This is a genomic window from Marinilactibacillus sp. GCM10026970 (assembly GCF_042660675.1).
Classification (GTDB): Bacteria; Bacillota; Bacilli; order Lactobacillales; family Carnobacteriaceae_A; genus Marinilactibacillus.
This window is the reverse complement of record NZ_JBHSUL010000015.1, coordinates 1-45,716: the sequence shown is the minus strand read 5'-3', so window position 1 is coordinate 45,716 and position 45,716 is coordinate 1. Positions and strand designations below refer to the sequence as shown.

Sequence of the window (45,716 nt, the reverse complement as noted above, 5' to 3'; positions counted from 1 at the left end):
TGCTCCTTTTGCTTACATAAACAAATAAGATCCACTGGAAAATCTCAAGTAGATTTCCCGGTGGATCTTATTATTTAACTGGGACTTTTGTCCCAGCCTCTTTTCATTACATTTTATCAGGAGTTTCGACACCTAATATTGTAAGGTCTTGTTTTAATAGTTCTGTAACAGCATAGACAAGCGCAAGTCTCGATTCTTTTTCTGGATGTTCATCCAACACACGTACGTTAGCATAAAACTTATTAAACGCTTGTGAAAGATGAATCGAATGTTTCGCAATAATAGAAGGCTCATATTGTTTGTAAGCACGAATCAAAGTCTCAGGGAACTCTTGAATCAGTTTAACAACTTCCCAGCTATAAGAGTCATTCAAGCTATATTGTTCAGAAGTAGAGAATGATTCTTTTTCTGCTTTTTTAAGAATACTTAAACCACGGGCACGAGTATATTGCACATAAGGTCCTGTTTCCCCTTCAAATTGAACAACTTCTTCAATTGTGAAGTCAAAATTATTTAAACGGTCATTTTTAAGGTCATGGAAGACAACTGCACCAACGCCAACTTGCTCGGCAACAACTTCTTTGTTTTCAAGAGAAGGATTTTTGTCTTCGATTTGTTGAAGTGCTAAACTCGAAGCTTCATTTAAAACTTCTTCTAGAAGAACGACTTTACCTTTTCTCGTAGATAACTTTTTACCATCTTTAGTAATTAGACCAAATGGAATATGGTGGATATTTTCAGCCCAGTCATAACCCATCTCTGTAAGAACGCCTTTTAATTGTTTGAAGTGATTGGATTGTTCTTGGCCAACGACATAAAGGGCTTGAGAGAAATCATAGTTTTCCTTACGGTAAAGTGCAGCTGCTAAGTCTCTAGTCATATATAGCGTTGCACCATCAGATTTTTTAATAAGGGCAGGGTTTAAATTATATTTTTCAAGATCAACAATATGTGCCCCTTGATTCAACGTTAATAGATTTTTCTTACCTAACAACGAAACAACCGAATCCATTTTATCATTGTAAAAAGCTTCACCTTTATAAGAATCAAACTGAATATTCAAACGATCATAAACTTTTTGAAATTCAGCTAATGATTCTTCTCTAAACCATGTCCAAAGGGCAATCGCTTCTTCGTTACCGTCTTCTAGCTTTTTAAACCAAGCACGGCCTTCATCTTCAAGTTCAGGATGTTTTTCAGCTTCTTCATGGAATAACACATATAGTCTTAAGAGTTCTTTGATTGGATTTGCTCGAACGTCTTCTTCAGCACCCCATTTTTTGTATGCAGAGATCAATTTACCGAATTGAGTTCCCCAGTCACCGAGGTAATTGATGCGTACAGGGTTATACCCAACTCTAGACAAAATATTAGATAAAGCATTACCGATAACAGTAGATCTTAAGTGACCCATTGACATCGGTTTGGCAATATTAGGAGAAGACATATCGATAGGAACATTTTGCCCGTTACCGATATTGACTGCACCGTAGTGTTCCTTCTGTTCAAGTATTTCTTTTAGAACAAGCTGACTGACTTGATCTTTTTTCAAAAAGAAGTTCAAGTAAGGTCCGACTGTTTGAACCTTTTCAATGATTGGTGAAGACACTTGATCTTGTAGTTCAGCAGCGATTTGTGCTGGATTTTTACGGAAGAGTTTAGCAAGTTGGAAAGTAGGGAAGGCTAAATCTCCATGTTCAACCATTTTTGGTTTTTCTAAAAGTTGATTGATTTCGTTTAATTCTAATTGATCTTTTAAGACGTCGTGTAGCGACTGGGCTACAAGCAGTTTATAATCCAAAAAAATCCTCCTAATTTATATTGTCCTATTTAATGGTTCAACGTATAATCATTAACTATTCACTTAATTCAAATGAATTTTAGTAGTAAATATCTATTTTTACGTTTATGCATAAGCATTTGTATTATAGCAAAGCTAGATACCTCTAGCAACAGTATTCGGTACAGAGTTGATCAGAAAGCGTTTTAATACAAATATAGTGAATTTCTATACGTAATCAGTTATAGTAGATAATAACGAAGTATCTTAAAAATGTACTAGTGGGAGTGACTTTATGAAAAAATCTGAACGACAAATGATGATTAAACAAATGGTACTAAACGAAGAGATCGGAACACAAGACGATTTATTGATTAGACTCAAAGATAAAGGTCTTGAAGCAACTCAAGCAACGATTTCTCGAGATATAAAGGAATTGAATTTAGTTAAAACACCCAGCTCTAGAGGTGGAACTAAATATACAATTTATCAAAACAATCAACTCACAATAGAAGATAAACTTTCTTCTACTTTAAAAGAAGTTGTTGAATCGATTACCCGAGTACAATTCATGAATGTAGTCAAGACTATTCCAGGTAATGCGCATGTAGTGGGTGCTTTGATGGATGATATTGACTTTTCCGAAGTTGTGGGTACGGTTGCAGGTAATGATACGATTATGATCATTTCAAAAGATGAAGAACATGCGACAAATATGTATCAATATCTTTCAAAAAGAGCGAATTTACTTAATAGATAGAGGATTCATCTTCATATATGAACAAATCTAAAATAACAAGCGCTATTATTTGTATTATCTGTATATCCTTATAGAATGAGTGAGTATAAGCACTCATTCTATAGAGGAGGATATAAGATTATGGAAGAAAAAGATTTGAAAATTGCTCATAATATGATGAAATTAAAGTTAAAGAAATTAGCAGAACAGGTCATTGTGATCACTGGTGCATCAAGTGGGATAGGATTAGCTACTGCTAGAATGGCAGCAGATAACGGTGCTCACTTAGTTCTTGTTTCACGAAATGAAGAAGCTTTAAAAACTCTCGTCGAAGAATTTGAGGAAAAAGGTCAGAAAGCAATTTACGTAAAAGCAGACGTTGGTATTGAAGAGGATGTAAAAAGGGTTGCTGAAGCTGCCATAGCAGAGTTTGGCCGCTTCGATACATGGGTCAATAATGCCGGTGTCTCTATTTTCGGTCATGCCATCGATGTAACGATACCAGATATGAAAAAAGTATTTGATACTGTATATTGGGGAGTCGTTTATGGCTCTAGAGAAGCTGTAAATCATTTCAAAAATCGAGAAGAACCGGGTGCATTAATTAACGTGGGAAGTCTTTTTGGAGATAGAGGGACTACTGTACAATCAACTTATTCTGCTGCAAAATTTGCTGTCCATGGCTGGACTGAAAATCTTAGAATGGAAGCTGAAAAAGATCGAATACCTGTATCTGTCACATTGATTCATCCAGGACGAATCGATACACCCTATAATGAACATGCTCAAAGCTATTTAGAAAAGCAACCCGGTCATAGAGGGATGATTTATCCTCCAGAAGCTGTAGCGGAAGCCATTCTTTTTGCTGCTGAACATCCTAAAAGAGATATGTTTGTCGGGGGACAAGCAAAACTATTGAGTATTTTGGGTAAAGGCTTTCCTAGAATAATGGATAAAATAGAAGAATATTATGCATATCCAACTCAACACATTAGCAAACCTTCAAGACCTAAAGATGATAGTGCTTTACATGAAGCAGGATTTGGTCTGCACGAAAGAGGAACAAGTGAAGGCTGGAGAAGAAAATCAAGTCTTTATGTAAAAGCCTCTAAACATCCTGTTCTTTCAACAGTAATATTAGGAAGCATGGCTTTACTGGCTCATGGAATAATCAAAAAAAAATAATCATAAAAAAGGTCAGAGAGTATAAGGATAAATGCCTACTCTCTGACCTTCTTCGTTTTTATTTTTCTGGATTCCAAACCCATTGATGTCCTAGTTTTTCCAAAAGCTTGTCTGCTTCTTCTGGCCCCATTGTTCCTGCTTCATATTTAGCAGGATTTTCAGAATCCTTATCCCATGCTTCACGAATAGAGTCGACGTATTTCCAAGAGTTTGAAACTTCTTCCCAGTGAGCAAAATGCGTTCTATCACCATTCAAGCCATCTAAAATTAGCTTTTCATAAGCTTCAGGGCTTTCTTGAATTGTCCCCTCAGTTCTAAGGTGATCAAATTGCATCATTGTCGTATCCATACTCATTCCAATTTTTTTCTCATTTAACTGAATGGAAAACCCTTCACTCGGTCCAAGATACAGGGTAATGACATTTGCATCAGTAGACATGTCATTATAAAGAGGGGTCTCAGTTTTTTTGAAAACTACATTGATTTGAGCTTCTTTTTTAGTCATTCTTTTTCCAGTTCTTATATAGATTGGCACACCTGACCAGCGATCATTTTCAATTTCCATTTTACCGGCTACATACGTTTCAGTTGTTGACTCTTCAGAAACATTTTCTTCTTCTAAATAGCCTTGTAGAGACTTTTTATCAGATTGAGTATATTGAGCACGTACAAAGTTATCCTTAACATCTTGAGGAGATAAAGCTTTAAGTGATTCTAAAACATCCATCTTTTTCTCTCTGATTTCATCGGAATTAAAAGAAAGGGGTGCTTCCATAGTCAACAGACTGAAAATCTGCATAATATGATTTTGTACCATATCTCTTAAAGCACCACTTTTATCATAATAGCCAGCGCGTTCTTCGACGCCTAATTCTTCGCTTAACGTAATTTGAATATTTGAAATGAATTGATTATTCCATACTTGTTCGATTATTGGGTTAGCAAATCGAAAAGCTAATATATTTTGTACCATTTCTTTGCCAAGATAATGATCAATTCTATATAGATCCTCTGGTTCGAAAGCTTCTAATATTTCGTCATTCAACGCTTCAGAGCTCTCATAGTCTGTACCAAAAGGTTTCTCGATAATGACCCTGTTAAATCCATTGTCGTTTACCAGATTCTGACTTTTTAGATGATTCGTAATCGTTCCAAAGAAATCTGGAGACATTGATAAGTAGAAAATTCTATTTCCACCAATCTCGTATTTTTCATCTAATTTATTGGATAATTCTCTCAAAGTGTCATAGTGTTCCGTATCTTTAACGTTATGAGACTGATAGTAAAAATGTTGAGAAAATGTCTTTATTTGTTCTTCAGATCCACCGATATTTTTCACTGAATCTCTAACGATTTCCTGGTAGTGTTCATCCGACCAGTCACGTCTAGCAGTACCGATAACTGCAAAGTTTTCTTCTAAAAATCCTTTAGTATATAATCGATATAGTGAAGGATATAATTTACGCTGGGCAAGATCCCCAGTACCTCCAAAAATAATGAAGAGTGCTTTATTTGCTTGAGACATACTTTCCCTCTTTTCTACTTATACATTCATGTATAAAGGTTACTGTATTCTATTTTACTTTTTGTTCCTAATTCTAGCAACTGTATTGTAGCAGTTCGAGTAAAATAAGTTAAATACAAAAATAAAAATAAAGGATTATGTTATAAGAGCAAGTTTTTAAAACTAGTTGGTGATAAAAGATTAAAACATTTTCATTAAACTAATAAATCGTCTTTAAATTCATCGGAAATGTGCCAAATATAAGGAAAAATAATGAGAATGATGGCATAAATCTAGATTGCATTAAAGACGTTTGGTACAATATCAAAGACTTAAAGAAAGAGGCGAGAAAATGACACACCCATTTGAACAGTATAATATGAAAAATTTCTTGATAGAAGCGATTAAAGAGATTGGTTTTAATGAACCAACCGAAATTCAGAAAAAAGTCATCCCAGAAGTAAAAAAAGGGAGAGACATTATTGGTCAGTCACAAACAGGTTCAGGTAAAACACATGCCTTCCTCCTGCCATTATTCAATAAAATCGTTCCTGAACATGAACAAGTACAAGTTGTGATTACGGCTCCAAGTAGAGAGCTATCTGATCAGTTATTCCAAGCAGCTAGTCAATTAGCAGAACACTCGGAACAAGAAATCATTGTACAACAATTCATCGGTGGAACGGATAAACAAAGACAAATCGATAAGCTTGCTCAAAAACAACCCCATGTTGTGATTGGGACACCTGGACGACTGTTTGATCTAATCAACCAGAATGTTCTATTAACGCATACAGCAAATTACATGGTTGTCGATGAAGCTGATATGACACTGGATATGGGATTTTTGGAAGAAGTCGATCAAATCGCTGCGCGTCTTCCTGAAAAAGGGCAGATGCTCGTATTTTCGGCTACAATTCCGCAATCACTTCAGCCATTCCTTAAAAAATATATGAAGAGTCCTATTGAAATTAAAGTCGAAAATCAGCAGATTATCTCTGATACCGTGGAAAACTGGTTGATTTCAACGAAAGGTAAACAACGAGTTAATGTGATTCACGAATTGTTAACGATTGGTCAACCTTATTTGGCTTTAGTATTTGCAAACACTAAAGATAGAGTAGATGAGATTGCAAAAGGTCTTAGAGATAAAGGTCTTGATGTGGCTGTTGTCCACGGTGGCATTTCTTCTCGTGAAAGAAGAAGAGTCATGAGACAAATTCAGAATCTCGATTATCAATATGTTGTTGCCTCAGATCTTGCGGCTAGAGGAATAGACATCAAAGGTGTTTCTCATGTTATTAATGCCGAGATTCCTCATGAATTAGATTTCTTTGTTCACCGTGTCGGTAGAACTGGCCGTAATGGTATGGACGGGATAGCCGTTACCCTTTATTCTCCAGGTGAAGAAAAAGAAATTGAAACATTAGAGAATATGGGTATTACTTTCCAACCTAAAGAAATAAAAAATGATGAAGTACTAAATACGCATGACCGTAATAGAAGAGAACAGAGAAAAGATCAAAACAATAAAGACTCTTTTGACTCGGAAATTCATGGTATGCGTAAAAAAGCTAAGAAAAATGTTAAACCTGGATATAAGAGAAAGATCGAGCGTAAAAAAGAAGAGAAAAGAAAGAAAGCTAGAAAATTAACACAAAACAACCGTAAAAATCGCAAGTAAGTTTAAAAAAAAACACAATCTTCACTGGTATCTACTTAAGATACTAGTAAGATTGTGTTTTTTATTATGTCTTAGCTTCTTTTTTAGGAGTCGTTGTCTTTTTCATATCTTTTACCGCCAGATAGAAAATAAACAAGGATAAACCAATTTTCAATTCAAACGCATATACCGTAACTAAATTGAACAAAGAAGATAGTTCTAAAGCTATTGTTGGAAGAACAGATGCCATTATAGCCATTCTCAAGTTCTGTTTGAACATCAAGCCAGAGCGCAGGAGTTTGGAAAAAAGATTTGCAAATAAGAGAATAAAGAGCAATTCAAACACCTCAATAAGTCCGATACCTATATAACTAATTACGAAAGTGAAGGCATAAGTCAATAAAGAAAAAGAACCTAAGCCATTCAAAAGCACTTTGATGGATGCACTATCAAGTGATTCTAACTGATTATACGATGTATCAACACCATAACCTAAAAAACTTAGATAGAATGTATCTTTCAGTAATCCTATACCTACGGGGACATTCAGACGTGTTAAGTTTTGATCTATCTCTTCGGAACTAATTTGATCGTTAGGATCAAAGAATAAAAGAAAAGAATTTGTTTGATGAATAGAAGCATTCGTTTCCGAAGTTATTAATTCTCCATCAGTGATATCAAATTCAGGAAGTTCACTAGCAATCTCCTGTCCGTCTTTTTGAATTGACTGTAATATCGGTACAACTCTCACAATACTAATCACTGTGATAAAGAGGGTGATTATTGCAACCAACTGAGCGATCTGTCTTTTTCTCATATTTTTTGCATAGTGAATCTTTTTAGGATTAAAAATAGAATATTTCAAGTAATTAATCAATAGCGACCTTCCTTTTTATATAATAAACAAATTTAAAGACTTTAATCATTTTACATCCCAATAGATTAAAAAACAACGTTAGCTTTTATTCTCTGCCTGATATTCAGTTGATATAAGAGTCATTAACAGAATATGTGTCGAATATTTGAATAGATTCCAGCTTATCCTCTTTAATAAAATGATCTCTAATGTTAGAATGAATTTAGTAAAAACAATATTAACAGGAGGAATGTTTATTATGGCTTATACTTTACCTGAATTACCGTATGCGTACGATGCTTTAGCACCACATATCGATGAGGAGACAATGGTCATCCATCATGACAAGCACCATGCTGCATATGTAACTAAAGTAAATGCTGCTCTAGAAAACCACCCAGAGTTGGCTGAACTGAGTATTGAAGAATTGATGCAGAAACTTGATTCTGTTCCATCTGATATCAAATCAGCTGTTCAAAATAACGGTGGGGGACACGCAAACCACTCTTTATTCTGGGAAATTCTATCACCAAATGGTGGAGGACAACCTTCAGGAGCTTTAGCAGAAGCGATCAATGAAACATTCGAAAGTTTTGAAGCTTTCAAAGAAAAATTCAGCGCAACTGGTGCAAACCGCTTTGGTTCAGGTTGGGCATGGTTAGTGGTTACTGATGGCAAATTGGAAGTCATTGACACATTAAATCAAGATTCTCCATTATCTTTAGGTAAAACACCTATCTTAGGTCTTGATGTATGGGAACATGCTTATTACTTGAACTACCAAAACAAACGTCCTGACTACATTTCTGCATTTTGGAATGTTGTAAACTGGGATGAAGTTTCTAAACGTTACGAAGCAGCAAAATAATTAGGTCTTTAAGTTCTTAACTTCTTCTAATGATAACACTGTGAATCCCCATTTAAACCTAGTGGGTATTTATGTTAAGAAGAAAAGTGAGACAGACAAATAGTATTGCTCAAAAAAGAAGAATTGGGAAAGTACCTTGGTACTTCCTGATTCTTCTTTTTTTTTTGGAAAATGCAGTAATGGGTAGCAGTCAATGTTAAATCAAATGTTGGACTAAATTTTCTTGAGTAATTTCCCATTTATTCTTAACGAATTCGATCTTATGCATACTCGTATGCGATGTAAGATAGGGTTTATTTTTATTTGTCCATTTTAGTCCTTTTAAAATATGATAAATGATGTTAATTACTCCTCCGTGCGTTACAATTAACAAGTTTCCATTATACTTTCTATCAGTCGGATTTGTGAGTACTTCATCCAGTATTTTTTGTATTCGCTTGAAATTGTCGTCTGGACTTTCTCCACCTGGGTAACTTTCATCCATTCGTAGACTATTAAAGTACAATCCAGGATACTTTTGATCTGCTTCATCATTAGGCAGTCCTGCTAAGTAACCGTTATTGGTTTCACGCCAATCTTCAGATTTTTCAATAGGCAATTGAAGAGCATCTGCAATATGTATAGCTGTTTCGAATGCTCTTGCCAAATCACTAGTAATAATTTTACTTAAACAAAACTCCTCTTGATTCATTTTTAAGTATTGACCTAATTTTTTCGACTGTTCAATTCCTTCTTTTGTGAGTCCTTTTTGACTCCAGCCACCACGAAATCCATCTTCGTCTTTACCATGCCTTACTAAATAAATACCCATAGATTCCCTCCTATAAAAAAGATAGTTTTATTATACCGATCTATTAATGATATTGATAAGATTTACATAAATTTAGTCAAATTCACAGAAATTTCCTTTTTAACTTATAGAAAAAAGACCTCCTGTTTGGTAAACTAGTTTGAGCATATAGACAATATATTTAAAATCTTAATTCCTTAAACAGTGAATCTATTTATTTACGCAAAATTAGTGGAGGTATTTTATTTGATTAAACCAGCAAAAAAAGTAAACGAAAGAAAAAAATCCCATATTCCTTTTAGACTGAATTTATTGTTTTTTATCGTTTTTCTGTTATTTACAGCTTTAATTTTAAGACTTGGGTATCTGCAAATTGTTAGAGCAGATGAGTATCGTGCAGAAGTAGAACGTACAGAGAATACTACGATTACGGGTAGTGTTCCTCGTGGAGAGATTTTTGATGCTAATCTAAAAAAACTAGTCGGAAACGAAGCTAGAAACACGATCACTTATACACGCGGTAAAAACACCAACAGTACCGATATGGCAGAACTTTCACTCAAACTAGCAGATTATATCTCTATGCCTCATGTTTCACCATTTGATAGTGATGAAGGAAGAGACATCACTTTAAGAGATATGCAGGATTATTATATCTCTACCAACTTAAAAGAATTAAATAAGTCTTTGTCAGATGAAGAGAAAAAGCTCAGTGGCTCTAAATCTTATCAGGCGCTTTTGGATAAAGTCTCAGAAGAAGATGTATCTGACTTTAGTGATAAAGAAAAAATAGCTACGGCTATATTTAAGAAGATGAATGCTTCGTATGCACTAAGTACAGTTAATATTAAAAATGAAGATGTGTCTCAAGAGGAAATTGCTCGAGTTAGCGAGAGTTTAGGTCAATTACCTGGTATTGGAACGGGTACGGATTGGGTACGTGTATATCCGGAAGAGAACATGCTTAGAAGTGTTCTAGGTGGCGTAACCACAGAAGCTCAAGGTATTCCAAGTGATAAAGTCAGTAAATACCTTGCAATGGGCTATTCTAGAAATGACCGGGTAGGAAGAACTTATTTAGAATCGCAATATGAATCAGTTTTAAGAGGGACAAAATCAAGCATAGAAACAGAGACAAATACTTCAGGAGAAGTCATTAACCAGATTGAAAAATATTCAGGTAGTAAAGGAGACAACTTAATTTTAACTTCTGATATTGATTTCCAGAGGACTCTTGAGCAGATTGCAAAGGATTCTCTAGGTAAAAGAGAAGGTAAGAATGACAGAATATATATTGCAGCTATGAATCCTAAAACGGGAGATATTTTAGGGATGACTGGACAACGAATTCAAGATGGTGAGGTAGTAGATGATGCGTTAGGCGTATTCACCTCTTCTTACAATATGGGGTCTTCTATAAAAGGTGCAACTGTGTTATCTGCATATATGGATGGGGTTTTAGATTCTAGTAACAATGTAATCCTAGATACACCCTTAAAGTTTAGAGGATCTAACGACATTTCTTCTGTGTTCAACAGAAGTGGCTCTATATCAATGGATGATATTACTGCTTTAGAACGATCTTCAAACGTTTATATGGCTCGTTTAGCTATGAGAATGGGCGGAATTTGGGACTATACTAGAGATCAAACTTTACCATTAAACTATAATGAACTCATTAAAAAACAACGAGAGTATTATGCTATGTTCGGACTGGGGGTAAATACTGGTATAGATTTACCTAGTGAAGAAACTGGTCTTAAGGGTACTCCCACTCAACCGGGTGAGGCATTGTTTGAAGCTTTCGGTCAATATGATACATATACGACCTTACAGCTTCTACAGTATGTTTCAACTATAGCCAATGACGGAATAAGAATTGCACCTAGATTAGTATCTGAGATAAGAGATACTGATCCGGAAACCGGTGGTGTAGGTGCTTTAAAAACTGAAATCGAACCTAAAGTGTTAAACAAAGTTCCTGTTGAAGAAGAAGCACTCAGCAGAGTTCAACAAGGATTTTATCAAGCAGTTAATGGATCACAAGGTTCAGCTCGTTCTTATTTCACAGGTACACCTTATGAGTCTGCCGGTAAAACAGGAACAGCTCAAGCGTTCTATTACGATGAAGAGTTGGGAAGAAATGATGGAAGAGTTATTAACTTAACTTATGTTGGTTATGCGCCTTTTGAAAATCCAGAAATTGCCGTTGCTGTAGTTGTTCCTTATTTGCCCGAGCGAGACTCAGAAAGAAATAATCATGAAAATACAAGAGCCGCAAGACGAGTTATGGATGCGTATTTCAAAGTGGGAGAATTTGAGGAAGATAATTCTGGAGTCGAAGAAACGGTAGAAGATATTCAATCTGCTGCGAATGAAGCACAAAATAACGCAGAATAATAAAAGAGTATAACAAAGAAAATAGACCATCAGAGATTAGAATACAGTCTCTGATGATCTATTTTTGTAAACAAAAAGCCGAGAGATGATCTTTCGGCTTTTTTGCTTGAATTATTTAGTTTCACGGTGCAATGTTACTTTTTGCTCTCTCGGGCAATATTTATTAACTTCTAAACGTTCCGCATTGTTACGTTTGTTCTTAGAAGTTAGATAGTTGCGTTCTTTGCAGTCTGTACATTCTAAAGTTACGTTTACTCGCATTATGGTCCCTCCCAATCTTACCTGAATTAAAGACTAACATGGTGTCTAGTCTTTCGCCTTGACTAGAATACCATGTTTCCAAAAAAAATGCTATCTTTTTTGGACTTGAAATCCTATTTTACACGTTAATTGTTATGTTTTAAAGAAAAACTGCTTTGCAAACAGATTACAATTTGTTTATAGGTTCATCGAGTTCTTCCTGTTTAATTAGGATTATGGTAGAATTTGTAAGGCGATAAATCTTTAGGAGGAAAAAACATGGAGTTATGGATCATTATTGGAATACTTTTTGGAATATCGGCTATTTTATTAGTCGTTTCATTTCTGAAAAAAGAAGAGAAAGATCGAACGTATAAAGAACTAGAAGATGTTTCATTGAATTTGGTACAAATTATTTATGGTTTGAATAAAAGAGTTAAAACTCTTGAAAAAGAACTTAAAATAGAAAATCCTGAACAGACTTTTCCTGATCGTGTAACGAATATGACGCAAACACACATATTGACGTTATTTACACAAGGCCTGTCTGCAAAAGAAATATCAGAACATTTGCATGTTTCTGAGGCTTCAGTTCAACACACGATTGATGCTTATATAGCGGATGGAATCAATTAACAAAAATCTTGATAACGAAAGGAACTATTCAATGTCTAAGAAAAATATACGTATACTAGCACTTGGATTTTTTATTTCTGGACTTCTACTTGCACTATTTTACGTTGTCTTTCCCACACCATCTTCTGCAAGTAGTCAGACTGATGAAGTAGAAGAGTTGAGATCAGAAGTATCATACTTACAGAACAAAATAGCCGAAATGGAAGTAGCTCAAGTTGAAGAACCTGTTGCTGAAGCACAATTAGAAGCTTCTGAAGAGCAACCAGAGGAAGAAACGGAAGAAAACAACGAAGAACAAACAGAAAATACTGACATCGAAGAAACAGAAGAAGCAGCTGAAGAAGAAAATCAGGAAGAAGAAGTTGAAGAAGATCCTGTTGTTACGACAACCGTTACAATTGGTGATGGGCAACCAAGTAGTGTTGCAGCGAGCCAGTTGCTAGATCAAAATATTATTGAAGATCGTTTTGATTTTGACCGCTTCTTGGAAGATAACAATTACGCTCCTCTTGTCAGACCTGGTAGCTACGAAATCAGAAGTGACATGTCTTACGAAGAAATTGCACAAGCCTTAATGGGGCGATAATTCTTTCTCGAAAAATAGGCGTATGATTTCTATAACTTTCAAAGTTCCTATATGATTAGAGTATTATGAATTTAAGAAAGGTTGATTAGAATGAGTAAAATGTCTAAAGTCAGTATGACAAATGGTGAACTTTACATGATTCAATTAACACCCCAAGAGATTACAACGGCTTTTGTTAAATCAGATTCGGATTTCCAGGAATTTCAATTAAAATCTGGAGAAACGATTTATCTACATGCTGCACATATTGTTTCGATTGAAAGTACTGGTGAAACAACTAGCTTAACAGATTCGTTTGATACGGATCATGTTGAAGTTGAAAATTCACATCTTACACAAAAAGATAAACATGAAAAGGCAGATCAGAATCTCAAAGCTGCCCAAGCCTTCAAAAAAGATTTAGAAGGCAATATGGAGTAAACAAACTTTTCAGCTACCAAAGGTCCTACAGATCTTTGGTAGCTTTTTTTCGTTTGACACCGTTTTATTTATCTCTCAAAACCTATATATGTGTGCTATACTGTTTATTAAATAGCTGAAAAGGAAGATCAAAATATGAACCCTCAAATGAAAATGTCTCTTAGGAGATGGCAAAGAAAACCTTATGTTACATATGGACTAATAGTGGTAACAATTTTTATGTTCTTTCTTCAAACGATAAGTGGCGGAAGTGAAAATCCACTCGTTTTAGTACAGTTTGGAGCTAAGGTCAATCAGTTAATTATTTTTGGTGAGTGGTGGCGACTCATTACGCCTGTATTTCTTCATATTGGTTTTGAACATATTTTATTTAATGGCGTACTCATCTACTTTTTAGGGATTCAAGTCGAAGACATTTTTGGGCATTGGCGATACTTTTTATTGTACATGTTAAGCGCACTTGCTGGAAACGCTGCTAGCTTTGCTTTTAATCAATCTATTTCTGCTGGAGCCAGCACAGCTCTTTTTGGACTATTCGGAGCTACTTTAGCTTTACCCAAACTTTTTCCAAATAATTACAGTATTAAAGAAATGTCGAAAAGATTTATGGCTTTAATTATCATAAATCTATTATTTGGAATTTTTAGTAGCGGTATTGATATGGCTGGTCACATAGGAGGAATTGCAGGCGGGTATTTACTGACATATGCATTATCTGCTCCTAATGCTTGGGTCAGTGGTTTGAAAGTACAGGGCAAGTATGCTGCAATATATATAATTGCTTTAATTGTTTTACTTGTCATTGGCTGGCAAACAACCAGTTCACTATATTTTTAATATTCGGAGGAATTCAAGATGCTTAAGAAAAAATTAATTGGAATCGATCTTGGTGGTACAACTGTTAAGTTCGCTATCTTAACAACAGATGGTCAAGTACAAACTAAATGGAGTATAGAAACAGATAGTTCTGATCTAGGTACTAAAATCGTTCCTTCAATCATTGAATCTATCTTACATCACATAGAGTTGTACGGAATGCAAAAAGAAGAATTTTTAGGAATCGGTATGGGTTCACCAGGAAGTGTGAATCATAAAGAAGGAACCGTAATTGGTGCCTATAACTTAAATTGGCGCACGACTCAAAACATTAAAGCCGCAATAGAAGCAGGAACAGGTATACCGTTCGTTATTGATAACGACGCTAATGTTGCTGCTTTAGGTGAACAATGGATGGGTGCTGGTAATAATGAACCTAACGTTGTGTTTATGACTTTAGGCACTGGTGTAGGCGGAGGCATTATCTTGAATAATGAATTGACACGTGGCGCTACCGGAGCTGCTGGTGAAATCGGTCATATCGTTGTTGAGCCTCATGGCTTTGATTGCACATGTGGCAATAAAGGCTGTCTAGAAACCGTCGCTAGTGCAACTGGAGTCGTCAGACTAGCAAGAACGATGGCTGAATCTTTTGCAGGAGAATCTATGTTAAAAGAAAGTATCGATAATGGAGACAGTGTAGATGCGAAAACGGTTTTTGATGCAGCTAAAGATAACGATACTTTTGCAAACCTTGTTGTAGACGAAGTGTGCAATTATCTCGCATTAGCTTGTGGTAATATCGCTAATATGTTAAATCCTTCAACAATCGTTATCGGCGGCGGTGTCTCTAGGGCTGGAGATTTCTTGTTAAATAAAATCGCAGAAAAATTTAAAAGATACGCTTTTCCACCAATTTATGACCATACTAAAATCAAAATTGCTGAATTAGGTAATGATGCTGGTGTAATCGGAGCAAGTTCTCTGGTACTCAACCAATCTACAGCTGAGGTTTAATACGTGAAAATTCTACCTTTATTGTGCTAGTATTAAAAATATACTAATACAAGAGTAAAGAGGGTGATTAAAATGCTGAGAACAAACGGTCGTTACATGATCTGTTTTATTCCTACGCTTTTGATCACTCTCTTTCTTTTTGGATGTAGCTCTCTTGGTACCACAGAAACAGAAGAAACGGATGAAGAACTGGAAACCTTTGTTCAAATTGATCAATCAAAGCATACTGTGCAAAAAATTGTTGGTTGGTTAGATGATACAGACATACTCGTCCACTTAGGAGATCAAGAAGAGCAAGAATTGATTCGATTAAATATTCATACTGGCGAAGAGCAAAACATTTATACTACAAATCACCATATTTTAACAGTGGAGATCAATACATCTCTGGATAAAATTCTTATTCAGGAGGGCTCTGATTCAATTGTTGAATTGCTTACAATGACCACAGAAGGGGAAGAGTTACGTAGAATAGACCTTGGTTATTCTGGCTATATTTCAGTTGACTGGAATGCAGTCGATGAAACCCTCCTATTTTTGTCTCACTATCAATATGACCAGGAAACATCTGTAGAATCTTCGAAAGTCATGATCTGGAATTTAGAGACCAATGAATTAGTTGATTTCCACATAGATGCTATTGAACCAAGTTGGTATTCTGCACATTTGTATCTATACGTGAACGAAGCAGATGGTTACTTATATATTGGAGATACTAGGTCTACTGAAAGAGATCAGATGATCAACAACAAAACCATCGACTATCACCTTTATCAAGATACCTTTATCTCTATGGAGGCATCGGATATAAATGATAAAGAGGTTCACTTAATGAAAGACCACCCTTTCTTGGTAAATCAAGGTGCTCTGACCATTCCTAAAGTATCGAGAGGGGAAATCCCTATAAAACCTTTCTTATCTCAGAGCACTCGAAATGGAGCCGTTTTAGGAGTCATAGCAAATGAGGCAATAGATTTGAATCTGTCATTAGGAGATTTTAATTTATGTTTACTAGATTTTGAGAACAATGAGTATGAAAATCTTTTAGAGCTTCCAGACAACGCTCCAATAGCGTTATCTCCCAATGAACAATATGTTCTTTACGGATGGCAGTTTGAAAATATTATAGAATTAGATGGTACGGAAGAATTGATTTCTCTTATTTCTGATCCTTCTTGAAATATACACTAGAAAAAAACGCTTTTCTAATGTAATATATAAAGGTGAGAAGTGATAGAGAGGAAGTTTGAAATTGGATGGAATGACAATTTTTACTATAATTCTTTGGATTGGGCTACTTGCGTGGGGAGTTTGGGAACTGGTTCAATATTTCAGAAGAAAAAATGCTGCTGAAGTTGTGACTAAAGAAGTTTTCAAAGAAAATATGCGTAGAGCTCAGATCGTAGATGTAAGAGGCAAAGACGAATTCGATGCGGGCCATATTCTTGGCGCTCGTAACGTCCCTTATATGCAGATGAAGCAAAGAGCAAACGAATTACGCAAAGATCAGCCAATCTATTTGTACGATGAGAAAAAAATGATGAGCGCACGAGCAGCCATTATGCTTAAGAAACAAGGTTACTCTAATCTATACATCTTAAAAGGCGGTTACGCTGATTGGGATGGTAAAATCAAACGTAAGAAAGCTTAGTGTTTTATGCAAAAAAGCAGCTAGACCTTTTGGTCAGCTGCTTTTTCTTATTGTGCTTGAAAAGAATTTACAATGATTGCGGCCGTTTCTTCGATAGATTTATTGGCGACATTGATGATTTGACAGTCTAATTTTTTATACAAGTCTTCAGCGTAACGAATCTCTTTTTGGATGCGTGCAGTGCTTGAATAGGGCGTATCTGGATTCATTCCGTAAGAGATCATTCTTTCTCTACGAATATTAGATAAAATACTTTCATCATTTGTCAGTCCAACAATTTTTCTGGAATCTACTTGCCATAATTCTTTTGGTATTTCAGATTCAGGCATAAGCGGTAAGTTGGCAACTTTATAATTCTGATTTGCAAGGTAAATACTCAGCGGTGTTTTTGAAGTTCTCGAAATTCCTAATATAACGATATCCGCTTCAAGAAATCCTTTAGGATCTTTACCATCATCATAAGTTACTGCAAATTCCATTGCGCCTATACGATCAAAGTAATTCTCATCCAGTTTATGCATAGCACCAGGTTTGCCTTGAGGCTCTAAATTTGTTCGTTGACTAATTTCTCTGATAATCGGATTCAGAATATCAATACAAGTCAAATCGTGTTCACCGCAGTAATTATGAATGGTGTCAATTAATACGCTATCAACAAAAGTATGCAGAATCAGAGCATTGACCGCCTCTGCTTTTTCTAAAATACTCAATAATTGTTTCTTTTCTCTAATAAATGAAAATATTTTAAAGTCACAGTGTAGACTAGGAAACTGTGAAAGTGCTGCGTTACTAATGTTGCTAGCCGTTCCTCCGACAGAATCTGACAATACAAATATAGCTAATGGTTGATGGTCTCCCATAAGATTCTTCCTCTCTCGTTTCAATATGACTTAGTATACAGGACACGTATATATTGTTAAAGTCTCACCACCATCTTGATATTCTTTAACATATTCGCTATTATAAACTAAACTAATTAAAAGGAAGCGATCGCTTGACTGCTTTTGAAAAAGCTGTAACAACTTTAAAGAAAAATGGCTATAAAACAACCGGCAAACGACAAAAGCTTTTAGAACTTTTATACAATCAAGACAAGTATATGTCAGCAAAAGAAGTTCAAGATCATTTGAAAGAACTTTTTCCAGGAATTAGTCCAGATACAATCTACCGTAATTTAAATACTTTCGTGGAATTATCTGTAGTGGAAGAAACTGAATTAAATGGTGAAAAACTTTTCCGATTCAATTGTGACATGCATGGTCACCACCATCATCACTTTATTTGTACGAATTGTGGGAAGACAATTGGCTTAAAAGATTGCCCGCTAGACATGTTTGCAGACCAGCTACCAGGCTGTAAAGTGGTTTCTCATAGATTTGAATTGTTTGGATTATGCGATGACTGTGTTGCAAGTTAATCCAAATAGGTTAACTGTTCAAATGTAACTAAAGATAAAAACTTTAATTATTTTACAACAATGTATTGACGTAAAATATCTTGTTGTATATAATGAGCAAGAACTGTTTTTATGCATTTTCAATGTATATGAAATCAGTTACATCATTTATTGATAGGGAAGACCGATTGTGATTAATGAACTCATTAAACAATGGAATGCCCTGAACGTACGAGGGGAGGGGAAGAACGATGACTAAAACAGATATCAAGAACGGTGAGAGTCTTGATGATGCTCTTCGTCGCTTCAAACGTTCCGTTTCTAAAACAGGCACATTAAAAGAAGCCCGTAAACGTGAATACTATGAAAAGCCAAGTGTAAAACGTAAAAAGAAATCTGAGGAAGCAAGAAAACGTAAACCTGGTAAATTTTAATTTACTGTTTCGTTGCCTCGATGGATCTTAATGTACCACCACTTTTTTAAGAGGGTGAATCGTTTGGCCAAACTAGAAGAACTAAATCAAGATATGAAAGTAGCGATGAAAGCTAAAGATCGCGAGAGTCTAACAACAATTCGTATGCTTAAATCTGCCTTGCAAAACGAGCAGATCAACAAAGGTGAAGAGTTGACAGATGATGAAGAACTAACTGTTCTTGCTCGCGAGAAAAAGCAGAGATTGGAATCTTTACACGAGTTTCAAGAAGCTGACCGCAAGGATTTAGTGGAAAAACTTGAAAAAGAATTATCCATTGTCGATCGTTATCTTCCAGAACAATTAAGTGAGGAAGAGATTTCTCAAATTGTTCAAGATGCAGTCGTTCAGACTGGAGCGGACTCCATGAAAGATATGGGGAAAGTAATGGGTGCCATTTTACCTAAAGTTAAGGGTAAAGCTGACGGAAGTCTGGTTAGCTCACTAGTCAAAAAAGAACTAAGCAAATAAAGAAAGGGAGTTGAGATATTCATCTTGACTCCTCTTTTTTTTCGACTTTTTTCTTTGAACAGCGGCGATAAACTTCTAATTGAATAAGAAAATGCTATTATACTTCTAAATATAGAGATTAAATTACATTTATGCTATCATTTGATAGAAGCGATTATTAATTAAACAATTCAAAGGAGTTGGCATTTGTTTGACTGACAATGCACATAAAAAAGTCCGAATCTTTGATGATTCAGAAATAGCGATTCAAATATTTGGAGCACAGAACATTCATCTCAAGTTATTGGAAGATGAATTGGCTGTCACGATAAACAACCGAGGTAATCAAGTTGAGATTAGTGGCGATAAAGAAGCTGTCGAGTTAGCAGACAGTGTATTAAACGAAGTAGAGCTGCTTTCTGAAAGAGGAAATAGAATCAAGCGTACAGATATCTTATCCGCAGTAAGAATGGCTCAACAAGGCAAACTATCTCAATTCATAAAAATGTATGAAGAAGAAATTGGTAAAGATCGCGATGGACGTCCAATTCGCATTAAAAATGTGGGTCAGAGAAATTATGTTCATTCTGTAAAAAATAATGACATCGTTTTAGGTATCGGTCCAGCCGGTACTGGTAAAACTTATGTCGCTGTCGCAATGGCAGTAGCGGCAATGCGCAGAGGAGAAGTTAAACGAATCATTTTAACACGTCCTGCTGTTGAAGCAGGGGAAAAATTAGGATTTCTACCAGGTGATTTAAAAGAAAAAGTCGATCCTTATTTACGACCTCTGTATGATGCTCTTTACAATATATATGGAACAGAGCATACAAACCGTTTAATGGACAGAGAAATTATCGAAGTTGCGCCTTTAGCTTATATGCGTGGACGTACACTAGATGATGCATTTGTTATCCTTGACGAAGCTCAAAATACAACTGTTCCACAAATGAAAATGTTTTTGACTCGTCTAGGTTTTGGCTCAAAAATGATTATTAATGGAGATAAAACTCAAATTGATTTACCTTCTGGTACGACAAGTGGTTTAATTCATGCTGAGCGTGTATTAAGTGGCGTCACGGGTATCGGTCATATTCATTTTGAAGCCGAAGACGTCATCAGACATCCTCTAGTTGCTAAAGTCATCAAAGCCTATGAAAAAGAAATGGATCTGAAAAAATAATGGAAATCATATTATACGATGAAACAAATCGATTACAACCCGAAGAAGAACAACTAATAACAGATATTTTGGATTTCTCAGCTGAAAAGCTTTCAATTGAAGAAACTGCAGAAGTTTCTGTAACTATTGTAGATAATCAACGGATTCAAGAGATCAATAAAACCTATAGAAACAAGGATTATGCTACAGACGTGATCAGCTTTGCTATGGAAGACGAACAGGAAGATGAATGGGTTATGCCAGATGATGACTCGTTTGACTTACCAAGAGTGCTTGGGGACCTATTTATTTCAATCGAGAAAACAAGCGAACAGGCAGAGGAATACGGACACTCATTTAAAAGAGAATTAGGGTTTCTTGTTGTTCACGGCTTGCTTCATTTGAATGGCTATGATCATATGAATGAAACAGATGAAAAAGAAATGTTCTCTCTGCAAGAAGAAATTTTAAAGGAGTATGGACTTGAACGATAAAAAACAGCTGCCGCAAAAAAACAGAAGATACAGCGATTCCTTCCGCTATGCATTTGAAGGCGTCAAAACGACTTTTCAAGAAGAACGCAATATGCGTACCCATGTTATGGCAGGTGCCATTGCATTGATTCTTGGAGTCTTTCTTTCGTTGTCTGTAACGGAATGGTTATGGATCTTGTTGGCTTCTTTTCTCGTTTTTGTCATGGAGATTCTAAACACGGTTATTGAAAACCTTGTGGATCTCGTTACGCAAGAGTATCACCCATTAGCTAAAAAAGTAAAAGACATGGCCGCAGCGGCAGTGTTGAGTACAACGGTTTTTTCGGTTGTAACTGGGCTACTGATTTTCGCACCAAAGTTGCTAGACCTGTTTTTTTAACGAGAGGATTTTTACAGTATGAACAACGATCAAATCAAATCTCTTATTCAACAAGCAGATAAAATGTTAGACAGAGCTTACGTACCGTATTCACATTTTCCAGTTGGTGCTGCACTGATGACTAAAGAAGGAAAAGTTTATTCCGGATGTAATATAGAGAATGCATCATTTGGGTTAACAAATTGCGCTGAAAGAACGGCTATTTTTAAGGCAGTCTCTGAGGGAGAAAGAAACTTTGAATATATTGTCGTAACTGGAGATACCGATGGCCCAATTTCACCTTGTGGTGCATGCAGACAAGTCATGAGTGAGTTCTTTGCACCCGAAACGAAAGTGTTACTTACAAATAAAAAAGGAATGGAACAGGAAACAACCGTAAAAGACTTGCTTCCTGGAGCCTTTCAATCAAAGGATATGGTATAAAATGTCAGAAGAAAGAGTACACAAATCTGGATTCGTCTCGCTTATTGGGAGACCAAACGTCGGTAAATCAACATTATTGAATCGAATGATCGGTCAAAAAATTGCTATCATGAGTGACAAAGCCCAAACAACTAGAAATAAAATACAAGGTATCTATACAACAGATAACGAACAAGTTGTCTTTATCGATACACCAGGTATTCATAAACCTAAGCACAGATTAGGCGATTTCATGGTAGATTCAGCGTTAAGTACATTCAACGAAGTAGACGTTGTCTTATTCCTTGTGAACGTAGCAGAAAAGCGTGGACCTGGAGATAACTTTATTATTGAAAAATTGCAACATATCTCTACACCAGTCTTTTTGATTTTAAATAAAATTGACCAAGTTCACCCGGATGAACTTCTTCCGATTATTGAAGATTATCAAGAACAATATGACTTCGATGAGATCATTCCAATTTCTGCAATTGATGGAAATAACGTGGACCGTATGCTAGATGTTGTTATTAAATATCTTGATGAAGGCCCTCAATATTATCCTGAAGATCAAGTTTCCGATCACCCTGAGTACTTTATCGTATCAGAATTGATTCGTGAGAAAGTCCTTGAATTAACGAGAGAAGAAGTTCCCCATTCAGTAGCTGTTGTTGTTGAAAGAATGGTGCGTGATGAATACGATAAAGTTAAAGTAGATGCAACCATTATCGTAGAACGTAAAAGTCAAAAAGGCATCATAATCGGAAAAGGCGGTAAAATGCTGAAAGAAATCGGTACGCGTGCTAGAAAAGATATTGAACGACTACTAGGAGATAAAATCTATCTTGAAACTTGGGTAAAAGTTCAAAGTGACTGGCGCGACAAGCAAACCTATCTTTCGGATTATGGCTACAAGAACGAAGATTATTAATCAATAAAAATCAGCTGGACGTTTTCTTTTATAGAGAAAACGTCTATTGCTTTATTCAGAGGTGTAAAATGGCACATTTAGAAGAAGTAGAGGGTATTGTCATATCTGTTAGAAAGCACCGGGAAAGAGATTATCTGGTTAAGTTGTTCACTGACCGTTACGGTAAAATGATGTTTTTTGTGAGAGGAACTAAAAATCCAAACAACAAATTGAAACGTGCGATTCAGCCTTTTTCTCATGGAACATATATTGCAGATATAAGAGACCAGGGGTTGAGCTTTCTTAGAGATGCCAAGGATATTGCGCCTTATTCTCAAGTTCAGCTTGATATCTTTAAAAACGCTTATGCAACTTATGCTTGCGGATTAGCTGATGCAGCACTAGAAGACAGAGTTCCAGACTTTGATTTGTTTAGTCAATTAAAAGATGGCTTAACTCTGATGGATGAACTTGAAGAACCAGAAATCATTTTAAATATTTTTGAAATTAGGTTCCTTAGATATTTCGGGGTTATGCCCGAATTGAGAGGGTGCGTTATTTGCGGTAAAACAGAAGGTGCATTTGATTACTCCAGTAAGTACAACGGACTTTTGTGTCCGAATCATTACTTTGAAGATGAACGAAGATATCATGCAAGTCCAAAAGCCATTCACTTTATCCGCTTATTCTCAGTGATTTCATTCGATAAAATTGGAACGATTTCCATGTCCGAACAAACAAAGAAAGAAATCCGCTACGTCATTGATAAACTCTATGAAGAATTAGTGGGGTTAAAATTGAAAAGCAAACGATTTATTGACCATATGCATGAATGGGATGGGGTTTTGAAAAGACCAGAAGATTAAAATGAGTTTCTGGTCTTTATTAATATTGAAAGGGTTTTTGAAGTGATAATGTTAATTAAATCTGGTTTACTATTATTATTGAGTTTCTATTTTTTGCCTATGGTATATCAGTCAAGACGGGTCGTGATTCATCAGTATAGATTTCTTTTTGAAAAGGTCTTAGCGGTTATTTTAATAATAGCTGTTTTCACTTTTATTACATATGTGGAACCCACTTTAATAAATTATAGTTTAGCGATTGTCGTATTTGCTATTTTAATTTTTGAGAAACTTGTACTAGGCTTTACGGAAACTGGTGTGATTGCATTGATTGAAGGTAATTATCACCCTAAAGGCTTACTAAGTGATGAAATTAGCTTTGAGGACACCAAGGACTGGTTAATTAAAGAGAAAAAACATTCACTCAAGATTCGTTTTACTGTCGATAGTCCGCATCCAACTTTACGTTATTTGTCACTTCCAATCGACAAAAAATCAAAGGTTATGGAACAATTAGATCACTACAATATTTTTCCAACCATCATAAACCGGTAAATTACTTTGGTAATTTGAATCAACTTTCTACTTTAGTAGTTAAAATTCATTACAGAATAAGGAGCGGCGTAGAATTATATCTAGACAACAAAGATCAGCTAGCTACAATTGAGCTTGTTGAAAAACATCATCTTTTTGCATATGTCCTTTAATCGAACAATTCAAGATTGACATTATAGCATGTTCGTGTAAGATAGAAATTAACAATTAAACAGTACAAAGACAGAAGAAGTAGAAATGTAGCGTCTAAGAAGCGAGCTTGGGATAGTGTAAGCCAAGTCTAGATCACATTTTGAAAGGCATCTGGAGTGCATAAATAAAGCGCTAGTATGATTTCATGCTAGAAGTAGGGTGGAACCGCGAGAGAACTCGTCCCTATACTGATTGTAAAACTGTCAGTATAGGGACGAGTTTTTTATATGCTCAAATTTTATACCAATACAGTACTAAAAAGGAGTACGATTATATGAAAAAAGCACTGACGTTTCAAGAAATCATTTTAACTTTACAGAAATACTGGTCTGACCAAGGTTGTATGTTGATGCAAGCATACGATACAGAAAAAGGGGCAGGTACGATGAGTCCCTATACGTTCTTGAGAGCGATTGGTCCTGAACCATGGAACGCAGCTTACGTTGAACCTTCGAGACGACCAGCGGATGGAAGGTATGGAGAAAATCCTAACCGTCTTTATCAACATCACCAGTTCCAAGTGGTTATGAAACCTTCACCAGACAATATTCAAGAATTGTATCTTAAAAGTCTTGAACTTTTAGGTATCAATCCTTTAGAGCATGATATTCGTTTTGTTGAAGATAACTGGGAGAATCCATCTCTTGGTTGTGCAGGTCTTGGCTGGGAAGTTTGGCTTGATGGTATGGAAGTGACTCAATTCACTTACTTCCAACAAGTTGGCGGACTCGAAGTTGATGCTGTAACAAGTGAATTAACTTATGGACTTGAGCGTTTAGCTTCTTATATTCAAGACGTCGAAAGTGTTTATGATATTGAATGGGCACCTGGCGTTAAGTATGGCGAAATCTTCAAACAACCAGAATATGAGCAGTCTGCTTATGCCTTTGACTATAGCAATCAAGAAATGCTGTTCAATCATTTCAAAGAGTATGAAACGGAAGCTCATGCACTAATTGAAAAGGGACTAGCACACCCAGCATATGACTGCGTACTAAAATGTAGTCACACGTTCAACTTATTGGACGCTAGAGGCGCAGTATCTGCAACAGAGCGTCCAGATTTCCTTAGACGTATCCGTAGAATGGCGCATAGCATTGCTCGTGCATTTGTTTCAGAACGAGCTAATCTGGGATTTCCTTTATTAGATGAAACTGAAAGCCCTGCTTGGGTAGAGCGTTATACTGAAAAGGAGGCAAACTAATATGCCACATACATTTTTACTTGAACTCGGTTTAGAAGAAATGCCAGCGAAGGCAATTAAACCTGCTGTTGAACAATTGAAAGATAAAGTTCAGGCTTACCTTGAAGAAGCAAACTTGGATTTCAAAGAAATTAAGACCTATTCTACTCCAAGAAGACTGGCTATCATGATCGAAGAGTTAGCGGAAATGCAGCCCGATGACAAGCAACTGGTTAAAGGACCTGCTAAAAAAATTGCTCAAGATGCTGAAGGAAACTGGTCCAAAGCAGCAATTGGCTTTACTCGCGGTCAAGGTGCTTCAACGGATGATATTGTATTCAAAGAAGTAAAAGGTGTTGAATACATTTATGTAGAGAAATTTACAAAAGGAAAAACGGCTGCTGAAATTTTGGCAGACTTACCAAATATCATAACTTCCTTAACTTTCCCAGTAAGTATGAAATGGAGTACCTACACTTATAAATTTATTCGTCCACTACACTGGCTAGTCGCTTTACTTGATCAAGAAGTTTTACCAATCACTGTTTTCGGTATTGAAGCTAGTCAGAACACTAAAGGACATCGTTTCTTAGGGGAAGCCATTACAATTGAAAGTGCTGACGCTTATGAAACGGCTTTAGAAAACCAATTCGTGATTGCGGACAGACAAAAACGTCAAGAGATGATTGAAACTCAAATTAAAGATTTATGTGCTGAAAATGGCTGGAAAGTACCTTTAGATAACAAAGAACTATTAGATGAGGTTACTGACCTAGTAGAATATCCAACAGCCTTTTCTGGCTCTTTTAACAAAGACTATCTAAAAGTCCCTGAAGTTGCTTTAGAAGTTTCGATGGCTGATCATCAAAGATATTTCCCAGTTCGCAAAGATGATGCCTCACAAGCCTTTTTGCCAAACTTCATTGGAATTCGTAACGGATCAGCTGATGACATCGAAACTGTCATCAAAGGAAATGAAAAAGTACTTGATGCAAGGCTGGCCGATGCTAAATTCTTCTATGAAGAAGATCAGAAAGTTTCAATCGGAGAATTTGTAGACAAACTAAAGCGTGTTTCCTTCCACGAAAAACTGGGGTCTATGTACGATAAACAAAAACGCGTTTCACTGATTGCACAAATCCTTTCAGAACAATTTGAATTGTCTTCTGACGAAAAATCAGCTTTAGAAAAAGCAGGAACATTTTTCAAATTTGATCTAGTCTCCAGTACAGTAGTCGAATTCACAAAGCTTCAAGGTGAAATCGGTGCGATTTTAGCTAGAGAAAAAGGAGAAGATGAATTCGTTTGTGCAGCCATTGCTGAACAGTATCTTCCAACTTCGGCTACAGGAAATGTTCCAGCTACAAAAGTAGGCACCGTTCTTTCTTTAGCGGATAAACTGGACACTTTGATGATGTTTTTCGCAATTGGTCAAGTTCCATCAGGATCAAATGATCCATTTGCCTTGAGAAGACAAGCAATGGGCATTGTTAAAATGATTGAACAATCTTCACGTCATTTCTCAATCGCAGAAGTGATGACTAAAATTGAAGAACAATTACCCCTTAATGTAGAGTTAAAAGCTGGGATTGCACAAAATCAAACGATTTTACTTCAGTTCCTTAAAGACCGTCTGGATCAGTTAATGCAATCGGATAGCAGTGATCAATCTGTCATTGCCTATGACATCAGACAAGCTGTTTTAAATGCTGATCAAGCAGATATTGTACTATTGATGGATACGGCTTCTGTATTGAATCTTAAAAAAGATGACTCAGATTATAAATCAATCATAGAATCCCTTAACCGTGTTTCTAATCTCGCACAAAAAGCGAATCCAAACGGACTTGTTGATCAAGCATTGCTAGATACAGCTTCTGAAAAAGCATTATTTGAAAAAGCCACATCAACTGTAGATCGATTCATGGAATCCAAACAAGCAGATGAGCGATACGAAGAACTCAAGTCTTTGAGTACATTTATCGATGCCTTTTTCGAAGAAAACATGGTCATGGCTGATAATGAAGCCGTTAAGCAAAATCGATTGTCTTTATTGAAAATGATTAATGATTTATCGATCACTTTTGCAGACACTACACAATTACTCATCAAATAAGTAGAATCTGACAGGGTAGAACAGGTTGAATGAAAAACTTGTTCTGCCTAATGTCAGCATCAAAGGGAATATAGAAGAATACTGGGGGCATTTATTTAGTGTTAAAAAAATTTTTCAGCTATTATAAACCGTACAAATGGTTATTTACATTAGACTTTTCTTCAGCGATTATCGTTGCTATGTTGGAATTGGCTTTTCCAATTATTGTTCAAAGAGTAATCGATACGATTTTGCCAACAGAAGAATGGCCAACAATTGTCTGGGTCTCTATAGGATTGCTATCCATTTATGTAATCAACACGATATTACAATTTATCGTTACGTATTATGGTCATAGACTGGGAACCAATATTGAAACCGATATGCGTCAGGATTTGTACAAGCATATTCAAAAGCAATCTTTTAAATATTTTGATAACAGAGAAACTGGGAAGTTGATTACTAGATTGACTTCTGATTTATTTGAAATTGCTGAGCTTGCGCATCATGGACCTGAAGATATTTTCATCACGATTTTCACCTTACTGGGTGCTTTTGGACTTATGTTAACCGTACATGTACGCTTAGCCATCATGACGTTTTTGCTGGTTCCGCTCATCGCCTTGGCTGTCATATTCTTTAATAAAAAAATGACTAGTGTAAACAATCGCATCTATGATGATTTAGCTGGCTTTAGTGCAGGTATCTCAGCTTCAGTCGGTGGGATTAGAGTTGTACAAGCTTTCGCAAATGAAGAGTTCGAAGATGAGCGATTCAAAGTTTTGAATACAACGTATAAAAAATCAAAATATCTTTTTTATAAAATGATGGGACTTAGTAGTTCTTATAATTATCTCTTTATGCGCTTAATCACCTTGTTCGCGATGTTCTTTGGGGCTTACTATACAATACAAGGAGAACTATCCTATGGAGACTTTGTCGCATTTATATTGTTCGCCAATGTGCTTGTGCGTCCAATTGAAAGAGTCAACATCATGATTGAAAGTTATCCCAAAGGAATTGCTGGATTTAAAAGACTTCAAGATGAACTGGCTAGAGAACCTGAAATCCAAAATTCTCCTAACGCAGTCGCAGTAGATTCTTTAATTGGAAATATCGATTATACGAATGTGTCTTTTGGATATGAAGAAAATAGTCCGATTCTTGATAAAGTTAATCTATCCATAAAAGCAGGTGAAACGATCGCGTTCGTTGGTCCAAGTGGAGCAGGGAAGACAACAATCTGTAATTTACTTCCCAGATTCTACGAAATTGATTCTGGAAGTATCGAAGTAGATGGTCATAACATTCATGATTTAACCGTCCAATCTCTTAGAGAACAAATTGGTGTTGTTCAGCAAGATGTCTTTTTATTCCCAGGCTCAATCAAAGACAATATTCTTTATGGAGATTTAACTGCAAACGACGAACAAGTTAGAAAAGCTGTACAATTAGCTAATTTAGAAGAGGTTGTTCAATCCCTTCCAAACGGCTTAAATACCATTATTGGTGAGCGAGGCGTCAAACTTTCTGGCGGTCAGAAACAGCGTCTGTCGATTGCTAGAATGTTTCTTAAAAATCCACCGATTCTTATCTTAGATGAAGCGACTTCGGCACTTGATACCGAGACTGAACAAGCGATACAAGAAGCGCTCGACTCTCTTTCAGAAGGACGTACTACATTGATTATTGCCCACAGACTGGCAACAATCAAAAATGCAGACCGCATCGTAGTCGTTACAACGAATGGCATTGAAGAAGAAGGATCTCACGAGCAACTTATGGCATTAGATGGAGCTTATAAACGTCTTTATGATGCTCAGTTTGCTAATTAATTAAAAAGATTATGATTTATAAATGAAAAAGCACTTGTTATGAGTGCTTTTTTTTGTATAAACTATACTTGTGAATTTATTTGGAATACGTTCAATAAAAGGAGGATTAGATGGAAGCAGAAACAAGGAGAGAGCAGATTCTATCTACACTTTCTGAATCAAATCATCCAGTTGTAGCAAGAGTGTTGGCTGAAAGATTCGGAGTCAGCAGACAAGTCATTGTTGGAGATATTGCACTTTTAAGAGCTGAAGGTCAGGAGATTATCTCAACACCCAAAGGCTATATAAGAAGAGTTGAAACACATATTCATAAAAGAAGAATTGTCTGTCAGCACCAATACCAGCACACGCAGGAAGAATTGTATACCATTGTTGATCATGGAGGACAAGTACTGGACGTTATCGTAGAACATCCTTTATATGGTGAAATCATAGGCGGGCTTAATATATCCAGTAGGATGGATGTGGATGATTTTTTAAAGGCGATTGAGAAAAATCATACTTCACTATTAGCAGAATTAACTGACGGTCTTCATACTCACACGATTTCGGCGAAAGATGAAGAAACGCTTGATAAAATATCCGCAACTTTAGGTGAGAAAAACTTACTTTACAAATAAACTATTGTAATTTCTCCTGAATACATTATACTTGATAGGTGTAAAGACACCTGTAAAGTTTTGGTGTAAAAAAGGAGTGTTTCAAATTAAAAAGACAAATACATTAAGATTGACCATTAGTGCACTATTGACGGCAATTGCAATTGTCATTCCAATGGTCATGCCTGTTAGAGTCGTGCTTGAACCAGCTTCATTCACACTGGCTAGTCATGTACCCATATTCTTAGCTATGTTTTTCTCTCCAGGGATTGCTGTCGCCGTATCCATTGGTTCTGCTGTCGGCTTTTTATTAGCTAGTTTTCCGATTGTAATTGTTTTAAGAGCATTGAGTCATGTCGTTTTTGCCTATATCGGAGCTAAGATTTTATATAACCGTAGAGAAGAGATTTTAAGTTCTCCCGCTAAGAGTACGGTATTCTCTATTGGAATAGGGGTTTTACATGGTGGGGCCGAGATGTTGATTGTTTCGTTATTCTTTTTCGGGATTCTTCCAGGTACAGCTTACACCGAAGGGTTTTTCTACGTCGTATTTTTATTAGTAGGCGTTGGGACAATTGTTCATAGTATGGTTGATTTTTTATTGGCTCAATTTATTTGGAAATCAATGGGTGACCGAGTACTGAACATATCTAAAAAAATACAAAATTAGTTAAAAAAACAGTAATCAGTTAATAATTTAATAGATATTAGCTACTGAGCAAATTCTTTTCTATATAGAAGGAATTTGCTTTTTTAGTCATCTGTGATATACTATTGGTTGATTAAAATAGGCTAAATGTGTTCAGCACGTTGAATAAAATGTGCGTGATTTTGAATAACTTGTGAAGGGAGGTCACCGTTTATGGTCCGTATTCCAGAGGAAACGATCACTCAGATTAGAGAAGAGTCTGATATCGTCGATGTTGTTTCACAGTATGTTCAATTAAAGAAATCCGGGCAGAATCATTTTGCCCATTGTCCCTTCCATGATGATAAGACGCCCTCGTTTTCAGTAAACGAAAAGAAACAAATCTTTCACTGCTTCAGTTGTGGCAGAGGTGGAAATGTCTTTTCTTTCATACAAGAAATAGAAGGTGTGTCTTTTCCTGAAGCCGTCATAAAATCTGCAGAGATTGCTGAAGTCCATATTGATGAGCAAATTATAGAACAGGCACATCAGTCTAGACCAAGTGGAGATAGTCGCTATAGCAAACTCCTTACAATTTACGAAAAGACTCAGGAATTTTATCACCATATTCTTATGAATACTCAAGTTGGGGAAGCAGCTTACAATTACTTGATTGATCGAGGGATGAAAAAGGAAACCATAGAAGAATTCAAACTAGGGTTTTCTCCCCCTCAAAGAAATGCTTTAAAGTTATATCTAGACAATCAAGAAGACTTGGAGCAGGCTCTTTTCCCGCAAACAGGTTTGTTCTCTGACCGAGATGATGGTCAGCTCTTAGATCGGTTTTCTGGCAGAATTCTGTTTCCAATCAGAGATGACAAAGGAAACACCGTTGCTTTTTCAGGTAGGATATTTGAAGATCCTACCAAGCAGAACACTTCTGAGAAACCTTTTCATTCAGCTAAGTATGTTAACAGCCCTGAAACGGAAATCTTTAATAAGAGACGCGTTTTATTCAACTACGATAAAGCGAGAGCGAGTATAAGGCGAGAAAGTGAAGTGTATCTTTTTGAAGGTTTTATGGACGTTATTTCTTCCTGGCAGGCAGGAGTAAAAAATGGAATAGCTTCTATGGGAACGAGTTTGACAAACGAACAGATTCAGTTAATGGATCGAGTGACGGATAAAGTGGTCATCGCCTACGATGGTGATCTAGCAGGCTTGGATGCTACGAAAAGAGCTACTGAGTATTTTCTGGAACAGACACATTTTGATATAGATATTGCAAGTTTTCCTGAGAAACTGGATCCTGATGATTACATTAGCTCCCGAGGAAAAGAAGCTTACAAAGAGTTTTTACTACACGGGCGAGATACGTTTATGAGTTTCCTGATGAAGTACTTTCGCTCAGGTATCAATCTAAAAAACGAAAGCGAACGATTATCTTATATTGAAAAAGTTTTAAAAGAAATGACTGTAGTTAACTCGCCGGTTGAAAGAGAACTCTATTTCAATCAGTTATCTCAAGAATTCAAAGTATCTCAAGATACGTTAAAAGAACAATTCCAGCAATATTTGATGGAAACACAAAAATCCAGAACAAAAGAACTTAAAAAACAACAAGCGGAGCGAAAAAGTGAACCGAGTTCGCTTCAAGTTACACGACAGAACAAGGTAAAGAAAACGACGGTTGAACAAGCAGAAAAGATGCTGTTAAATAGACTTTTTTATCATGATGAGGTATGGTATACATTACAGGGTCTTTCTTATGAATTTTCATTTCCGGATGAGCATTACCAAATCCTCTATCTCTTATACGAGTCTTATTTCAAGGAGAAGGGTGAGCACAATGTAGAAGCCTTTCTGGATTTCATAAAAGATTCAGAACACAAAAAGAAAGCCACTGAAATTTTTTGGATGGACCTTGGGGAAGAACTTGTTCCAGGAGAAATCGAGGACTATATAGACGTTTTATCCAATCGATCACCCCTAGTCACAAAGCTTCAATTAAAGCGAGAAGAGTTAAAAGAAGCTGAGCGTATTGGTGACAAGCAAAAACAGACCTCTTTAACAATAGAAATTATCAATATCAATCGTCAGCTAAAAACTGCAAAAGAAGCGTAAATCAGGAGGCACACCATTCTATGGCCAAAAATAAGGAAGAACTTAAAGACGAATCAAACAAAACTTACGAAGCAGCTGTCAAAGCTGTTATCAAAGAAACAAAGAAAAAAATGGATCAAACTATTTCTTATGTTGAATTGACTGACAAACTAGCAGAACCATTTGAACTTGAGAAAAATCAAATGGACGAATTGATTCAAAAAATTGAAGACGAAGGTATTGGCGTCGTCGACGAAGACGGAAATCCTTTAGCTAAACAATTAGATAAAGAAGAAGAGATTGTTGAAGAAGCTAAAAAAGAAGAAATGATTGCGCCACCGGGTGTTAAAATCAACGACCCGGTTAGAATGTACCTTAAAGAAATCGGTAGAGTGGATCTTTTAAGTGCTAAAGAAGAGATTGCTCTAGCTAAACGAATCGAAACAGGTGATATTATCGCTAAGCAAGAGTTAGCAGAAGCCAACTTGCGTTTAGTTGTATCTATTGCGAAACGTTACGTCGGTAGAGGGATGAGTTTCCTTGATTTGATTCAAGAAGGTAACATGGGGCTAATGAAAGCTGTAGAAAAATTTGATTACGAAAAAGGATTTAAATTCTCAACTTATGCTACATGGTGGATTCGTCAAGCTATAACCCGTGCGATTGCCGATCAAGCTAGAACGATTCGAATTCCTGTTCATATGGTAGAAACTATTAACAAACTTGTTCGTATCCAGCGTCAGCTACTTCAGGATCTTGGGCGTGAACCGACTCCTGAGGAAATTGGAGCAGAGATGGATCTTCCTACTGAAAAAGTACGAGATATCCTTAAAATTTCTCAAGAACCAGTATCTCTTGAAACGCCAATTGGTGAAGAAGATGATTCTCACCTAGGTGATTTTATTGAAGATAATGAAGCTACAAGTCCTTCAGATAACGCTGCATATGAATTGCTGAAAAGTGAATTGGAAGATGTACTAGATACATTAACTGATCGTGAAGAAAACGTATTGCGATTAAGATTTGGTCTAGATGATGGTCGTCAAAGAACGCTTGAAGATGTTGGCAAAGTATTTGGTGTAACTAGAGAACGTATCAGACAGATCGAAGCTAAGGCTTTGAGAAAATTGCGCCACCCGAGTCGTTCGAAACAATTGAAAGACTTTTTAGAATAATCTGAAAATTTGATGAGACAGGAGCTGCTGTTTGAGCGGTTTCTGTCTTTTTTTCATGCATTTCACGTTAAAAAGACTTTTGTTTTTGTATTACGTTGCGGAATTTGGTATAATACTTATGTTAATGCATAGAAATATCATAAGTTAATTACTTATAATATAATTTGGAAGGTGAAATATAATGAAAATTACAGCTACTAAACGTACTGAAACAGGTACATCAGCATCAAAGAAAGCAAGAAGTGAAGGTAAAGTACCAGCAGCGATTTACGGTAAAGACGTAGATACAGTTTCTGTATTGCTTAACCAAAAAGAATTACAAGATACGCTTCGTCAAGTAGGATCTAATGGTGTTTTTGAAGTAGACGTCGAAGGCGAAACTTACCAAGTATTCGTTAAAGAACAAAAATCTGCAGCAATCAAGCCAATCTTGTTCCACGTTGACTTACTTGCGTTCACTAAAGGACAAAAAGTTACAATGTCAATTCCAGTTTACATCACTGGTGAAGAAGAAATTGCTGAGGGATATGTTTCTCAATCAATCTCTGAATTAGAAGTTGACGTAGCTCCTGCTAGTGCACCTTCAGAATACACTGTAGATGTTTCTAAAATGACAATCGGAGACAGCATTTCTGCTGGCGATATCGAGTTAGATGCTGAAACAACATTATTAACTGACGCTGACTCAACAGTTGTATCTATCTCAGCTCCAGATGCAGTTGAAGAAGAAACTACTGAAACTTCAGACGAAATGCCTGAACCAGAAGTTATCGGTGAATCTAAAGAAGATTCTGAATAATTTTCTGAAAAAAGACTCTGGATAACCTGTGAGTGGTCAATTGACCCTCGCGGGTTTTCTTTTTTAAAATTGATCTTAAAACTTACATAAATGACTGTACTTTATAGTATAAGAAATTAGAAGAGGTGCCCGATGGAATCTGTACAATTATCAAAACGACTAGAACGTGTAGCGTCTTATATACCAGAAAATGCGAGATTAGCAGATATAGGTTCTGATCATGCCTATCTTCCATGTGCATTAGTGCAGCGTGAAGCAATCTCATTTGCCGTAGCTGGAGAGGTTGTTAAAGGGCCTTTTGAAAAAGCATTGAATGAAGTGAAACTAAGAAATCTTGAAGATCATATTGAAGTTAGATTTGGAGATGGAGTAGAAGTTATTCAATTAGATGATCAAATTACAGCCATTTCTATCTGTGGAATGGGCGGTGCTTTAATCAGAGATATATTAGATAGAGGTCTGTCTCAGAAAAAACTTAGTAGAACAGAAATTTTAGTTCTACAACCGAATGTCGGTGAAAAAACCTTACGCACATTTTTAATGACTCAAAACTATAAAATTGTAGCTGAAGAAATCGTAGAAGAGAATGATAAAATTTACGAGATTATTGTTGCTGAACCAAGCTTCGAAAGTGTCAAGTACACCGACCATGAATTAACTTTTGGTCCTTTTCTGTTATCACATAAAACTGCTGTGTTTAAGAAAAAGTGGCTTCAAGAGTTAGATAAGCTTCATTATATTCTTGCTCAATTAAACAAATCTGCGCAACCAGATGCAGACAAACAATCTAAAATCAACAAAGAAATTACGATGATAAAGGAGACGATTCAGTGAAAGAGGTTCAAGTCCAAGATATCATACAGGAGATGGAACGATTTGCACCGCCTCACTTAGCAGAAAACTGGGATCCTATCGGACTATCGTTTGGTTCAAAAGAAACGATTGTCAAGAAAGTGCTTATTGCGCTAGACGTAGATGCACATACCATTAAAGAAGCTAAAAATCATGAAGCTGATCTTATTTTAACTCATCATCCTGCTATCTTTAAATCTTTGAAAACTTTGAACGATGCGGATAGTCGACGAAGAGAATTTATTCAATTAATCCAGTCTGATATTGCAGTTTACTCTGCTCATACGAATATAGATGCCGCTGAATATGGAATGAATGAATGGCTTGCGGATGCTTTGAACTTTCCTAAAGAGAGAGAGATTGTGTCTGAAGTCTATCAGGCACCTTATAAGAAGATTGCAGTCTTCGTACCTAAGGATTCATCTGAAACGGTTCGACAAGCTATGCATGATGCAGGTGCAGGCGAAGTGGGGGATTATAAAGATGTTTCGTATGATATTTCTGGAACAGGTCACTTCACACCTCAAGAAGGAGCAGAACCAAATAGAGGCGAGATCAATCAGCAGAAGTCAGTTGATGAAGTCAGGATTGAAATGATGTTTCCAGAAGATAAAACGTCAGCTATCTTAAAGTCTCTTGTCCAAGCACATCCTTATGAAGAACCTGTTTTCGATTTGTATACGATTGAAAACCAAAAACAATCATTTGGATACGGTAGGATTGGAACAATGAATCAGACGACTGACGAGATGATTTCATCAGTGAAATCTGCTTTTGATATTGATCATTTAAGATATAGTAGCTATGACCTCTTAAGAAAACATAAAAAAGTCGCTATATTCGGCGGTTCTGGAGAAGACTACTATAAAGATGCTCAGAGAAAAGGCGTCACTTTATTCATTACTGGGGACGTCTCTTACCATGGTGCGCAAGATATGTTAAGAGATGGAATGGACGTCATTGACCCCGGGCATTTTATTGAATCGATTTTTATCTCAAAAATGTCTGAAGTATTAAATACATGGAAAGATTCATTAGAGTGGGATCTTGAAATTATTGAAGCTTCTTCTCAAAAAGATGTATTTGATTTTAAATAATTGAAAGTATTTAAACTCGAAATAGTGTAAAATAAATCTTATAATCAATCTGGAGGAATGAAAAAATGTCTAGTCAATTAGTTGATCGTTTTATCAAATATGTAAAAATCAATACGCGCTCCGATGAATCAAGTACGACTGTTCCATCTACACAGTCTCAAATTGATTTTTCAAAAATGCTCATGGAAGACTTAAAAGAAATCGGTCTAAGTGAAATTGAATTCAATGAGAAAAACGGCTTTGTAACTGCTTCTTTAGAAGCGAATACGGATAAAGACGTGCCAACTGTTGGATTTATTGCACATATTGATACCGCTGATTTTAATGCTGAAAATATCCAGCCTCAATTCCATGAAAACTATGATGGACAAAAAATCGTTTTAAATGAAGAGAAGTCTATTGTCTTATCACCAGAAGATTTTCCAAATATGAAAAACTATGTGGGACAGACGTTAATTACAACTGATGGAAATACATTACTCGGTTCTGACGACAAATCAGGTATCGTAGAAATTATCGGTGCTGTAGAATACTTATTGAATCACCCTGAAATCGAACATGGTAAAGTCAGAATCGCTTTTGGTCCAGATGAAGAAATCGGCACTGGAGCTGACTTGTTCGATACGGATCACTTTGCAGCTGACTTCGCTTATACTGTAGACGGTGGACCTGTTGGTGAACTTGAATATGAAAGTTTTAATGCAGCTTCTGCTGATTTGTTTATCCAAGGTAAGAACGTTCATCCTGGTACAGCTAAAGACACGATGGTCAATGCATTAAAATTGGCTGTTGAATTAGATACTATGCTTCCACAAGAAGAAGTACCTGAAAAAACAGACGGCAGAGATGGGTTTTATCATCTTCTAGGAATCGAAGGTACTGTCGAAGAAGCTAAGATGGGTTATATTATCCGTGACCATAGTCGTGAATTATTTGAGGAAAAGAAACAGAAACTGACTTCTATCGTTGAAGAGCTGAATAAACGTTTTGACCAAAAAAGAATTACATTAACGCTAAAAGATCAGTATTATAATATGAGAGAAATCATTGAAAAAGACATGCGTTCAGTCGAAATCGCTGATGAAGCTATGCGAAACTTAGATATTGAACCAGACGTTAAACCAATTAGAGGTGGAACAGACGGTTCTAAAATTTCATTTATGGGCCTTCCAACTCCAAACTTGTTCGCTGGGGGAGAAAACTTCCACGGTCGTTACGAATTTGTTGCGGTAGAAAGTATGGAAAAAGCAATGGACGTCATTATTGAAATTATTAAATTGACTCATACGAAATAAGGTTAACAAAAGAGATAGGTATCTTGTCAAAAAGGTATCTGTCTTTCTTTTTACCATTCAAAGATTAGAAAGGGGTATTGCATGAGTCTTCAATTTGTTATTGGAAGAGCACATACTGAAAAAGAAACGGCTTTGATCAGCGAGATGAAAGAGATTATGGATCAAGATTCTACTGCCCAAGTATTTTATCTCGTACCCGATCATATCAAGTTCGAGACGGAAATCACCGTACTTCAATACTTAAAAAGCCTTCAAGAAAATCCAAAAGACTACACAGGTATGATCAATCTTCAAGTGTTTAGTATTAGTCGATTAGCCTGGTATTTTTTACAGGATAGTGCGGTATACAATCAGACTCAATTAACAGAAACCGGACTTTCTATGCTTGTAAGAAAACTTGTTAAAGATCATGAGACCTCTCTCAGTATATTCAGAGGCGAAAGTACACAGCAAGGATTTATTGAAAAGCTGACTTCGCTTTTTATGGAAATGAGAAATGGACGAATCAATATAGAAGATTTAGAAAAATTATCTGGCGCTGAAGAATCAGATGCTACTAGCGGTAATGACTTCAAACAAAAGATTGCAGATATTCAGTTATTATTTCAATCATTCAACGAGCAGCTGATAAACCAATATATTGAAAAAGAAGATATCATTAAAGCCTTGATTGAAGAAATTAAAAAGCGAGATATGTCTAATACGACAATATATATTAATCACTACCAAAATTTTTCAGCCCAAGAACAAGAGCTTCTGATAGAATTGATTCGGTCTTGCAAAAATGTTGTTATTTCTCTCGTTCTTGATCAGAAGTATGCAGTTGAACCCCCAGAACTGACACACTTATTCTATGAAACTGGCATGACTTACTACCGACTCTATCAGCATGCTTTGCAGGAAGGTTTACCCGTTTTGAATGATCGCCTGATAACAGAGGTGAGTGATCAAAGATGTGAAGAAATCAATCATCTAGAAGATTTTTGGGTTAAAAGTTCCATTGGCTCAGCTATCAGAATTCCTGATCATAGGATTGAAATGGATGAGTGTATTGAGATTTGGGGTGCAGAAACAAAGCAAGCTGAAATACTGCATGTAGCCAATAGAATTAGAAAAATGGTTTTGCAAGAAGGCTACCGATATAAAGATATTATGATTACGAGTCGAAACATTGAGTCTTACAAGACAGTCATTGAACCGACGTTTCAGGAAAATGATATCTCACTTTTTATTGATGAAGCAGATACAATGTCCGGGCATCCACTTGTTGAGCTCATACAGAGTCTCTTATTGATCTTCAAGAGAAATTGGAGATATGAAGATGTGATGCGCTTTTTAAGAACGGAATTATTTGTACCACATTTAAAAGATACAATTATACCAAAGGATGTAGAGCTTCGAATCCCTTACATGAAGCAAGCTCATTCAGATTGGCGAAGAGAAGTGGATCTGACAGAAAATGTTATGCTCGCTTACGGTTACGAAGGGTCAGCATGGACTAGAGATCAAGAATGGATCTATGCTCGCTTTCAGATTGAAGATATGGAAGAACAGTTGGATTCCGACAAACAGACTCAAGCAATTGCTAATAAAGTGAGAGTGATTGTAAGAGAAACCTTACTTCCTTTCTTTAAACGAGTCCAAAAAGCTAAAACCAACCGAGATGCCGCAAGACTTCTTTATCAATTTCTAGTCAATAACGGTATAGATGATCAAATTTTGTTCTGGCGCGATCAGTCGTTGGAAAGCGGAGACCTTGTAGAAGCCCGGAAACATGAACAAGTTTGGGGCACATTCATGGACATGCTAGATGAATTTGTTGATGTGCTAGGAGATGAAGAATGGTCGATTGATTCTTTTCTGACGATATTAGAAACAGGATTTGAACAAGCGACATATAGTATTGTCCCACCGAGCATCGACCAAGTTATGCTGACCAATTTCGACAAAGAACGTGTTCATACAAAAAAAGTGGTCTTCATTCTGGGGATGACTGATCAAGTGCTACCAATGAATCGTGAAAATGACTCAATTTTGACCGATGAAGATCGTGAAAAAATTCAGGCAGTATTACCAATGGATCGTTTCCTTTCTCCAACAACTCAATCGATGATAGCTTCTGAACCGTTAGCAGCCTACAGAGCATTTATGAACGCCTCAGATAAGCTGATTTTTAGCTTCCCAGTTAAACAAGAAAGTGGTACTGACAATCGCATTAGTCCTTATATTCAGAGAATAGCCGATTATCTATCTGTACCTATTCAAGCAAAACTTGCTGACAGTCATCTGATCTATGATCAAAATTTCGATAAAATTATGCCCTTTATAGGTTCTAGAAAACAAACAATTGGTCAATTAAATACTATTTTAAGAGAAGGTATCGATCAGGATACATTACCTAATGTATTTTGGCTCAGCTTATATGAAAAACTTCGAGATAAAGAAAGCTTCTTTGAAAACAGAGTATTTAATAGTTTAGACCATAAAAACATTCCGGTACCATTGACCAATGACTTGGCTGAACAGCTTTACGGGAAAGACCTTTATCTTTCTGTCTCGCAGTTAGAAAGTTTCTATCTTGATCCATATAGTCATTTCTTACAATATGGTCTTCGATTAAAAGAGCGTTCTATTCAAGAACTGACACCGACTGAAACCGGTAATTTCTTCCATGATGCGTTGGATTCTATCTTTAAACTAATTGTATCCCGAGATCTAAGCGTTAAGGATCTTGATGAACAAACACTTGCTAGACTAACAGATGAAACTCTAAACGAACTTTACGAAAAGAATCAGTTCCGATTACTTTCGATGTCTAATAGAATGCAGTTCATAAGAGATCAATTAGGTAAAACGGTAAAGAGAATGATGTGGGCAATTAGTAAACAAAATAAACGTAGTCATTCAACTCTTAAAAAATCTGAAATTCTATTCGGTCGAATCGGTAATACTAGTGGCATCCCAGGGTTGGCTTTCCCTTTGAATAACGGTGGGCAAATCCATGTACGTGGTAAGATCGATCGCCTTGATACGATGGAAGTAGACCATAAATTATATTTGAGCATAGTGGATTATAAATCTAGTCAGCATTCTTTCAAATATGATGAACTTTTCTATGGTTTAATGATGCAGATGATTACTTATCTGGATACAGCTGTTGAATTTTCTCCAGTATTATTAGGCCAACAAGCCAAGCCCGCTGGTGCTTTCTATGCGCAAGTAAAGAACCCTTATCTTAAATCTAAAGAAGCAAATGAAGAAGAGTGGATGAGTGCTTTATTAAAAGAATTCAAATTGAATGGACTTGCGATTAACGATGAAGAAATTTTAAGTAACCTAGATTTAACACTTGAAGCTGGTAGTCATTCTCTTGTCTATCCAATCAACCAGTTAAAAAATGGAACTCTTAAAGGAAGAGGGCTTATTACAACTGAAGAATTGGATCTTCTAATGCAGCATAATCGAAAATTGATTGTTGACGCAGGGAACCAGATTCTCACCGGTAAAAATATGTTGATGCCTTTTATTGAAAAACGACAATTTACACCTTCTGTAAGTGGCCCTTATAAAGCTATTTCACAGTTTGACGTTTTACTCGAAGAAAATAATTATCGTCATTTTGAAGATATTCCAGATAAGAAAGAATTGATTCACCGAATTTCTAATAAATTGATTATTCCAGGAGAGGAGTCTATTTAATGAAGATCTTACCGAAAAAACCTGAGTCTAGCTTGTTTACGGACAGTCAGTGGCGATCTATCCAAGATGAAGGGAAAAATCTATTGATCTCAGCCTCAGCTGGTTCTGGAAAAACGACTGTTCTTGTACAAAGAGTGATTGAAAAAATAAAGAACGGAGTCAGTGTTGATGAGTTGCTTGTCGTGACGTACACCAACGCTGCTGCAAAAGAAATGAAGGAACGTATTCAAGTTGCTATTCAAAAAGAAATCAGTGACACAAAAGATACGAAACTTCAGCAGCACCTAGTTCGTCAGCTACCTTTACTGAACCAAGCAAATATCTCTACCTTACACGCTTTCTGTCTGAAAGTAATTAGAAGGTTTTATTATTTAATCGATTTGGACCCTGTATTTAGAATGTTGACAGATGATACTGAAAATATTTTAATGAAAGAAGATGTGTGGGATGATTTAAGGGAAGAACTCTACGGCGAAGAAGGAACGCTGTTCAAGACACTAGCAGCTACTTATTCCAATGATCGTTCGGATGATGGCTTAACAGAGCTCATTTTTTCTCTATATAATTTTTCAAGATCAAATCCAGATCCGAAAAAATGGCTAGAAGAACTTACACAACTTTATACAATCGAAGAGGGTAAATTAGAAAAAAGTCCGCTCTTTGAAAAATTAGCTAGGCCTCAAATGCTTCAAATGGTCGATTTGTTTATTGAACTAAATGAAAACGCCTTGATGATCAGTAACGGAGATGAAGAACTATCCAAAGTCATCACCACACTAGAAACAGAGAAAAATCATTTCAAAGAAGTGCAACAAAACATTATAAACGGTCATTTGGAAGAGACCTATCAGTTATTAGAAACGTTTAAATTTAAGACATGGTCTGCTCCTAGAAAAAAAACAACTCCAGACGAAGTTAAAGAAGCAGCCAGTGAGATGAAAGCTTTCAGAGATCAGTATAAATCGGTTTATAATCGATTAAAAGAAGAATTTTTCAGCGTTCCTATCTCAAAACAAATTGAATTAATGGGTTCCGTCAACACACTCGTAGGGGAAATGGCAAGAGTTACTGGACTTTTTGCAGATGCTTTCCAGAACCACAAATATGACCGTCGACTACTGGATTTCAATGATCTAGAGCATCTCACATTCCAGATATTAACCAAGAAAACGGATGATGGAACAATCGGACCTTCTGAAGCTTCTGCTTACTACAGAAATTGTTTCAAGGAAGTTATGGTAGATGAATATCAAGACATTAACTTTCTTCAAGAAAGTATTCTGAAATGGTTAACCAACGATTCTAAAACCCAAGGCAACCAATTCATGGTAGGTGATGTTAAGCAATCTATCTATGCCTTTCGTTTAGCTGATCCTGATCTATTTATCGAAAAATATGAACGCTATGAATCCAAAGAAGAAGGAGAGCGTATTATTCTAGCGGAGAATTTCCGCTCAAATCATCACGTACTGGACTTCACAAATTACATTTTCACACAGTTAATGGATAAAGAAGTAGGGAATTTAGCATACGACGAATCCGCTCGTTTGAAACAAGGCTTCCATGCTTTTCCAAAGGATCTTCAGTGTGAGACAGAAGTGCTTATCTATGAAAAGAATACAGATGACAGTGAGAATCAAAGTGAAGAAATAACGGACTTTGAGGATGTTTCTGAAACTTTCCAGATTGATTCCAAAGCTGAAGGCGAATTATTAATGGTTGGAGAGAAAATATTAGACCTTATGCAGTCAGGTTTTCAGATCTATGATAAAAAAACTAAGCAAAATAGGCAGCTAACATACAAAGATATTGTCTTACTAACACCAACTAAAAAAAATAACCTCGTGATCCAAGATATTTTCAATAAACAATTAGGTATACCTACAGCCATCAAAGATACACAAAACTATTTCAGAACAACTGAAATCAGTATTATGATGTCTTTGCTTAATATTATTGATAACCCATGGCAAGATATTCCTCTGGCTGCGGTTTTAAGATCTCCTATAGTGGGTTTGAATGAAATTGATCTTACAAAAATTCGGTTGATGAATACGACCTCACCTTATTTTGAATCCTTACTCGATTTTATTAGTCAGGAAGAAAAAGAACCAAGTAACCGACACCTACAACTTAAATTAATTGAATTTATGGAAAATTTAGAACGCTGGAGGGAATTATCTAGAAGACAGCCAATCGTTAAACTAATATGGACGATATACGAAGATACGGGCTTTCTACATTACGTTGGAGGCATGAGTTCAGGTAAGCAAAGAAAAGCCAACTTACACGCACTTTACGAGCGTGCAGCTGCTTACGAGAAGACAAGTTTCAAGGGACTATTTCAGTTTATACGCTTTATTGAAAAAATGCAGAAAAAAGACAAAGATCTAGCTGAGCCTTCTGTGGTTAGTGACGGGGAAGACGCCGTTAGAGTGATGACCATTCATGCCAGTAAAGGTCTTGAGTTCCCAGTCGTATTTGTACTGGATATGTCAAAAAGATTCAATCAGACGGATCTTAAAAAACCTTATGTCTTTGATGAAAAATTCGGTGTTGGTGCGGAATACAAAGAAGTACAAGAGGACGCTCTTTTTCCTAATGGTCGATTCACAACATTGCCAGAGCGTGTTTTAAAAAATCACAAAAAAAATAAATTACTTTCTGAAGAAATGCGCGTTCTTTATGTTGCCTTAACCAGAGCTGAACAAAAGTTATTCTTAGTCGGTTCTTATAAAGATAAAGACGCAGCTATGAAAGAGTGGGGGACAGTCAGTGCACACCAGGCGACTGTACTACCAGCAGACGCCCGCTTACAAGCTTCTAGTTACATGCACTGGATAGGTATGAGTCTAGCAAGGCATGGTAGTATTGATTATGAAAACTGGTTACCTTCTACAAACAAAGAAATTGTTGGTCATCCCGTTGAATTTAAGGTTTCTTTTCAAAATCAGTATGATCTGGAAACCCAGCTAAAAAATCTTCAAACGGATGAAAAATCGAATTGGTTTACGTCGTTTAAAAACAAAGAACTTAAATGGGAAGAAAAGAAAGAAACCAGCAAGGCAGTAGATGAAGCCATTCATTTAATTGAATCTAATTATACACATCAGACAGCAACATTGACCACAAGTTACCAATCGGTTTCTGAAATTAAACGGTTATTTGAGGAACCAAATGATGGGCAAATGATGAAAATCGATGTCACGAATCCTAGGAGTTCTTACAGATATGTTGAAGAAAAATTAGAACGTCCAGCTTTTATATCAGAAGTTCTTCAACCGAGTCCTGCAGAAATAGGGCAGGCAACGCATTTAGTCTTACAATCTTTAAAAATAGATAGCCTACCAACAAAAGAATTTCTTGAAGAACATATTCAGACTCTTGTTGAAAAAGAAGTGTTATCAGAAGAAATGGCCCCCCTTGTTCGAGTTGAACAACTTGTCCGTTTCTTTGAAACAAGTTTCGGTCAGAAAATTGTTAGTCTGTCAAAGAACGTAAACAGAGAAGTACCTTTTTCGCTGATTCTTGAAGCAAACGAGCTCTTTATGGATATGGAAGAGGAGACAGACCAAATTCTCATTCATGGTATCGTTGATGGGTATATTGAGGAAGAAGATGGATTGATCCTATTTGATTACAAAACAGACCAGATCCAAAGATTTGAAGACCCCAAACAAATTATGTTAGAGAAATATAGTGGTCAACTTCGACTTTACCGACAAGCATTGGAAGCAATCTTGAAGAAACCAGTAAAAGAGACGTATCTTGTTTTATTAGATATTACAGAAATTGTTTCAATTCCTTAAATTACACAAAAAAAGCGAAGTCCCAAGTACATCGGATATAGTGACCCCAAAAAGTTAGACTTTTTTCAGAGCAGATATTCTGCTCTGTTTTTTTATGCTATTTTACACTCGTTTGTATGAGTTCGTCGATACTCGATT

The 45,716-nt window shown here is 36.2% G+C and carries 41 protein-coding genes; 35 read left to right on the top strand and 6 right to left on the bottom strand.

Going from position 1 to position 45,716, the window contains the following annotated elements; all coding sequences use genetic code 11:
* Positions 1-106: 106 nt before the first annotated feature.
* Positions 107-1,801, bottom strand: a complete 1,695-nt coding sequence (gene argS / locus ACFP65_RS05440) for an arginine--tRNA ligase (RefSeq protein ID WP_379916648.1) — start codon at positions 1,799-1,801, stop codon at positions 107-109.
* A gap of 274 nt (positions 1,802-2,075) precedes the next feature.
* Between argS and argR the strand changes: the two genes are divergently transcribed.
* Entirely contained in the window at positions 2,076-2,540 is a 465-nt protein-coding gene (argR, locus tag ACFP65_RS05435) for an arginine repressor (protein ID WP_225743944.1), read from the top strand.
* 120 nt (positions 2,541-2,660) lie between these two features.
* On the top strand, positions 2,661-3,704 hold the full coding sequence (locus ACFP65_RS05430) for an SDR family oxidoreductase (RefSeq protein WP_379916645.1): 1,044 nt from the start codon (positions 2,661-2,663) through the stop codon (positions 3,702-3,704).
* 58 nt (positions 3,705-3,762) lie between these two features.
* Here ACFP65_RS05430 and zwf read toward each other — a convergent pair whose 3' ends face one another.
* Positions 3,763-5,229 carry a glucose-6-phosphate dehydrogenase gene (gene zwf / locus ACFP65_RS05425; protein ID WP_379916643.1) on the bottom strand — a complete coding sequence of 489 codons (1,467 nt, stop codon included), beginning with the start codon at positions 5,227-5,229 and terminating at the stop codon, positions 3,763-3,765.
* A 331-nt stretch (positions 5,230-5,560) separates the two neighbouring features.
* Here zwf and ACFP65_RS05420 point away from each other — a divergent pair, with 331 nt between their 5' ends.
* Positions 5,561-6,892, top strand: a complete 1,332-nt coding sequence (locus ACFP65_RS05420) for a DEAD/DEAH box helicase (RefSeq protein WP_379916641.1) — start codon at positions 5,561-5,563, stop codon at positions 6,890-6,892.
* 64 nt (positions 6,893-6,956) lie between these two features.
* On the opposite strand, the gene ACFP65_RS05415 is transcribed toward ACFP65_RS05420, so the two are convergent.
* Positions 6,957-7,748 (bottom strand): DUF1189 family protein, encoded by a 792-nt coding sequence (locus ACFP65_RS05415; protein ID WP_379916639.1) that lies wholly within the window; start codon positions 7,746-7,748, stop codon positions 6,957-6,959.
* Positions 7,749-7,986: 238 nt separating this feature from the next.
* Between ACFP65_RS05415 and ACFP65_RS05410 the strand changes: the two genes are divergently transcribed.
* Positions 7,987-8,595: a superoxide dismutase gene (locus ACFP65_RS05410; protein WP_225743948.1), complete on the top strand. Its 609-nt coding sequence runs from the start codon at positions 7,987-7,989 to the stop codon at positions 8,593-8,595.
* 196 nt (positions 8,596-8,791) lie between these two features.
* On the opposite strand, the gene ACFP65_RS05405 is transcribed toward ACFP65_RS05410, so the two are convergent.
* On the bottom strand, positions 8,792-9,406 hold the full coding sequence (locus ACFP65_RS05405) for a histidine phosphatase family protein (protein ID WP_379916637.1): 615 nt from the start codon (positions 9,404-9,406) through the stop codon (positions 8,792-8,794).
* Positions 9,407-9,631: 225 nt separating this feature from the next.
* Here ACFP65_RS05405 and ACFP65_RS05400 point away from each other — a divergent pair, with 225 nt between their 5' ends.
* Positions 9,632-11,785, top strand: coding sequence for a peptidoglycan D,D-transpeptidase FtsI family protein (locus tag ACFP65_RS05400; RefSeq protein WP_379916635.1), 2,154 nt, complete (start codon positions 9,632-9,634; stop codon positions 11,783-11,785).
* A gap of 111 nt (positions 11,786-11,896) precedes the next feature.
* Here ACFP65_RS05400 and rpmG read toward each other — a convergent pair whose 3' ends face one another.
* A complete protein-coding gene (gene rpmG / locus ACFP65_RS05395) occupies positions 11,897-12,046 on the bottom strand; it encodes a 50S ribosomal protein L33 (RefSeq protein ID WP_379916633.1) in 150 nt (49 codons plus the stop codon).
* Between the two features lie 258 nt (positions 12,047-12,304).
* On the opposite strand from rpmG, the gene ACFP65_RS05390 reads away from it, so the two are divergent.
* The 7 genes from ACFP65_RS05390 (at position 12,305) to ACFP65_RS05360 (ending at position 17,151) form a co-directional block, all read left to right on the top strand.
* Complete coding sequence (locus ACFP65_RS05390; protein WP_225743951.1) at positions 12,305-12,661, top strand: helix-turn-helix domain-containing protein; 357 nt, start codon at positions 12,305-12,307, stop codon at positions 12,659-12,661.
* A 31-nt stretch (positions 12,662-12,692) separates the two neighbouring features.
* A complete protein-coding gene (locus tag ACFP65_RS05385; protein WP_379916631.1) occupies positions 12,693-13,247 on the top strand; it encodes a hypothetical protein in 555 nt (184 codons plus the stop codon).
* Between the two features lie 90 nt (positions 13,248-13,337).
* Complete coding sequence (locus ACFP65_RS05380; protein ID WP_379916629.1) at positions 13,338-13,667, top strand: hypothetical protein; 330 nt, start codon at positions 13,338-13,340, stop codon at positions 13,665-13,667.
* Between the two features lie 135 nt (positions 13,668-13,802).
* The gene (locus tag ACFP65_RS05375; RefSeq protein ID WP_379916627.1) at positions 13,803-14,504 is read left to right on the top strand and encodes a rhomboid family intramembrane serine protease; all 702 of its coding nucleotides are present in this window, start codon (positions 13,803-13,805) and stop codon (positions 14,502-14,504) included.
* An 18-nt stretch (positions 14,505-14,522) separates the two neighbouring features.
* The gene (locus ACFP65_RS05370; RefSeq protein ID WP_379916625.1) at positions 14,523-15,500 is read left to right on the top strand and encodes an ROK family glucokinase; all 978 of its coding nucleotides are present in this window, start codon (positions 14,523-14,525) and stop codon (positions 15,498-15,500) included.
* 72 nt (positions 15,501-15,572) lie between these two features.
* Positions 15,573-16,679, top strand: a complete 1,107-nt coding sequence (locus ACFP65_RS05365) for a hypothetical protein (RefSeq protein ID WP_379916623.1) — start codon at positions 15,573-15,575, stop codon at positions 16,677-16,679.
* Between the two features lie 82 nt (positions 16,680-16,761).
* Positions 16,762-17,151, top strand: coding sequence for a rhodanese-like domain-containing protein (locus ACFP65_RS05360; protein ID WP_379916652.1), 390 nt, complete (start codon positions 16,762-16,764; stop codon positions 17,149-17,151).
* A gap of 47 nt (positions 17,152-17,198) precedes the next feature.
* Here ACFP65_RS05360 and ACFP65_RS05355 read toward each other — a convergent pair whose 3' ends face one another.
* Positions 17,199-18,011, bottom strand: a complete 813-nt coding sequence (locus ACFP65_RS05355) for a pyruvate, water dikinase regulatory protein (RefSeq protein ID WP_379916621.1) — start codon at positions 18,009-18,011, stop codon at positions 17,199-17,201.
* 134 nt (positions 18,012-18,145) lie between these two features.
* Here ACFP65_RS05355 and ACFP65_RS05350 point away from each other — a divergent pair, with 134 nt between their 5' ends.
* The 23 genes from ACFP65_RS05350 to addA all read left to right on the top strand — a co-directional run bounded on the left by ACFP65_RS05350 (position 18,146) and on the right by addA (position 45,578).
* Complete coding sequence (locus tag ACFP65_RS05350) at positions 18,146-18,568, top strand: Fur family transcriptional regulator (RefSeq protein ID WP_379916619.1); 423 nt, start codon at positions 18,146-18,148, stop codon at positions 18,566-18,568.
* 230 nt (positions 18,569-18,798) lie between these two features.
* Positions 18,799-18,981 (top strand): 30S ribosomal protein S21, encoded by a 183-nt coding sequence (gene rpsU / locus ACFP65_RS05345; protein WP_225743959.1) that lies wholly within the window; start codon positions 18,799-18,801, stop codon positions 18,979-18,981.
* Positions 18,982-19,044: 63 nt separating this feature from the next.
* Entirely contained in the window at positions 19,045-19,491 is a 447-nt protein-coding gene (locus tag ACFP65_RS05340; RefSeq protein WP_379916616.1) for a GatB/YqeY domain-containing protein, read from the top strand.
* 190 nt (positions 19,492-19,681) lie between these two features.
* Positions 19,682-20,653: a PhoH family protein gene (locus tag ACFP65_RS05335; protein WP_379916614.1), complete on the top strand. Its 972-nt coding sequence runs from the start codon at positions 19,682-19,684 to the stop codon at positions 20,651-20,653.
* Positions 20,653-21,126 carry an rRNA maturation RNase YbeY gene (gene ybeY / locus ACFP65_RS05330; RefSeq protein WP_379916612.1) on the top strand — a complete coding sequence of 158 codons (474 nt, stop codon included), beginning with the start codon at positions 20,653-20,655 and terminating at the stop codon, positions 21,124-21,126. Before ACFP65_RS05335 ends, ybeY begins: the two co-directional genes overlap by 1 nt.
* Positions 21,110-21,505, top strand: a complete 396-nt coding sequence (locus ACFP65_RS05325) for a diacylglycerol kinase family protein (protein ID WP_379916610.1) — start codon at positions 21,110-21,112, stop codon at positions 21,503-21,505. The genes ybeY and ACFP65_RS05325 overlap by 17 nt, the downstream gene beginning before the upstream one ends.
* 18 nt (positions 21,506-21,523) lie before the next feature.
* Positions 21,524-21,928: a cytidine deaminase gene (locus tag ACFP65_RS05320; protein WP_379916608.1), complete on the top strand. Its 405-nt coding sequence runs from the start codon at positions 21,524-21,526 to the stop codon at positions 21,926-21,928.
* 1 nt (position 21,929) lies between these two features.
* On the top strand, positions 21,930-22,838 hold the full coding sequence (era, locus tag ACFP65_RS05315) for a GTPase Era (protein WP_379916606.1): 909 nt from the start codon (positions 21,930-21,932) through the stop codon (positions 22,836-22,838).
* Between the two features lie 68 nt (positions 22,839-22,906).
* Complete coding sequence (gene recO / locus ACFP65_RS05310) at positions 22,907-23,683, top strand: DNA repair protein RecO (RefSeq protein ID WP_379916604.1); 777 nt, start codon at positions 22,907-22,909, stop codon at positions 23,681-23,683.
* Between the two features lie 42 nt (positions 23,684-23,725).
* Positions 23,726-24,217, top strand: a complete 492-nt coding sequence (locus ACFP65_RS05305; protein ID WP_379916602.1) for a hypothetical protein — start codon at positions 23,726-23,728, stop codon at positions 24,215-24,217.
* Positions 24,218-24,683: 466 nt separating this feature from the next.
* Positions 24,684-25,613, top strand: coding sequence for a glycine--tRNA ligase subunit alpha (gene glyQ / locus ACFP65_RS05300; protein ID WP_379916600.1), 930 nt, complete (start codon positions 24,684-24,686; stop codon positions 25,611-25,613).
* A gap of 1 nt (position 25,614) precedes the next feature.
* Positions 25,615-27,708 (top strand): glycine--tRNA ligase subunit beta, encoded by a 2,094-nt coding sequence (gene glyS / locus ACFP65_RS05295; protein ID WP_379916598.1) that lies wholly within the window; start codon positions 25,615-25,617, stop codon positions 27,706-27,708.
* A 98-nt stretch (positions 27,709-27,806) separates the two neighbouring features.
* On the top strand, positions 27,807-29,522 hold the full coding sequence (locus tag ACFP65_RS05290) for an ABC transporter ATP-binding protein (RefSeq protein ID WP_379916596.1): 1,716 nt from the start codon (positions 27,807-27,809) through the stop codon (positions 29,520-29,522).
* Positions 29,523-29,632: 110 nt separating this feature from the next.
* Positions 29,633-30,142 (top strand): transcription repressor NadR, encoded by a 510-nt coding sequence (locus tag ACFP65_RS05285; protein ID WP_379916594.1) that lies wholly within the window; start codon positions 29,633-29,635, stop codon positions 30,140-30,142.
* A gap of 85 nt (positions 30,143-30,227) precedes the next feature.
* Positions 30,228-30,791: a hypothetical protein gene (locus ACFP65_RS05280; RefSeq protein WP_379916650.1), complete on the top strand. Its 564-nt coding sequence runs from the start codon at positions 30,228-30,230 to the stop codon at positions 30,789-30,791.
* Positions 30,792-30,983: 192 nt separating this feature from the next.
* Positions 30,984-32,873 (top strand): DNA primase, encoded by a 1,890-nt coding sequence (gene dnaG / locus ACFP65_RS05275; protein ID WP_379916592.1) that lies wholly within the window; start codon positions 30,984-30,986, stop codon positions 32,871-32,873.
* A gap of 20 nt (positions 32,874-32,893) precedes the next feature.
* Complete coding sequence (rpoD, locus tag ACFP65_RS05270) at positions 32,894-34,027, top strand: RNA polymerase sigma factor RpoD (RefSeq protein ID WP_379916590.1); 1,134 nt, start codon at positions 32,894-32,896, stop codon at positions 34,025-34,027.
* A 181-nt stretch (positions 34,028-34,208) separates the two neighbouring features.
* Positions 34,209-34,826, top strand: coding sequence for a 50S ribosomal protein L25 (locus tag ACFP65_RS05265; RefSeq protein WP_379916588.1), 618 nt, complete (start codon positions 34,209-34,211; stop codon positions 34,824-34,826).
* 132 nt (positions 34,827-34,958) lie between these two features.
* The gene (locus ACFP65_RS05260; protein ID WP_379916586.1) at positions 34,959-35,660 is read left to right on the top strand and encodes a tRNA (adenine(22)-N(1))-methyltransferase; all 702 of its coding nucleotides are present in this window, start codon (positions 34,959-34,961) and stop codon (positions 35,658-35,660) included.
* Positions 35,657-36,775, top strand: coding sequence for a Nif3-like dinuclear metal center hexameric protein (locus tag ACFP65_RS05255; RefSeq protein WP_379916584.1), 1,119 nt, complete (start codon positions 35,657-35,659; stop codon positions 36,773-36,775). Before ACFP65_RS05260 ends, ACFP65_RS05255 begins: the two co-directional genes overlap by 4 nt.
* A 65-nt stretch (positions 36,776-36,840) precedes the next feature.
* A complete protein-coding gene (gene pepT / locus ACFP65_RS05250; protein ID WP_379916582.1) occupies positions 36,841-38,070 on the top strand; it encodes a peptidase T in 1,230 nt (409 codons plus the stop codon).
* A gap of 81 nt (positions 38,071-38,151) precedes the next feature.
* Positions 38,152-41,769, top strand: a complete 3,618-nt coding sequence (locus tag ACFP65_RS05245) for a PD-(D/E)XK nuclease family protein (RefSeq protein ID WP_379916580.1) — start codon at positions 38,152-38,154, stop codon at positions 41,767-41,769.
* Positions 41,769-45,578: a helicase-exonuclease AddAB subunit AddA gene (gene addA / locus ACFP65_RS05240; RefSeq protein ID WP_379916578.1), complete on the top strand. Its 3,810-nt coding sequence runs from the start codon at positions 41,769-41,771 to the stop codon at positions 45,576-45,578. Before ACFP65_RS05245 ends, addA begins: the two co-directional genes overlap by 1 nt.
* The last annotated feature ends 138 nt before the right edge of the window (positions 45,579-45,716 follow it).

Bases quoted from the DNA above. Each gene is read 5' to 3' on its own strand.
- addA (WP_379916578.1), top strand. From the start codon at position 41,769: ATGAAGATCTTACCGAAAAAACCTGAGTCTAGCTTGTTTACGGACAGT.
- ACFP65_RS05375 (WP_379916627.1), top strand. From the start codon at position 13,803: ATGAACCCTCAAATGAAAATGTCTCTTAGGAGATGGCAAAGAAAACCT.
- ACFP65_RS05430 (WP_379916645.1), top strand. From the start codon at position 2,661: ATGGAAGAAAAAGATTTGAAAATTGCTCATAATATGATGAAATTAAAG.
- ACFP65_RS05245 (WP_379916580.1), top strand. From the start codon at position 38,152: ATGAGTCTTCAATTTGTTATTGGAAGAGCACATACTGAAAAAGAAACG.
- glyS (WP_379916598.1), top strand. From the start codon at position 25,615: ATGCCACATACATTTTTACTTGAACTCGGTTTAGAAGAAATGCCAGCG.
- ACFP65_RS05355 (WP_379916621.1), bottom strand. From the start codon at position 18,011: ATGGGAGACCATCAACCATTAGCTATATTTGTATTGTCAGATTCTGTC.
- ACFP65_RS05405 (WP_379916637.1), bottom strand. From the start codon at position 9,406: ATGGGTATTTATTTAGTAAGGCATGGTAAAGACGAAGATGGATTTCGT.
- rpmG (WP_379916633.1), bottom strand. From the start codon at position 12,046: ATGCGAGTAAACGTAACTTTAGAATGTACAGACTGCAAAGAACGCAAC.
- pepT (WP_379916582.1), top strand. From the start codon at position 36,841: ATGTCTAGTCAATTAGTTGATCGTTTTATCAAATATGTAAAAATCAAT.
- argR (WP_225743944.1), top strand. From the start codon at position 2,076: ATGAAAAAATCTGAACGACAAATGATGATTAAACAAATGGTACTAAAC.
- ACFP65_RS05265 (WP_379916588.1), top strand. From the start codon at position 34,209: ATGAAAATTACAGCTACTAAACGTACTGAAACAGGTACATCAGCATCA.
- ACFP65_RS05360 (WP_379916652.1), top strand. From the start codon at position 16,762: ATGACAATTTTTACTATAATTCTTTGGATTGGGCTACTTGCGTGGGGA.
- zwf (WP_379916643.1), bottom strand. From the start codon at position 5,229: ATGTCTCAAGCAAATAAAGCACTCTTCATTATTTTTGGAGGTACTGGG.
- rpsU (WP_225743959.1), top strand. From the start codon at position 18,799: ATGACTAAAACAGATATCAAGAACGGTGAGAGTCTTGATGATGCTCTT.
- dnaG (WP_379916592.1), top strand. From the start codon at position 30,984: ATGGTCCGTATTCCAGAGGAAACGATCACTCAGATTAGAGAAGAGTCT.
- ACFP65_RS05410 (WP_225743948.1), top strand. From the start codon at position 7,987: ATGGCTTATACTTTACCTGAATTACCGTATGCGTACGATGCTTTAGCA.
- ACFP65_RS05325 (WP_379916610.1), top strand. From the start codon at position 21,110: ATGGACTTGAACGATAAAAAACAGCTGCCGCAAAAAAACAGAAGATAC.
- ACFP65_RS05385 (WP_379916631.1), top strand. From the start codon at position 12,693: ATGTCTAAGAAAAATATACGTATACTAGCACTTGGATTTTTTATTTCT.
- ACFP65_RS05260 (WP_379916586.1), top strand. From the start codon at position 34,959: ATGGAATCTGTACAATTATCAAAACGACTAGAACGTGTAGCGTCTTAT.
- ACFP65_RS05320 (WP_379916608.1), top strand. From the start codon at position 21,524: ATGAACAACGATCAAATCAAATCTCTTATTCAACAAGCAGATAAAATG.
- ACFP65_RS05420 (WP_379916641.1), top strand. From the start codon at position 5,561: ATGACACACCCATTTGAACAGTATAATATGAAAAATTTCTTGATAGAA.
- ACFP65_RS05370 (WP_379916625.1), top strand. From the start codon at position 14,523: ATGCTTAAGAAAAAATTAATTGGAATCGATCTTGGTGGTACAACTGTT.
- ACFP65_RS05380 (WP_379916629.1), top strand. From the start codon at position 13,338: ATGAGTAAAATGTCTAAAGTCAGTATGACAAATGGTGAACTTTACATG.
- rpoD (WP_379916590.1), top strand. From the start codon at position 32,894: ATGGCCAAAAATAAGGAAGAACTTAAAGACGAATCAAACAAAACTTAC.
- ACFP65_RS05365 (WP_379916623.1), top strand. From the start codon at position 15,573: ATGCTGAGAACAAACGGTCGTTACATGATCTGTTTTATTCCTACGCTT.
- glyQ (WP_379916600.1), top strand. From the start codon at position 24,684: ATGAAAAAAGCACTGACGTTTCAAGAAATCATTTTAACTTTACAGAAA.
- ACFP65_RS05285 (WP_379916594.1), top strand. From the start codon at position 29,633: ATGGAAGCAGAAACAAGGAGAGAGCAGATTCTATCTACACTTTCTGAA.
- era (WP_379916606.1), top strand. From the start codon at position 21,930: ATGTCAGAAGAAAGAGTACACAAATCTGGATTCGTCTCGCTTATTGGG.
- ybeY (WP_379916612.1), top strand. From the start codon at position 20,653: ATGGAAATCATATTATACGATGAAACAAATCGATTACAACCCGAAGAA.
- recO (WP_379916604.1), top strand. From the start codon at position 22,907: ATGGCACATTTAGAAGAAGTAGAGGGTATTGTCATATCTGTTAGAAAG.
- ACFP65_RS05390 (WP_225743951.1), top strand. From the start codon at position 12,305: ATGGAGTTATGGATCATTATTGGAATACTTTTTGGAATATCGGCTATT.